Source organism: Staphylococcus sp. 510, assembly GCF_057219715.1.
The window spans coordinates 1-57671 of sequence record NZ_JBXVVK010000009.1; the positions used below are offsets into that span (position 1 = coordinate 1).

Below are 57671 nucleotides of genomic sequence, written 5' to 3' on the forward strand. Positions count from 1 at the left end.
TGTCTCAGGCTTAATAAATAGTTACTATTTGAATTATTTCTCAATATAACCTTTTTCACTAAGTAACTTTTCTAAATTTTGCTTTAGTTCCAGTTTATCCCCAAGATTATCAATCACGTGGTCAGCCATTCTACTTTTCTTATCAATAGATATTTGGCTATATACTCTTGCTTTTGCTTCTTCTTGAGTTAAATCATTTCTTTCCATTAAACGATCAATTTGAATACTTTCAGATGTGTAAACAAGCCATACTTCATCTACGGTATCTTGCAATTCATTTTCAAATAAAAGTGGTATATCCATAATTACGTTATGGCCTTTATTTAAAAATTGTTGCTTCTTTTCTTCCATTATTTCTCTAACTTTAGGATGAACAATTTCATTTAACTTAATACGTTCGCCTGGATTATTAAATACTAATTCACCCATATATTTTCTGTCCATCTCGCCATTTTCATCAATAGCTTCTTCGCCAAAAACTTCTTTTACCTTCGCTATACCTGGTGTTCCTTTAGCAACTGCTTCTCTTGCAGCTGTGTCCGCATCTACTACTTTAAATCCAAACGCTGTTAACAATTCAGATACAGTTGATTTACCTGATGCGATACCACCAGTAAGTCCTATTACTTTTGACATATTTTCACGCTTCCTTTATTTCTGACAAGTCGGGCAATAGTGACTATTTCTAGATGCGATGACTTTCGTTTCAATTGAGTGCCCACATACCTTGCAATATTTTTGTTTATAAACATTCAGATGTAACTGCATTTCCCCTGTTTTACCATCGGCATGACGATAATCGGAAATGCTTGTTCCTCCATATTTTATACCCTCATTTAATACAGATCGAACATGATAAAATACCATTTCTTTTTCTTGTTGCGTTAAATCTTGCGTTAGTCGACTGGGTAAAATGCCCGCTCTAAATAGAGCTTCACACGCATAAATATTTCCGCAACCAGATATAACTTTATGATCTAAAATCACTTGTTTAATCGGTTTTTTAGCATAATTCTTTTTATTGGTAATATCTAAAAAATGTTGCATTGCATCTTCGTCAAATGGTTCAGGAGCTATACTTAAAAATGAAGGATATGCATCGAAGCTACTCACATTTCTAATTTCTCCAAAGCGACGAATATCTGAATAGATTAATTTTTTACCATTGTCTAATTCAAAAATAACTTGCCAATGTTTACGATAATTAGGTACAGTAATTTGTTCTAAATGATCAACAACGAAGAATCCACCAGCCATACCTAAATGACTAATCAAAATACGTTGTTCTGAATCCCGATTAATATAAAATACAATATATTTACTTCTACGCTCAATTTTGGTAATTGTATAACCTTCTGTTAAACGCTGAAAACTATCAAGCGTCATTCCTTTGATAATCGTCTCTCTATTATCTTCTTTACCTTTTTTTACATTTTCTGAGAAAGTAATTTTATTTATCGTAGTATTTATGGCATACGGTTCAATCCCACGTTTAACATGTTCTACTTCTGGTAGTTCTGGCATATTCAAACCTTCCTTTATTTTGCATCATACCATGTCGCACCGTAACTTGATTCAACTTTTAGTGGCACATCTAATTCTAGTGCAGACTCCATAATGTCTTCTACAAACTGGCTGAATGATTCTACTTCATCTTTTGGTACTTCAAAGATTAATTCGTCATGAACTTGCAATAATAGTTTCGCGTGATATTTAGTATGTTGTACTTCTTTATTGAATTGCACCATAGCCAATTTGATAATATCTGCCGCACTACCTTGAATTGGCGTATTCATTGCTGTTCTTTCTGCAAAACTTCTTAAATTAAAATTACGACTTGTAATATCTGGAATATATCTACGACGATGTAATAATGTTTCTACAAAATCTTGAGCTTTAGCATCTTTCACAATATCTGACATATATTGTTTGACTCCTGGAAAACTATCTAAATAATCATCAATAAATGCTTTCGCCTTTTTACGTGTAATTCCTAAACTTTGGCTTAATCCATAATCACTTATGCCATACACAATTCCAAAGTTAACGGCTTTCGCTTGTCTACGCATTAAACTATCAACTTCATCCGCTCCCACATCGAAAACCTTCATTGCAGTCGCTGTATGAATATCATGACCATTTATGAATGCTTCTTTCATACTTTCATCTTGCGTAATATGTGCTAAAACCCTTAATTCAATTTGAGAATAATCGGCACTTAAAATAACACTATCTGTAGATGTCGGTTTAAATGCTTTTCTAATTTTCCTACCTTCTTCTAAACGAATAGGTATATTTTGTAAATTAGGATCCACACTTGATAATCGCCCAGTTTGAGCTAATGTTTGATTAAAACGTGTATGAATGCGATTATCTTCACTGATCACTTTTTGTAATCCTTCTACATACGTAGATTGTAATTTTGATAATTGACGATATTCTAAAATATAATCAATAATTGGGTGTTGACCTTGTAATTGTTCCAATACATCAACAGCAGTAGAGTAGCCTGTTTTAGTTTTTTTAATCACTGGTAATTCTAGTGTTTCAAATAATACCACGCCAAGTTGTTTAGGAGAATTAATGTTAAATTCTTCACCCGCAGCTTCATGAATATTTTTAATTAAAACATCTAGCTTTTCTTGAATCTCTTTCTCCATATGTTGTAAATCATTTACATCTGTATAGATTCCAATTTCTTCCATCTCGCTTAATATTTCGGCTAATGGTAGTTCTAAATCTGCTAATAGAGATTCTTGATTATATTCTTTTAGTTGATTTTGCATTTCTGATTTCGATGCACTTACCGCTTCAATGATTGAGGCCACATGTTTATTTAAAATCTCGTCTTCTGGAATATGATGCTTTTTGCCCTTACCATAAATAGCCACGTTATCCTGCACATAATGTTGTCCATATAAAGAAACAACTGAATTCACATCGTCAATGGTTCTTGATGGATCGATAATATAACTAGACAACATGACATCAAACTGAATGTTTTGAATATCGATATCTAGTCTATGAGCAACAACATAAGTTTTCTTAGCATCATAAACAGTTTTTGCTGTATTTGGATTTTCTAACCAATTGACTAAATCTGAAAATTGTTTAATTTCATCTGCATTGATAACAACATGATGTTCTCCAGTATAAAGTCCAAATTTTAATATATTATCTTTTAAATAATTACTATCTTCTAACTCAAAATGAATGGTCGCCTCATCTAAATCATTAAAATTAATATGGTCAAAATCTGACTCAATCTCAAAGACTTTATCTTTTTGTTCTTGAGTTGCTTCAAATGAATCTATTTCTGCTAAAAGTTGGTTAAATTCTAATTTTTTAAAGAGCTCAATTTTTTCAGTTTCATCAATGTCTGCTTCCATTTTAGTATCTTCTAAATTAACTTCGATTGGGCTTTCAACATTAATGGTAGCTAAATCTTTACTCATTAAAGCATCATCTTTACTATTTTCAAGTTTTTCTTTAAGTTTTTTACCTGAAACACTATTTATATTGTCATAAACGCCTTCTACAGTATTGAATTGATTTAGTAATTTAATTGCTGTTTTTTCGCCTACGCCAGCTACGCCCGGTATATTATCTGAAGTATCGCCCATTAACCCTTTCATATCAATAATTTGATTTGGTGTTAATCCGTTATATTTTTCAGCGATAAAGTCTGGTGTATAATGATCGACATCTGTTACACCTTTTTTAGTATAGTAAATTGTGACATGATCAGTAGCAAGCTGCGTTAAATCTCTATCGCCAGTAATTATGATAGTTTCAAACCCAGCTTTGTCCGCTTCATTACTCAAAGTACCAATAATATCATCTGCTTCATAATTCTCTAATTCATATCTTTTTATGTGATATGCATCTAATAATTGACGAATATATGGGAATTGTTCACTTAACTCAGGTGGAGTTTTTTGTCTACCACCTTTATATTCACTATATTTAGAATGTCTGAAAGTTGTTTTACCTGCATCAAACGCCACTAAAAAGTGATTAGGTTGTTCTTCTTTAAGAATTTTCTCTAGTAACATCGCAAAGCCATATACTGCATTAGTATGTATGCCTGCCTTATTTGAAAGTAATGGCAAAGCATAGAAAGCTCTAAAGCTTAAACTATTACCATCAATTAATACTAATTTATTCACGTTATAAACCTCCAGCACATATTTAAATATATTTTAGCATAAACAGTGTATCGTCATTAAACATTAAGTACCATTGTCTCATAATTCATTGAACTAAAATAAGAACCACACGCCTTTATGAATTCAATCATTTTAGGGTGTGGTTCTTAATATTTAATCTTCATCGAAAAACGTCACTTTAAAGGTCGAACCCTCATTTAAACGACTAATTACACTAATTCTTCCATTATGCGATTCAACAATATGCTTAGTAATCGATAATCCTAACCCAGTACCGCCGGAATCTCTACTTCGTGCTTTATCAACTCGATAAAATCTTTCAAAAATATGTTTTTGTTCCTCAGCACTAATACCTATACCAAAGTCTTGAATTTCTAGGTTAACCCTCTTACCTTCACGATACACACTTACAATAACTTTATTATCATTGGTTGAATAATTGATGGCATTAGATAATAAATTGGTAATAACTTGAGCAATTTTATTTTCATTTGCTTTGAAAATAACATCACGTTCAATTTTAGATTCAATTGTTATATTTTTATTCTGAGCTTGATTTTGTAAATTATCTATCGTTGTATAAGCTAATTCAGATAAATTCATATAACTCGTTGTTATTTCATTTTGTTGCTCAATATGCGATAAATCTAGTAAATCCATCACAAGTGATTCGATTCTATTCGATTCTTTCAGGATGATATTTAAGAACATATTAAGCGATTCTTCATCGTTTTTAGCACCTTCAATCAATGTTTCAGCGAATCCTTTAATTGAAGTAATCGGTGTTTTAAGTTCGTGTGAGACGTTAGCTACAAATTCTCGACGTAGGTTTTCTAACTTTTGCAAATTAGTAATATCATGCAATACGACCACCATACCTTGTAGCTTTTTCTTCGATTTAGATAGTATTGGTACACATGATACATCAAAATATTTTGTGTGAACATTATTGATATCTACTTCAATCTGATCATAAATCACTTTCTCAGTTCTAAAACTTTCTATGATTAACTTTTCAATTTTATCATTGATAAAACCAATATAACTTTTATTTTCCACACTTTGTTCAGGACTAAATACTTCATAATATGCCGAGTTCGCTACGACAATTTCACCATGTTTATCAATCATTAATACTGAACTTGGTATATTTTCTAATGTCGTTTTTAATCTATTAGATTGGATTTTTTGTCTATTATTTAATTTCTGTAACCGTCTTGCAAGCTCATTTGTCGTTACAAACAATGCTTTAGTTTCTTTGACGTTACTTTCGGGTACACGAACATGATAATAACCATCCGCCAATAATGAAGTAGCATATGTTACTTCATTTATGGGTCTAATATATGTACGATTGATACTTCTACTAGCTAGATAAACTGTAATTAATACAATCACACCTACAATTGATAGGTACTTCCACATTTCTTTTTGCAGGTCTAATATTTCATCATTAATTCCACTTATGTAAACAGTTTTATCATCAATTTGACTTTTAAACGTATACTTCAAACCAAGTTTCGTATTTTTATGAATCAATTGTGAGGGGTTTGCCTCGTTATCTATACGTTTATCTATCTTTTCTTTTTCATCAGTCGTGAATATCACTTTATCGTTTTTCTTGATTACGATTATATTCTCTTGATTATTAGCAATATTTTTAATCTCACTTTTTTTATTATCGTTATATAAGCTGACATAGTTACGCGATTCTTTTTCAAGTTCCTTTGTCTGATTTTGTGTTAATGTTTGATAAATCATGTTGTGGACAATTGCACCTAAACCTATAAAACTAATAATCGTAATAGTACTAATTAATATTAAAAGACGATGGTGGAATTTCAACATTAACTTTTAGGACGCTCCAATTTATAGCCTAATCCTCTAACAGTTTTAATTAATTTAGGTTGTTTAGGGTTCTCTTCTAATTTGTCTCTCAAATGACTAATATGGACATCAACGATACGAGAATCACCTGCGAACTCGTAATTCCATACAGAATTCAACATATGTTCTCTAGTAATCACACGACCTTGTCGTTCAATAAGATAAAGTAATAATTCAAATTCTTTTGGCGTAAGTTCTAATAACTCATCATCTTTATATACTTCGAAAAATTCAGGACGAATACGGATTGAATCAATAATAATATCCTCATCATCTGTTTCACTTTGTTCAACTTCATTGACGAATTGTGAACGTCTTAAAATTGCTTTTACTCTTGCCACGACTTCTCTTGGTGAGAAAGGTTTAGTCATATAGTCATCAGCACCTAGTTCCAAACCTAATACCCTATCAAATTCATCATCCTTTGCCGTAAGCATAAGAATAGGTACTAAATTTTTATCAGATCTAATTGTTTTACAAACTTCAATACCATCTTTTTTAGGTAACATAACGTCTAAAACAATTAAATCTGGTTGAGACAATTCAACCTTTTGTAGTGCTTCTTCACCGTCATAGGCTACTTCTACTATGTATCCAGCTGTTTCTAAATTATATTTAAGTAACGTAACGATCGATTGTTCATCGTCAACGACTAATACTTTTTGTGACATGATGTGCCTCCCCCATTTAAATTACATGTTTATTATAACTGATGTTTAAATACAAATAACATACCTACACATCAAATTTACATAAACTTAACAATCCAATTATAATGATACTTATATTAAGCTAACATTGGATTAATATTGTCATTTCATTAATTAAACTATCATTTTTTTATAAAAAATGATATTGAAACACTAGTAATTTACAAAATCTTAATAAAAAAACGGATTGGTTTCCCAATCCGTTTAGTTCAATATCATCTATTATTTTAAGTTTTTGATTAATTCGTCAGCAAACTCTGAAGTTGATACTTCTGTCGCACCATCCATTAGACGAGCAAAGTCATAAGTAACTATTTTAGAAGCGATTGTTGCTTCTATAGAGTCTGTAATTTTATCAGCAGCTTCTTGCCATCCTAAGTGTTCTAACATTAATACTGAACTTAATAGTTCAGAAGATGGGTTTACTTTGTTTAACCCAGCATATTTAGGTGCTGTACCATGAGTAGCTTCAAAGATAGCATGACCAGTTTCATAGTTGATATTTGCACCAGGTGCAATACCAATACCACCTACTTGAGCAGCTAATGCATCTGAAATGTAGTCACCATTTAAGTTCATTGTAGCAACAACTTCATGTTCAGATGGACGAGTTAAAATTTGTTGTAAGAAGATATCAGCGATTGAGTCTTTAACGATAATTTTACCTTCTTGTTCAGCTTTTGATTGTGCTTCATTCGCAGCGTCTTTACCTTCTTTTTCTACAATTTCATCATATTGTTGCCAAGTGAATACTTGATCAGCAAATTCATTATGAGCTAAATCGTAACCCCATTGTTTAAATGAACCTTCAGTAAATTTCATAATGTTACCTTTGTGAACTAAAGTTACAGCTTTACGGTTATTATCAATTGCATATTGGATAGCAGCTCTAACTAATCTTTCAGTACCTTCTTTAGATACTGGTTTAATACCAATACCTGAAGTTTCTGGGAAACGAATATTTGTTGCGCCCATTTCATCTTGTAAGAAGTCAATTACTTTTTTAACTTCTGGCGTACCTTCTTTGAATTCAATACCTGCATAGATATCTTCAGTGTTTTCACGGAAAATAACCATATCTACGTCTTGAGGGCGTTTAACTGGTGATGGTACACCTTGGAACCAACGTACAGGGCGTAAGCAAGTAAACAAGTCTAGTTCTTGTCTTAATGCTACGTTTAATGATCGGATACCGCCACCGATTGGAGTAGTTAAAGGACCTTTTACAGCAATTAAATATTCTTTAATAGTGTCTAAAGTTTCTTGTGGTAACCATTCACCAGTATTGTCATATGCTTTTTGTCCAGCTAAAACTTCTTTCCATTCGATGCGTTTTTCGCCATTATATGCTTTTTCAACTGCAGCATCGATAACACGACTAGCTGCTTTCCAAATATCTGGTCCGATTCCGTCACCGATAATGAAAGGAATAATTGGTTCGTTTGGTACATTTAATCCATCTTTAGTTTGAGTAATTTTTTCTGCTGTCATAAAATTTGACCTCCAAGTAATTTGTTTGAATTCACCTAATACTATAGATGATTTGATTATCTTTCTTCAATAGGAACGTATTTACGATTTGTTTCACCAATGTAATTCGCTCTTGGACGCATGATTCTATTATCTCTATATTGTTCAAGAATATGTGCAATCCAACCTGATGTACGACTTACTGCAAAGATTGGTGTAAATAAATCATGTGGAATGTCCATACTGTGATAAACTGACGCACTAAAGAAATCGACGTTAGGAATTAATCCTTTTTCTTCCTTCATGCGTTTTTCAATAGCTAATGACATTTCATATAATTCGCTTTGTCCAGTTTCTTCAGTGATTTTTCTACTCATTTCTCGTAAATACTTAGCACGTGGGTCACCTTCTTTATACACACGGTGACCGAAGCCCATAATTTTTTCTTTATTAGCTATTTTTTTGTCTAAATAGTTATCTACATTGTCTAATGAGCCTACTTCAGATAACATAGCCATCACGCGTTCATTAGCACCACCATGTAAAGGTCCTTTTAATGAACCAACAGCAGCAACAATACCTGAATACATATCAGATAAAGAAGATACTGCACAACGAGCAGTGAATGCAGATGCATTTAATTCGTGATCAGCATGTAAAATTAAAGCTTTGTTGAAAGCTTCTTCCTCAATATCAGTTGGTAATTCACCTTTTAACATGTATAGGAAGTTTCCAGCGTAGCTTAAATCTGAATTTGGTTTTAATGGTTCTTTACCTTCACGTACACGTGCGAAAGCTGTAACTAATGATGCAATTTTAGCTTGAATACGAATTGCTCTTTCATATTTCTTTTCATCTGATTCGTCTTCAGCATCTGGATCGAAATGAGCAATGTATGATACTGAAGTACGTAATGCAGCCATTGGATGTACTTTATCAGTTACGTACTCTTCAAAATGTTTATACACTCTAGGATTAAGTGTCATATACTCATATAATTTTGATTTAAGTTCTTGTAATTCTTCTTTATTTGGCAATCTATAGTTCCATAATAAAAAGATGATTTCTTCAAACTGGGCATTTTCTGCAAGATCGTCAATATCATATCCTGCGTATGTTAATTGACTATCGATGATTGAGCTGATTTTAGTTTCAGCTGCAATTACCCCTTCCAAACCTCTTTGTAATTCTGCCATGATAAATTTCCCCTTTACTATTTCTTTATGAAATGGCTTTCAACTAGTATTATAGCTAATTATTAAGTTTTTGTGAAACAAAATAAATTACTATATATATGTAAGTTTGGTATTGATTCATATATAACATAAATGTTAAAAATGTTCTAAGTACCATGAAACCAACATTTTGGCCTTTTAAATTGTTTTGAAAATTAAATTGAATACAAAGTTTTTATTTGGTTATCAAGCTTGATTAAAAAATACTAATTATCTAGGAGTGTATTTTAACACTTTTTTAATAAATAAATTGTATAAAAAGCTATTTAAGTGCATAATATAATTATCTAAAAGTAAGGGAGAGGTCTTATGGCTGATAATCTACAAAGAGAATTGAGCAATCGCCATGTGCAATTAATTGCTATTGGAGGCGCTATTGGGACAGGATTATTCCTGGGTGCTGGACAAACGATTGCCATGACGGGTCCCTCAATACTACTCACGTACATCTTTATTGGATTCATGCTATTCATGTTTATGCGTGGATTAGGTGAAATTATTATTCAAAACACAAGTTTCAAATCATTTGCGGACGTAACTAATACATATATAGGTCCATTTGCAGGATTTGTTACTGGTTGGACATATTGGCTATGTTGGATAATTACTGGTATGGCAGAGGTTACCGCAGTAGCTAAATATGTTAGTTTTTGGTTTCCACATATTCCTAACTGGATTAGTGCATTATTCTGTGTACTTATTTTGATGTCATTTAACTTACTAAGCGCTAAGTTATTTGGTGAATTAGAGTTTTGGTTCTCTATTATCAAAATTGTAACAATCATAGGGTTAATTGTTGTTGGGGCTGTTATGATCTTATTTGCATACAAAACGCAATTTGGACATGCAAGCTTAACTAATCTATACAATCATGGTATTTTTCCTAAAGGAGCATCAGGATTCTTCATGTCATTCCAAATGGCAGTGTTCTCATTCGTTGGTATCGAAATGATTGGTGTAACTGCCGGTGAAACGAAAGATCCTGAATCAACTATTCCAAAAGCTATCAACAGTGTACCAATTCGTATATTAATCTTTTATGTTGGTGCCCTAGCTGTGATTATGTCAATCATTCCTTGGGATAAAGTCGATCCAGATAATAGTCCATTTGTTAAACTATTTACACTTATTGGAATTCCATTTGCAGCTGGTTTAATTAACTTCGTTGTATTAACTGCTGCAGCATCATCATGTAATAGTGGTATTTTCTCAAACAGTAGAATGTTGTTCGGATTATCTGATAACAAACAAGCACCACCTGCGTTTAGCAAAACTAACAAGAACGGTGTGCCATATGTAGCAATTATTGGATCTTCAGCATTATTATTAATTGCAGCACTATTGAATTACATTTTCCCAGATGCAACATTAGTGTTCACATATGTAACAACATTATCTACTGTATTGTTCCTAATCGTATGGGCTTTAATTATCATTGCTTATATTAATTACAGTAGTAAGAATCCAGAATTACACAAGGCGTCTACATATAAATTACCTGGTGGTAAATATATGGGCTACGTCATCTTATTATTCTTTATCTTAGTATTCGGTTTATTATTTGTTAATGAAACAACTAGACGTGCAATTTATTTAACGCCGTTATGGTTTGTAATATTAGGATTAATGTATTGGAGATATAAAAAAGCAAGTACTGCATCTAAATAGTCTTTAACAAAATAAAAATGAGCCAGTAAATGATTTATCATCAATTCATTTACTGGCTTTTTTATATTTAATATCAATATTACTTATGGTCTACATATTTAACTAATATAAAATATATTTTTACATACACTAATGATGTATCAGATCATATTAAAAACGAGTTATAAAGCAAAAAACACCACTTCCAATTTTAATAGTTTGGAAGTGGTGTTTCTGATTTCATCATCAATCTATTTAATTAAAATACTGTTAATTAAAGTACGTTAGCATAACCTTCGAATACTTTACCGTTAGCTGCATCAACAGTAACTAACATATCATCTTTAATTTCTTTTGTAGCATTTTCAACACCTACTACCGTTGGAATACCTTTTTCTAAACCAACAATAGCACTTGGTGATGTAATACCATTTTCTTCAGTGATTAAACCAATAGCTTGATCTACGTATGGTACTAATGTTTCATCTACAGAGTTAGTGACGATGATTTTATCACTTAAATCAACACCTTCTAAATCACTAGCAGAATCAGCGACAACAGCAGTACCTACTACTGATCCACGACCTACACCTTGACCTTTAGCAATTTCATCACCAACTAAGTGAATTTTCATCATATTTGTAGTACCTTTTTCACCTGTTGGTACACCTGCAGTGATAATAATTAAATCACCATTTTGAACTCTTTCAGTTTCAACTGCAGTTGCGACTGCATTATTTAATAATGCATCAGTGTTTTTACGTCCTTCTTTAACTACTGGGTAAACACCCCAAACGATAGCACATTGGCGTGCAGTTTTTTCACTCGGTGTTACAGCAATAATGTCTGAATGTGGACGATATTTAGAAATTGTACGAGCTGTTGAACCACTTTCAGTTGCAGCAACAATAGCTTTAACATTTAAGTTTAATGCAGTATGGGCCACTGAGATACCAATAGCATTCACTAATGATGTTTCAACTAATTTAGTTCTGTCAGATAATAATTTTTTATAGTCTTGTGCTGCTTCTGCTGAAACTGCAATGTTTCTCATTGTTTTAACTGCTTCTTCTGGGTATAAACCTGCAGCAGTTTCACCAGATAACATTACTGCATCTGTACCATCATAGATTGCATTCGCAACGTCACTAGCTTCCGCACGAGTAGCACGTGGATTACGTTGCATAGAATCAAGCATTTGTGTAGCTGTGATTACTGGTTTACCTAATTTATTACATTTTCTAATTAAGTCTTTTTGAACCATTGGTACTTTTTCAGGTGGAATTTCAACACCCATATCACCACGAGCTACCATTAAACCATCAGATACTTCAAGAATTTCTTCGATATTATCGATACCTTCTTGGTTTTCAATTTTAGGGAAAATAGTAATATTTGCTTTTTCTTGTTCTAAGATTTCACGAATATCTAAAACGTCACTTGGACGACGAACGAAGCTTGCAGCGATGAAATCTACATCTTCTTTGATACCAAATCTAATGTCGTCTGCATCTTTGTCAGTGATACCTGGTAAGTTTACTTTCACACCTGGTAAGTTAACACCTTTTTTATTTTTTAATTCTCCACTGTTTAAGATGTCACATTTAACTTCACCTTTATCATGGTCAATGTCTTTAACTTGTAATTCAACTAAACCATCATCTAATAAAATATATGAACCTACTTGAACATCGTTGATTAAGTTGTCGTAAGTAACAGAGAATTTCTCTGGCGTACCTTCAACTTCTGTCATGCTTACAATAACTTCTTTACCTTTTTCTAAATCAATGATGCCATCTTTCATATTATGTGTACGAATTTCTGGCCCTTTTGTATCTAAAAGGATAGCTACTGTTTTATTTAAACGTTTAGCAACTTTGCGAATTGTATCAATTCTACCTTTATGTTCTTCATGGCTTCCGTGTGAAAAGTTCAAACGTGCCACGTTCATACCAGCATTCATTAATTTTTCAAGCATTTCTTCTGATTCTGAAGCTGGTCCAATAGTACATACAATTTTAGTCTTTCTCATTTTAAAATCCTCCTGAAATTTATATAGATAACTCTTTAGCTAGTTGATAAATTTGTTGATCAAACTTATGACTTGAATGACCAAATATTTCATCGAATGGTGTCGCTGTTAATTGGTTATGTTTAATACCAACACCTTTGGCAGTTTCACCTTTCTTTAATAATTCAACGGCGTGACCACCTAATCTTGATGCTAAAACACGGTCAGCTCCTGAAGGGCTACCTCCACGTTGAATGTGTCCTAATACTGAAACTCTTGTATCAATATTAATATATTTACTTAATTCATCAGCACATTCTTGACCGCTCATACATCCTTCAGCAACCATAACGATTGAGTGTTTTTTACCACGTTTAATACCTTGCTCTATCTTTTCAGCTACTTCTTTAATATCTGTATCAACTTCTGGTACGACAATCGTTTCAGCACCTACAGATAAGCCTGCCCATAGCGCTAAGTCACCACAGTCACGACCCATTACTTCAACGATAAATGTTCTTGCATGACTTGATGCTGTATCACGAATTTTATCGACTGAATCAATAATCGTATTAAGTGCTGTGTCGAATCCAATCGTAAAGTCGGTACCGTTAATATCATTATCGATTGTACCAGGAATACCAATGGTTTGTATTTCTTTACACTCTTCACTTATACGTTGAGCGCCACGATAACTGCCATCCCCACCAATAACTACTAGGCCTTCAATTTCTCTTTTACGTAGATTGTTAATAGCAACTTTACGTACTTCTTCTTCTTTAAATTCAGGACATCTTGCTGAGAATAAGAATGTCCCACCACGTTGGATAGTATCTCCAACTGATCCTAATTCAAGTTTATGAATATCATCTTCTACTAATCCTTGATAACCGTGATATACACCATAAACTTCAATATTATTGTAAATTGCTGTACGTACAACTGCTCTAACGGCAGCATTCATCCCCGGTGAATCTCCACCGCTAGTCAAAACTGCAATTTTCTTCATGACGACATACCTTTCTATAACTAGATTTATCTTCAACTCTAAATTACCACAAATTTTTTACTTCTTCCATCAAAAGAAAGGAGTTATATTGATGTAAACGTTTTTAATTTTGACTTTTATTTTAACAATATTAAAAATAGAGTAATAGTCTATAAAATGACTACTACTCTATTCCTCTTTATTCTACAAAAGAACCTATATTTCTAAATTTATTAAAGCGATCTTCAACTAATTGTTCCTTATTAAGCTGTTCTAATTCATTTAGATGAGTAACAAACGTCTTTTTAATAGATTGCGCTTGAGTCTCCATTTCTTTATGTGCGCCGCCAAGTGGCTCGTTAATCACATCATCTATTACCTTTAATTCATGTAAGTCATGTGCTGTGATTTTCATTGTTTCTGCAGCAATTTTAGCCAAATTACTGTCTTTCCATAGTAATGCTGCTGCACCTTCTGGAGAAATAACAGAGTACGTACTGTTTTCAAGCATTAATACTCTGTTAGCAATACCGATACCAAGTGCACCACCACTACCACCTTCACCGATAACGACTGCAATGACAGGTACTTTTAAAGAAGCCATTTCTATTAAATTGGTAGCAATAGATTCACTTTGCCCTCTTTCTTCAGCTGCCTTACCAGGGTATGCACCTTTAGTATCAATAAATGTGAATATAGGTCGATTAAACTTTTCAGCCTGTTTCATAAGTCTTAATGCTTTTCTATAACCTTCTGGATGTGCCATACCAAAATTACGATAAATATTATCTTTAGTATCTTTACCACGTTGTTGACCTACAACAGTTACTGCCTTTCCATTTAAGTAACCAATACCGCCGATCATAGCTGGATCATCTCTAAAATTACGGTCTCCATGTAATTCTATAAATGAATCAAAAATCATAGGGATATAATCTAAAGATGTCGGTCTGTCTGGTAATCTAGCTATTTGTACTCTATCCCATGGTTTTAAATTTGTATAAACTTTTTTTGTTTCGCGTTCTAAAGAAGCTTCAAGCATATCGATTTCTTCTTGTAAATCAACATCATTCTTTTCTTGAGATTCTTTTAACGAATCAATTTTCTTTCTAATTTCAAAAAGTGGCTTTTCAAAATCAAGCATTAGCTTTTCACCTCTTGATGTAGATTTAATATATTAGCAAGTGTTGTTCTCATGTCTTTACGATGTATTACTTTATCAAGTTGACCATGTTCCAATAAAAATTCAGCAGTTTGGAAATCTTCTGGTAATTTTTCATTAATCGTTTGTTCAATCACGCGTCGTCCAGCGAAACCGATTAATGCTTTGGGTTCACTTAAATTAATATCACCCACTGATGCAAAACTTGCAGACACACCACCTGTAGTAGGATTCGTAATATATGAAATATATAGTAATCCTGCGTCAGAATGTCTTTTTAATGACACACTAGTTTTACCCATTTGCATTAATGAAATAATACCTTCTTGCATACGGGCACCACCACTTGCAGAGAACAAGATAAATGGTAATCGATGCTCAGTACAATAATCAATGATTCGGCAAATTTTTTCACCAACAACTGAACCCATACTACCCATTCTAAAACGTGCATCCATTACGGCTACACCGTATTCAATACCATCTAATTTAGCAGTACCAGTCACAACGGCTTCATTTAAGTCTGTCTTTTTCTGATCCTTTTCAATCTTCTCAATGTAACCAGGAAAATCTAAAGGATTAGCAGATGTCATGCCTTTATCAAATTCATTAAATGTACCTTCGTCAGAAATTGCTTCGATTCTTTTGTAAGCAGATAATGAAATATGGTGGTCACAATTGAAGCATACATTTAAGTTCTCATCTAATTCTTTGGTATACATGATCTTTTTGCATTTAGGACATTTAGTCATGATTCCTGCTGGTACATCATTTTGTTTAGAATCTTGAACTGTTAGATATTTCTTTTTCTTTGTTCGATTAAAAAAATCTTTAAACATAGGGAAACCTCCAAAAACCTCTGACCTTTATAAGGATTAAATTTATACTCATGAAGCATTTATAATTATGTATAGTGATAAAGTACTATAACGACATTTGTAACTTACACGTTATAAATGTCGTTATAATTAAACTTCATCCAAATATAGTATTCTATATGAATATATTTATCAATATTATTTTAAATCTGTTAATTTCATTGTTTTATCATACACATCTTGTGGATCAACTTCAATTCGAGCTACACCAGATTCCATAGCTGCTTTAGCAACCTCACGAGCAACAGATGGCGCAACACGTTTATCAAATGGTCCAGGAATACAATAATTTGGTTCTAATTCTTTACTATCGATTAAGTCTGCAATCGCTTCAACTGCAGCTTTTTTCATTTCTTCGTTAATATGGGTTGCTTCTGTATCCAATGCACCTCTAAATATACCTGGGAATGCTAATACATTATTAATTTGGTTTGGATAATCTGAACGTCCAGTTCCAACAACTTTCGCACCAGCATCTTTAGCATCGTTAGGATTGATTTCAGGATTAGGATTCGCCATTGCAAAAATAATTGGATCTTTGGCCATGCTCTCTACCATTTCTTTAGAAAGTAGGTCCGCAATAGATACACCTATAAATACGTCAGCATCTTTAATAACTTCACTAAGTTCGCCTTCAGTTTTATCTTTGTTTGTCCATTTAGCGACGTATTCTTTTGTGTCATTCATGCCATAACTTCTTCCTTCAAATATGGCACCTCTTGAATCACACATAACCATATTTCTAACACCATATGAATAAAGTAATTTCACAATAGCTATTCCTGCTGCGCCTGCACCATTAAGAACGACTTTAATATCTGATAAATCTTTATCAACAATTCTAAGTGCATTGATTAATCCTGCCATTGTCACTATCGCTGTACCATGTTGATCATCGTGGAAGACGGGAATGTTGGTCTCTTTTTTCAATCGCTCCTCGATTTCAAAACAGCGTGGTGCTGAGATATCCTCTAAGTTTATACCACCATAATTAGGTTGGATTAATTTAACTGTCTTAATAATTTCCTCAGTATCAGTTGTATCAAGTGCAATAGGTACACCATTCATACCAGCAAAACTTTTGAACAACACAGCTTTACCTTCCATAACAGGAATACTAGCTTCAGGGCCAATGTTACCTAAACCTAATACTGCGGTTCCATCAGTAACGACCGCAACTGTATTACCTTTAATTGTATAGTCATATACTTTTCTTTCATCTTCATGAATTTCTTTACATGGTTCGGCAACACCTGGAGAATAAGCCAGACTTAATTCTTCTTTATTGGTAACTTTAACATTAGACGCTACTTCTAATTTTCCTTGGTTTTCTTTATGCATTTCTAGTGCTTCGTCTCTTAAAGACATCAAATATCAACCCCTATTTATTTAGTTATAAGAATTAGATGTTGCTAGTTATCATTCAGTTTTTATTATAATATGTTTTCACATACTACTAATAATGAATTGCTTACCTATAGGATGTAAAGTGAATTAAAACTAGCAATAATTTAATTATCAGTCACTACTTTTATAATTATTTTTTCTGCTGATCATTCATATTTTATCATTAATCGACCAATAAGATAATGCCATTTACAAACAAATAGAACAAAAAACAATTATAAAAATAAACTGATGATTAAAATTTAAATCATCAGTTTACTATATCACAATTCAATACTGGATAAAAGTTATACAAAACGGATATCACTTGGTTTAAATAACTTTACTAAATCAGATAAAAAAGCTGAATTTTTCTTAATATAACCTAATCTTGTCATCTCGTTTGTTTGATCATTAAATGATAAAACCTCAATGGATTGATTTGTATTTTCTTGATCTAAATATTGATAGAACCCTTTAACTTGGTCAACTCGTCTAACAATAATTTGTTTTGTTTGGTTCAATTTAAATGCTTCAAATGCTTCTTCTGTATAAATATCATTAAGAATCAACTGCTTTTTACCATTTCGTTGATCAAATTTTCCTTGAACAACATAAATTTGCTCTTCAGATATATCAAGTTCATACTTTTTAAATTGATTTGGAAATATCACGCCATCCAGTAAATGAACGCCATCATTCAAGGTTACGAATGCCATATTTTGACCATTTTTAGTTCTAATCCGCTTAATTTGATTAAACTGTACTAAAATAGGTTGATAGTTTTTAGCATTACTTAATTTATATATTGTTAAATATTGTTTCTTGTTAAATTCTTTCTCTACTGGGTGCTTAGAGATGTAAAATCCTAGGTATTCTTTTTCATATTCACTTATTAATTGATCGGATAACTCTTCTTTTTCTTCATATGACTGTTTTGGCGTGAAGAAATCAAATAACATATCATCTTGTTCTATATCAGTTACTTGATCAATGACTTGATCAATTGAATGTAATAACGTAGCTCGATTTTTACCGAATATATCAAAGGCACCAACTAAAATTAAAGACTCTAATAATTTTCGAGTTTTAACTCTTTTAGGTAAGCGTCTTGCAAAATCAAAGAAATCTTTAAAGTCACCATTTTGATATCTCTCGTCTACGATAAGTTTCACACTTTGGTATCCTACCCCTTTAATAGCTCCTAATGATAAATAGATGCCATCGTTGGTTGCTTTATAAAACCAATAACTTTCATTAATATTGGGTGGGAGTATTGTAATGCTCTGATGTTTGGCTTCATCAATCATGGCAGCCGTCTTTTTCTCACTGCCAATAACATTACTTAATATATTAGCGTAAAAATAATTAGGATAATGGACTTTTAAATAACTCATGATATAAGCGATTTTTGAATAACTAACTGCATGTGCTCTAGGGAAACCATAGTCAGCAAATTTTAAAATTAAATCAAAAATTTGTTTACTCATATATTCGTCATAGCCATTTTGTTTAGCACCATCAACAAAGTGTTGTCTTTCACTTTCAAGTACAGCCCTATTCTTTTTACTCATTGCACGTCTTAAAATATCTGCTTCACCATAACTAAAGTTGGCAAATTGACTGGCGATTTGCATAATTTGTTCTTGATAAATAATAACGCCATAAGTATTTTTCAATATAGGAGCTAAGTCTTCATGTAAATATTCTACTTTTGATGGATCGTGTCTTCGTGTAATATAAGTTGGAATTTCTTCCATAGGCCCTGGTCTATATAATGAAGTAACAGCAACGATGTCTTCGAAGTGTTCAGGCTTTAACTTTTTCAATACTCGACGTACGCCATCTGACTCTAATTGGAAAATACCAGTTGTATCTCCTTGAGACAATAATTCGAAAACTTTTGGATCATCAAAAGGTATACTTTCTATTTCAATGCTGATATTCAAGTCCTTTTTAACTTGATTAATAATCTGATGAATAATTGATAGATTTCTTAAACCTAAAAAGTCAATTTTTAATAAACCAATGCGTTCTGCCTCAGTCATTGTCCATTGTGTTAATAATCCTGTATCACCTAAAGTTAAAGGTGCATACTCATATAAAGCATGATCATTAATAATTATTCCTGCAGCATGAGTTGATGTATGTCTAGGTAATCCCTCTAGCTTTTTACATATTTCAAACCAGCGTTCATGACGATAATTACGATGGACAAATTGTTTAAATTCATCATTCTGATAAGCTTCTTCTAATGTGATGCCTAATTTATGAGGGATTAATTTAGAAATTTCATTTAGCGTTATTTCTTCAAATCCCATAATACGTCCCACATCTCGTGCTACAGCTCTTGCAAGTAGATGGCCAAACGTTACAATACCTGAAACATGTAATTGTCCATATTTTTCTTGAACATATTGAATCACTTTTTCACGTCGTGTGTCTTCAAAATCAATATCGATATCAGGCATCGTTACTCGTTCTGGATTTAAAAAACGTTCGAAGAGCAAATTAAATTTAATAGGATCTATTGTTGTAATACCAAGTAGATAACTTACCAGTGATCCTGCTGAAGACCCACGGCCAGGTCCAACCATTACATCATGCGTTTTAGCATAATGAATTAAATCACTTACGATTAAGAAGTAATCTTCAAATCCCATATTTGTGATAATGTCATACTCATGTTTTAATCTTTCCCAATAGTCTGGTCGATTCAAATTTAAATGATTTAACTTTTCTTCTAGTTTTTGCCATAAGTATGTTTTCGAAAGTTCACCATTCGGCGTTTGGAATTGAGGCAGTAATGATTGATGATAATTTAACTCAGCAGTACATAATTGTGCAATTTCGTCAGTTTTAATGATTAATTCATCATTAATTTCCAAATTTCGAAGTTCGTTTTTATTAAATACATGTTCATGGTAATCCTCTTGTTCAGCTACTAAATCTAATTTACTATTTTCCTTAATGGCTTGAAGTGCTGAAATCGTATCTGCATCTTCTTTATTTAAGTAACGCATGGTATTCAACCAAACAAACGATCTATTCTCTATAGCGATACAATCTTGGTTAAGATATACATGCTTTTTATCATGAAAGGCTTCAATGAATAGTTGATGGTGTTCTTCGACCCCTTTAAATATGATGATGAGATGATTTGCATAACGTTTTAACCATTCAATAGGGATATCTTCTTTCTCTTTCATTTTAATAGCTGACGATAATTGATATAAATCTTTTAAGCCATCATTATTTTGTGCCAAAAGAACAGTTTCCAATTGATACAACCCATCAGTTAAATAGACGGTCATACCAAAAACGGGGTGAATCCCCGCTTCTATACATGCATCATAAAATTTAGGATAGCCATACAAAACATTAGTATCTGTGATTGCAAGTGTTTCAATTCCTTCATTCTTAGCTTTATTAACGACATCCGATATTCTTAAGCTTGAATTTAACAAATCGTATGACGTATGAATATTTAAATACGCAACCATGTTTGTATGACTCCTTTCTGTTTATAGTTATTGAAGCTTTTTACGTAATGCTTGTGCTAGTGAATCAAATTCTTCCCAACTATATACTGAGACACCTGATGCATTAGGATGACCGCCACCACCAAAATCATTTGCTATATCATTAATGACATATTGTCCTTTAGAGCGTAGGCGACAACGAATTTGATCTCCTTCGTCTACACCAAACATCCAAATTTTTAGCCCTTGAATATCTGCTACCGTATTTACAAATTGCGACGCCTCATTTGCTTTTATCTTATATTGTTCTAATACGTCTTTAGTGATTTTTACTTGGCAGTAGCCATCACTATGCAATTCAAAGTTTTGTAATACATAACCTTGAAACGGCATTAATCGTGGGTCTTTTTCGGACATTTTATTAAGCTCAGCATTATGATCAAATGGGAAACCAAGTAGTTTTCCTGCAACTTCCATTGTATGTTGTGTTGTATTACCGAATAAGAAGCGGCCAGTATCTCCGACAATACCTAAATAAAGTACACGTGCGACATCTTCATTAATGATACTTTCATCATTGAAATGTGAAATCATATCGTAAATGATCTCACTTGTTGATGATGCTTCTGTATTAACTAAATTAATATCACCGTATTGATCTACTGCCGGGTGATGGTCAATCTTCAATGCTTTCTTACCTAAAGTAAACCTCTGGTCATCTACACGTGGCGCATTCGCAGTATCACATACTATGACAAGCGCTTCTTTATAAACGTTATCCTCAATTTGATCAAATGACCCTATAAAGTTAAGCGACGCTTCTTCATCACCTACTGCATATATATCTTTATCTGGGAATTTAAGTTGTAAATAATATTTCAATCCTAATTGTGACCCATACGCGTCTGGATCAGGTCTTACATGTCTATGAATAATTACTATTTCATTTGATTCAATTTCTTTCATTATATCGTTCATAAGTGTTTCCATTTATATTAACTCCTCTAGTTGATCTTTTATTAATATCCCTCAAACATTTGACATATAACCGATGCAATCGCTACTTTTTCATTTTGACAATACATCGTCACTTCTAATTTCGCAAAGTATCTCCCTACATCGAGCATTTCATATTTAACATCAACACCAGTTTCAATAGGCACTGTTTTTAAGTAAATGATATTTAAACTTTCTATCATCACATTACCCTTTTTATACTTTCTCATTTCATGTCGTAAAGTTTCTTCTATAATTCCAACAAATACTGCTTTACTTAAGGTACCATAATGATTGGTTAATAATGGAGATACATCAGTTTGAATACCATCATGATTAATAGTAATATGTTTAGCAATTTGATCATTAATCGTTTCACCAATTTGTGGTTGTCTCCCTAGTAACTGCATTGATTTCAATACATCTTGTCTATTGATAACACCGACTGCTTTTTTATTATTATCGGTAACTGGAAGAAGTTCAATACCTTCCCAAATTAATAAATGTGCACAACTTGCGACAGTGTTTGACAACTTAACACTGATAGGATGCTTAGTCATAACATCTTCAATCATATCATTGTCGTTCATATTAATAATTTCTCTACTGGTTACGATACCTACTAACTTGTAATCTTTATTTACAACAGGAAAACGTGTATGTCCCGTTTCATTCGCGATTTGTTTATAATCTTCTAAAGTCATTGTGTTTAATAATACAGACAATTCGTTTATTGGTTTTACAATATCTTCTACCACTAAAATTTCTTTTCGAATTTTTTGGTTGAACATCGCACGGTTAATGATATTTGCAACTAAGAACGTATCATAGCTAGATGACAATACTGGTAAATCGTGATCATCTGCATATTGAATGACTTCTTTTGTTGGTTGAAATCCACCTGTAATTAAAATGGCTGTACCACGTTTTAATACTTCGAGTTGTACATTTCTTCTATTTCCTATAATTAATAAAGTTTGCGGTCCAATATATCTTAAGATATCACTTAATTCCATAGCGCCAATGGCAAAGTTAGATACCGTTTTATTGACGCCATTCTTACCAGCAATAATTTGTCCTTCAACAATATTTGCAATTTCATTAAATGTTAAATTATCTATTTCATCACGATTTCGTTTTTCAATTCGAACAGTTCCTACTCTATCAATAGTTGTAACCATTCCTAGCTGTCCAGCATCTTTAATTGCTCTGTAGGCTGTACCTTCAGATACAGCTAAATCTTTGGCGATTTTCCTAACTGAGATTTTTGAACCAATTGCTAATGATTCAATATGCTTTAAAATTTGTTCATGTTTAGTCATTACGTTACCTCTTCTTAGAACAATGTTATGCCTATTATAACTTTTTAATGAAAAAAAATCATTGACGCACACTCCTAAATGATTAAAACCCTTATATTAAATTTACAACTTTTGTAAAATGATAATTTTATTAAAAAACCTTTTAATTTAAATGGAAATATCCATCTTTTTTTATTAGAATGGAAATGAGGAGGGGTGATCTTATGTATAAAAAGATTTTATTAGGCGTAGACACTCAATTAAAAAATGAAAAAGCTTTAGAAGAGGTTTCAAAACTTGCTGCTGATGACGCAGTAGTCACTATTTTAAATGCTATTAATGAACAAGATGCTCAAGCGTCTATTAAAGCTGGAGTTCACTTAGACAAAATTACCGAAGAGCGTAGTAAACGTTTAGAAAAAACACGTAATATTTTAGAAAGCTATGGTATTGATTATGATCAAATTATCGTTCGCGGGAATGCTAAAGAAGAATTACTTAAACATGCAAATAGTGGCAAATATGAAATTGTAGTCTTGAGTAACCGCAAAGCTGAAGAAAAGAAAAAATTCGTTCTTGGTAGCGTAAGTCACAAAGTTGCTAAACGAGCAACTATCCCTGTACTAATCGTAAAATAAAATCTTACTTAGCTTATTTACACTAGTTATCTATTGAGGCTCACACGCCTTTGATGGATAATTAGTGTTTTTTAATTAAAAAGGTTGGGACAAAAGCGTTTATGATTTGAGCAGAACCAAACGATGAGCAAAATTATTTTCCAAATTTTGTCGAATCATAAGATTCTGTCGATAATCCTGCTTTTGGGACGCCGTTAATCGGTTTCCCAGAGCACAAACACTATATATCTCAACCTCATCTCAAAATTAGAATTTAACTTCTTGACCTGGTTCTAATATTTGAACATCCCCTACTTTAACTGCATCTTTAAATTGCTCTGGGTCTTGTTCAATTAGTGGGAAAGTATTGTAATGAACCGGTACTGAAATACTAGGTTTAATGAATTCATTTATTGCATAGGCTGCATCGTCTATGCCCATCGTGAAATTATCACCAATTGGAATAAAACAAACATCTACAGGATGTCGTTTAGCTATTAATTCCATATCGCTAAATAAACCGGTATCTCCTGTATGGTAAATTGTTTTTCCTTCTGCTTCAATTACGACACCCATAGGCATACCTAGATACACCGGAATACCATTTTCATGTGTATAACTTGAACTATGGAACGCTTGTACATATTTAACGCTACCGAAATCTAATTCAGCTTTACCACCAATGTTCATACCTCTTACATTTTCCACACCATGATAAGTACTTAAATAGCCGGCAATTTCTGCACTACCGATAACTGTAGCATGATTTCTATTAGCTAGTTCTACTACATCACCAAAGTGGTCTTCATGACCATGAGTTAAAATAATATAATCTACATCTAATCTTTGTTCATCTAAATCACATTTATCATTTCCTGAAATAAAAGGATCTACAATGACTTTTTTACCATTTCCTTCAAAATAAATTGTTGATTGACCATGAAATGAAAGTTTCATTATCTTAGCCCTCCTAATCGTTTATATGCATATTATACCCTAGCGACTGCGTTTTATAACACGAAAGAATGGAATAATTCAAACTTTGAAATATGTAGTTTTTTAGCATAAAATTAAGTTAATCATTTAAAGGAGGAAAACTTCATGACAAAAATCAATGAAATTATTAATTATCTACAAAAAGAAAATGCTGATGCTGCTTGGATCACTACACCATTAAACATTTATTACTTTACTGGCTATCGTAGCGAACCGCATGAAAGATTATTTGCATTATTAATTCAAGCTAGTGGTGAAACTGTTTTATTCTGCCCTAAAATGGAAGTTGAAGAAGTTAAAGCGTCTCCTTTTGACGGTCAAATTATAGGTTATTTAGATACTGAAAATCCTTTCGATTTATATCAACAATCATTCGAACGTATGCTAATTGAAAGTGAACATTTAACAGTTATACGCCAACGTGAAATAACACAAGCCTTTCATGTAGAACAATTTGGTGATATCGACCAAACGATTAAAAACTTAAGAAACATCAAGTCAATTGATGAAATTGAAAAAATTAAGCATGCTGCTCATTTAGCAGATAAATGTATAGAAATCGGTGTAAACTATTTAAAAGAAGGCATCAGTGAACGTGAAGTTGTGAATCATATCGAAAATGAAATTAAGAAATATGGTGTGAATGAAATGAGCTTTGACACTATGGTATTATTTGGCGATCACGCTGCTTCACCACATGGTGTTCCAGGTAATCGTCAATTACAAAATAATGAGCTAGTTCTCTTTGATTTAGGTGTCATCTATAATCACTATTGTAGTGACATGACTAGAACTGTACAATTTGGCACACCAAGTAAAGAAGCTTTAGATATATATAATATTGTTCTTGATGCTGAAACATCAGCAATTGATGCTATTCGCCCAGGTGTAAAATTAAAAGAAATAGATAAAATCGCGAGAGATATTATTGATCGAGCAGGCTATGGTGACTACTTCCCTCATCGTCTTGGCCATGGTTTAGGTTTAGAAGAACATGAATACCAAGATGTTTCTAGCACTAATGATAATGTTTTAGAAGCGGGAATGGTCATTACTATTGAACCTGGAATTTATGTACCGGGGGTTGCTGGTGTACGTATTGAAGATGATATTTTAGTTACAGATAGTGGTTGTGAAATATTAACGCATTACGAAAAATAATCCTGTCTTCAACATTATTAACACCCTCAAATGTATTAGATGCATTTGAGGGTGTTATTTATATATATTGATAATTTTAAATTATTTTAATGCATCTTCAACAGTTGTGTATTTCATATTGAATGCTTCTGCAACACCTTGATGTGTTACATGACCTTTATACGTATTTAAACCTAAAGATAAAGCATGGTTAGATTTAAATGCCTCTCTATAGCCTTTGTTTGCTAATATCTGAGCAAAAGGTAATGTAGCATTATTTAATGCTAATGTAGATGTACGTGGTACTGCACCAGGCATATTAGCAACTGCATAATGAACAACGCCATGCTTAATGTAAGTTGGATCATCATGAGTTGAAATTTTGTCTGTAGTTTCAAAAATTCCACCCTGGTCAATTGCAATATCTACAATTACAGAACCATTTTTCATTTGTTTAATCATATCTTCTGTTACAAGATTTGGTGCTTTAGCGCCTGGAATTAATACTGCACCTATAACTAAATCACTTTCTTTAACATACATTTCAATATTTAATGGGTTTGACATAATAGTATGTACTCTTCCATCAAACAGATCATCTAATTCTTGTAGACGTTTAGGATTAACGTCTAATACAGTGACATCTGCGCCTAAACCTAATGCAATTTTTGCTGCATTTGTACCTGCTTGGCCACCACCAATAATTGTCACCTTACCTTTAGTCACACCTGGCACGCCTCCAAGTAAGATGCCCATACCGCCATTAAACTTTTGTAAAAATTCAGCACCGATTTGTGTTGCCATTCTACCTGCAACTTCACTCATCGGACTCAACAATGGTAATGAACGATCTGGTAATTGTACAGTTTCATAGGCAATACCAATCACTTTATTATCTACAAGCGCTTGTGTTAATTTTTCTTCATTTGCTAAATGTAGATAAGTGAATAAAATTAAACCTTCTTTGAAATATTGATATTCTACTTCTAATGGTTCTTTAACTTTAACGACCATATCAACATCCCAAACTTGTGATGCTTCTGAAACAATGTCAGCCCCTGCTTCTTTATAATCTATATCTTCAAAGTATGAGCCCATTCCAGCATTAGTTTCTACTAAAACAGTGTGTCCTTGTTCAACCAAGGCATGTACACCACTCGGTGATAGACTTACTCTGTTTTCATTGTTTTTTATCTCTTTAGGAATACCTATTTTCATTCCACACACCTCCTCTATTATAGTAACGCGAAAGCCTACTAAAACACAAATGAAAGCGCCTACAAAAATACACAAAAATGTTAATTTTTAGAGTAATATTTTCTGAAAAATGTGGTAATATATAAGTAAGAAAAGACGAAAGGGGTACTGACGATGATTACTTACAAAAATATTTTAATCGCAGTCGACGGTTCACACGAAGCAGAATGGGCATTTAATAAAGCAGTTGGCGTTGCTAAACGTAACGATGCCAAACTTACAATTGTGAATGTCATTGATTCAAGAACTTATTCTTCTTATGAGGTATATGATGCTCAATTTACTGAAAAATCTAAGCACTTCTCAGAAGAATTATTGAATGGTTATAAAGAAGTTGCGACAAATGCTGGTGTTACAAACGTTGAAACGCGTTTAGAATTCGGTTCACCAAAAGCAATTATCCCTAAAAAAATCGCACCTGAAGTTGGTGCAGACTTAATTATGAGTGGTACTTCAGGTCTTAATGCAGTTGAGCGTTTTATCGTAGGCTCAGTTTCTGAAGCCATTGTTAGACACGCACCATGTGATGTGCTAGTCGTAAGAACTGAAGAAATGCCAAATGATTTCCAACCACAAGTTGCTACACCACAATTACGTGAAAGATATTCAAATTAATTGATAATAAAATTATCATTATTATGCCAGCAAATGATTACATTTGCTGGCTTTTTTATATTCTGTAGAAAATTGTTATTACTTTATTTCATAATTAATTTACCAAAATAAAGTTATCTCTATAAACTAAAAGAGGAACGACATTGTCGCTCCTCTCATTCACTATATTATTTAGATTCAACATTTTCTTCTGAAGATGTTTCTTCAGTTTCTAAACCACCATATTTGATGACATCTCTAGATATCATTACTTCTTCATCTGTTGGTACTACAAGAACTTTAACAGGTGAATGTGGGTAGTTAATATCTCCTTCTTCACCATGGAGGTTTTCATTTTTCTTAGGATCCCAATAAACACCCATAAATTCTAAGCCTTCTAATACTTTACCACGAATAATATGAGAGTTTTCACCTATTCCTGCAGTAAATACAATGACATCAACACCATGCATTCTTGCAGCATATGAACCAATGTATTTATGGATTTTAGAGGCAAATAAATCAAGTGCTACACGTGCTCTGTGACGACCATGTTTAGCTTCTTCAGTTAAGTCACGTAAGTCACTAGATGTACCAGTGATACCTAATAAACCAGATTCTTTATTTAAGATATTAAGAACTTCATCTGCATTTTTACCAGTTTTTTCCATAATATATGGAATTAATGCTGGATCTAGGTTACCTGAACGTGTACCCATAGTTACACCTGCTAATGGTGTGAATCCCATTGATGTATCAATTGATTCTCCTCCATCAATAGCTGCGATTGAAGCTCCGTTACCAATATGACATGAAATAATACGTAAATCTTCAATAGGTTTACCTAATATTTCAGCCGCACGTCGTGATACATATTTATGACTTGTACCATGGAAGCCATATTTACGAATACCATAATCTTCATAATAACGATAAGGTAAACTATATAAATATGCTTGTTCTGGCATGGTTTGGTGGAATGATGTATCAAAAACTGCAACATGTGGGATTTCAGGTAATAGCTTTCTAAATGCTCTAATACCCATTAAGTTAGCAGGGTTATGCAATGGTGCTAATTCACTCAATGCCTCAATTTGTTGTTCAACTTCATCAGTAACAACTACTGATTTAGGGAATGTTTCACCACCGTGTACAACTCGGTGACCAGTACCTTGAATCTCATTGATATCTTCGATAATATGATGTTCTTTAAATTTCTCTAACATCAAGTTAACTGCTTCTTCATGATCTTTAATATCTCTGACTTCAGTTAATTTTTCCCCTTCAACAAGAATTGTAAAAATAGAATCGTCCATACCAATTCTTTCTACTACGCCTTTTGTTACTGTTTTTTCTTCAGGCATTCTAATAAGCTGGAATTTCAAAGATGAACTACCAGCATTAATCGCCAAAATTAATTTTGACATAAGATTTTGTCCTCCATCATTTGTTTAGTTATATTTTTCACATTTTATTTTATCATTAATACAGTTTGAATTCTATACTGTTACAGATTATTTTTTTGTATGATTTGTGTCCATCCATTGATTTAATTCAGTTATAAAACCTTGGAATTGTTGTGGGTTTTTAAAATCAGGAATATTCGCTAGGAATACTTCAACTGGTTTTGTTACATCTGCTTTTTTCTTCTGTAATATCAGTATAGATTTACGCGCTTTTTCATTTTTAAATAACGTAGATGGTAAATTTAAAAATGCTTGCATTTCTGTTTCTGTAGTAATGAATTTTTCTAACTGTTTCACATGTTCTCCTGAGAATAACTCGCTTGGAACAACTAAAAATGCATATCCTGCCCCTTTTAATGCATTAACAGCTTGTTCAATAAGTAAGTAATGGGAGTAACTATGCCCCTCTTTGAAACCTAGTTTCATTTCTTTACTACGGTCATCTACTGGATAATAACCAATAGGCAAATCACCAATTACAATATCAGATTCTTCTAATGGTAGTGGCATAATAGCATCTTGTGGATATACATCGAAAGGTATTTCTAGGTAGTTTGCAAGGTGAACGCTCACTCTAGAAAGCACTGGATCCACTTCAATAAGATGATGCATAATTGTTGTCTCAGTTAACACTTCTTTAAAAGCAGCACTTAAGTGACCTGCACCACTTGCAATATCAACCACATGCAACTCGTCATTATCTTGTGTAAATCGTTGAACTAAGAAACCTAAAATTAAACCAATTGAATCTGGTGTGATTTGATGATTAGCCTGTATATTTTCTTCTTGCATTAAACTTAAATATGCAAATTGGAATGCTTTTCTTCTATCTTGAAGAGTAGCTTGTTCTAACATTTCTCGTTGATTAGTATAGATATCTTCCATTGCTAACCCTAGATTTTCTATAAAACTTTGTCCATTTTCTTGGTTTAAAGTTTTAGCTTTTTCATCTAAGTGATGGAATAATCTTTCCATAATCGTATTTTCTTCTGCCATTTAAATCCCTCTCTATAAAAAGCATCCATCGCTTTCATAGTGAAATCAGTTGATGTCATATTATCACTTGTAAAAAACAATGGATGCTTATTTCTCACACTACTATCTAAAAGTTTCCATCTTTAGACAAATAGTTATAAATTTTTGTATGATTCTAAGGTTTTTTCGAAATCTGGGAAGTTTGTACCTTCACTTACAATTTCTTTATATACCACTTTGTTGTCTTGATCTAGTACGAATACTGAACGAGCTAATAATCGCATGCCTTCCATCACCACACCAAAGTTTTCACCGAATGATAAATCTCTATGGTCACTTAATGTTACCACATTATCTAAACCATTAGATGCACACCATCTTTTTTGTGCAAATGGTAGGTCAACTGAAATTGTTAATACAACACCATCTTCTTGTGATGCTTCTTCATTAAACTTACGTGTTTGTTGATCACATACACCAGTATCAATAGATGGTACTACACTGATCAATTTTTTCTTATTAGCATAGTCATCTAAAGATTTTTGATTTAAATCGTTATCTAATACTGTGAAATTAGGTGCAACATCTCCCTCATTCACTTGTTGTCCTGATAATGTTACTGGGTTATTTTTAAATGTAATTTCAGTCATATATATGACCTCCTATTTATATTTTTCATCCATTAATATCATACGACATCAATATGACCAAATTCAATTTTAAACTTTTATATCTTAAAAATTCGTTATATATAGTGTTAAATATTTTTACTAAGGAACATTCGATTTATTCAAAAAGCAAATCTTATTATGAATTGATAGTACTTACGTTTAAGTCCATCTACTTCAATAAAGATTTGCTTTCATTTTAATTATATTAATTTGTAAAAAAAGGTAATAAGTAGTCATATGCATTTTTAAGTATCAATAGTGCAGTGACTGTTATAAATAACAATTTAACATAACCCACACCTTTACTTATGGCGAATTGTGCACCCACATATGAACCTATGATCATACTGACTGCCATTATTAGTCCATAAAAATAATCAACTTGTCCTAATATCATAAATAAGATTAAAGCCCCTATATTGGATGCGAAATTGAGTACTTTAGCATTGCCTGCTGCACTTAAAAAGTCAAATCCAAACATAAGTAATACAAATAACATGAATGACCCTGTACCACCACCAATAAATCCATCATAGAAACCGATAATAAGATATGCCATGACAAACATAATGGCTTTCATTCGTGTGAAAGTGGTGAACGTCCTAACTGAACCCCAATCTTTTTTTACTAAGGTATAAATAAATACTAATGACAATGCAATAATAATTAATGGTTTTAAAAGTTGTGCAGGTAATAGAGTTGCTAAATAAGCACCACCTGATGATGCTATAAGGACAAATGGAAACAGTTTGGATACTATTTTCAAATCAACATTGCCTGATCTAATAAACTTGATGGTGCTTGTCAGTGTCCCAAATGAACTTGCTAATTTATTTGTTCCTAGTGCTACTGCAGATGGCAAACCTATTGCTAGTAGTGCAGGAGTAGAAATTAATCCTCCACCACCTACGACTGAATCAATAAATGATGCTAAAAATCCAAACAAAACAATAATCAATATGACATATATATCCCATTCCATGTCATGACCCCTTTGCGATTATTTATTAGAATAAATCTTCCATTAAAGCATCAGTTGATTTATCTTTTTCAGATTTATAATTTTTATCTACCATAATTGTTTCAATGTTCTCGACAGCTTCATCCACCATACTATCAAAGTTAAATACACTTTCGTATTCTACAACTTTATCAAAGTCTGGTTCTGTTACTGGGTTTTTAGGGGTGAAAATGGTACAACAATCTTCATAAGGTTGAATGGAAACTTCGAAAGTACCAATTTCTTTAGCCTTTTTCACAATATCTTCCTTATCAAGCGTTAATAAAGGGCGTAACACTGGCGTTGATGTAACGTGATTTATCGCATACATGCTATTGAGTGTTTGACTTGCAACTTGTCCAAGGTTTTCACCATTGACGATACCTAAAGCGCCAATTTTATGCACTAATTGATCAGCCACTCTCATCATTAATCGACGAGTGGAAGTCATCGTATATCTTGGATGTACTGACTTATTGATTTGTTTTTGTAAATCTGTAAAAGGCACGATGTGTAATTTAATTGGACCAACACGTTCAGACATTATACGTGTCAGTTCTATAACTTTTTCTTTAGCTTTTTCACTCGTAAATGGCGGACTATGGAAATGTATCGCTTCAATTGTCACACCACGTTTCATTACTTCCATACCTGCAACAGGTGAATCAATTCCTCCAGATAACATCAAAAGCGTTTTACCGCCTGTACCAACTGGTAAACCTCCGGATCCTTGAATGACTTCCACATAAATATAGATTGCATCTAAACGCACTTCTACACGAATTTCATGTTGTGGTTGTCTCACATCTACTGTTAGTCCTTCCACATTTTTTAATACTGCTCCACCAATTTCTCGCTGTAGCTCATAAGTATCTTTAGGATAAGACTTATCTGATCGCTTAACGTCAATCTTAAATGTTGAACCATGATCAAATGATTGCGCTAATTGCACAGCGACATTAGCCATGGCTTGATCATTCTTTTCTGTTTTCAATACCGGACTGATTGATTTAATACCATACACTTTGGATAATCGATGTATGATTTCATCAATATCCGCTTCTTCGAACAACTCTATGTACATACGATCTCTTTTACCTTTAATATGGAATCCTTCTAAAGGTTTCAAAGCTCGTGTCACATTAGTTTTTAATTGATTCACAAATTTTTTACGGTTTGAACCTTTAAGTGTTAACTCACCATATCTAACTATTAAGTGGTCATATCTCATTACTTCAACAACTCCTTCACTTCTTCATATATAATTTCAAATTTATCTTTAAAGTTATCGATATCTTTTTGTGTAGTCATCTGTCCCATTGATATTCTAATACTTCCTTCAATTTGTCGGTCAGAAATACCCATTGCAAGCAATACTTCATTGAGTTTACCCCTTTTAGAAGAGCAAGCGCTCGTAGTAGATACCATAATATCTTGTTTTGAGAACGCATTGACTAAAACTTCCCCTTTAACACCAGGAAATCCTAAATTGATGATTTGTGGTGCAGCATCTTCAGGAGAATTAATTTTAATACCAGGGTATGTTTGAACCATGGCTCTAATTTGTTGTTGGTAAGAAGACAATCTTTGATGCAATTCATCTGTCTGTTTCATAGCATTATTAATGGCTTTTGCCATTGATACTGCCATTGGTAAATTAACTGTACCACTGCGAACGCCATATTCTTGACCTCCACCATGTATAATGGGCTCGATATTATGTGCTGTTCTAGTGATCAAAAGTCCTTGTCCTTTTAAACCGTTAAATTTATGACCACTTAAACTCAAACTATCAATACCTTCTATATTGAACGGTATTTTTCCTAAAGCTTGTACCGCATCTACATGAAAGTGCGCTTTAGGGTAATCTTTTAGTACATTGACAATTTGTTGTATTGGTTGAATCTGCCCCATAATATTATTGACATACATACATGTTACAAGGCCTACCCGTTCATTCATTATGGACTTCAAATGCTCGATATCTATCTGCCCATTTGATTGAACATTGACATATTTTAATACAAAACCTTCTTTTTCAGCTAAATATCTCACTACTTCTAATACTGAAGGGTGTTCTAATACAGAGGTTATGATTTCATTGGCTGTATCTTTTTTGCGATAAGCTATTCCTTTTAACGCCATATTATTAGATTCTGTAGCACCACTTGTAAAAATAATATCATATGAGTGATTTAATCTTAGTGCTTGATTAATTTGTTCTTTCGCTTGTTGCAACAATTTTTCTGCTTGTAAGCCAGCCTGATGAGGACTATTAGGATTATAATAAAGTGTCTCATTTACCTTTACAAAGGAATTCAAAACACTAGGATCTACTTTGGTTGTTGCTGCATTATCTAAATAAATCACTGATAACACTTCACTTTCTACATTTTTTACTTAGCTAATTTTATATACTACTGTCAAATATCATTGATATAGTATATTTCTATACTTAGACTACTATGAGTAATTATTTATTCAGTTTAATTATATTTATTCGTTATTTAACTATTAAAAAGCATTTCTAAATAAGCATACTCATGCATTATACTATTTTTTTGTAAAAATAAAAGACATGACTTCCAATTAAATGGAAACCATGTCTTATTATTAATTAAAATCGTTATGATTTAATTACTTGCTCTTCAATATGTTTCGTAATACCAGGTTCTACACTTTCAAGTGCTTGTTCTGAAATTTCAATAGAACGCTTATAACGATTGTTTTTAAATAAACGTTCTGCCTCATTTAAGCTTTTATCAACACTTTGGTGATCTTTACGGTATCTGTTACCATATTGAATTAGCTTTTCAGCATAAACTGCGTTAATTAATACATCGTTCGCTTCATCTTCAAATGTATTCATTTGAATGACGATTTTAGCAACTTTATCTTTTAATTGTTTGACGTGAATTGGTCTTTGACTAAATTGTTCATCAACTTCACGTACTTCATAATCGATTTCATTCTTCATAATAATGAATCGTTCTGGCACGCTAGTTAAGTTAGAAGCTAATAAGCGTCGATAAACCTCTTCTTTTTTAGATTGTACGCGCAATAAGTTATCTTCTGCCTCAGCTTCGTCTTCACGTAATTGAATTAAATGATTTTGTAATTTATCTTGCTTTTCATTAATCACACTTACATGATCTTCTAAATATTGTAAATTATCTTGTACTTCACTATATCTAACAGCCGACTTAGACATTTCTTTAAGAATCTCATCATATACTGAGATAAGATTTTGAATTTCATTTTCAAACTGTCTTACGCTTTGAACATCTGATTCATTAATATAGTAATTCTCACGAACATATTCAATTTCTGTTTTCAATGTATAATTCATGTCTTTGGCTTTGAATAAGTCATCAGTGATAACATCTTTAGTTTCTTCAACTTCATTCTTTGCCTTAACTTCATGTTCGATTAAGTCATACATTTCATCTAACTTATCATTGATATATTCAAGTTTGTCATTCGCTTCATTTAATTCTAATCTACTAATCATTGGTTCTACGAAACTCAATTCTGTTTTAAGGCTTTGAACAGTACCATCTACTTTAACATGATCTAAATCATAGCCTTCGACTTTTAAATCTCTACAACCATATTTTAAATCTTGGAATTGACCAGGAAGTTCTTTTTGAGCTTCACGAATTAATTCTGGTATTTCTTCCATATATTCTTTTAATTGTTGCATTTCTTCATGTAAAGCTGAAATATGGTTATGCGCTTGAACATAATTTCCGTCGGCTTTTAAAACTTCGTATTGAGATAACTTTGGTTCAAAGTTTTCAATTTCTGATTCTAATGGACCAGCTGCTTCACCATATTGGTGACGATTAGCTAATATATCTCGTTTCATTTCACGATGATCTACTTTACATTTTTCATATAATGCTTCGTTATCTTTATGTAATGCAACTATTTCATCCACTTGTGAAACTTGATTATTATAACTTGCTTCGTATTGATCCATTAATTCATGCGCATCATCAATTTCTGCTTGAGCACCTGAAAAGTTAAACTTATCTAAAAGTTCTTCAGCGTTGTGAATTTTTTCCTCGACAGGAGCTAAGTATTGATTAGTATTTTCTAAGTTGTCTTTCTTCATTGCATCGTACTTCGTTTTAGTTTCACCTTTTAGGTTTAAACTAGATAATTTTTTAATATTTTGATCAAAAGGTAATTTTTCAATATCTAATTTACGTTCTTCAGCTTTTTCAACGAGCTGTCGTTTATTCGATCGCAAGTAGAACATGATACCCACAGCAATCAATATAATAACTATTATTGCTAAAATGATATATAACACCATATATACTTCTCCTCCTATGTTATCACTCTATATTATAACGTAATTTGTCTTTTCATTAAATCAGAAAATGTATTTATTGATAGAATATTTTAAACACCTTATACTTATATAAAATAACGGTTAAGGGGAGACAATATGTCAGACATCAAAAACACAAATTATGACTTACTACAAAAACAACTCATTAGCTTAATAGAGGATGAATCAAATTTAATAGCGATATTGAGTAACACATCTGCACTTCTCAATGATCACTTAGACCAAGTTAATTGGGTTGGTTTTTACTTAATTGAAAATAACGAACTCATCTTAGGTCCTTTCCAAGGACACCCTGCTTGTGTCCATATACAAATTGGTAAAGGCGTTTGTGGTACAGCAGTCTCTAATAATGAAACACAAGTTGTAAAAGATGTCCACCAATTTCCTGGACACATAGCATGTGATGCCAATAGTAATTCAGAAATTGTCATTCCAATACATAAGGCCAATGAAATTATTGGTGTTTTAGATATTGATGCGCCAATTAAAAATAGATTTAATAATGAAGACCGCAAAGAATTGGAAAAAGTTGTTTCGATAATAGAAAACCAAATTAAATAGTTGAATTAAAAGTATTGACTCTTACGCATAAACTGTTACAATGAAGTTTGTGTGAATTAACGAAAATAGCAGTTGTATATTATTGAGCGCTATGTTGTTCCCAATGCGGACGTGCCGTGTAACTGTCGCTATAAGGTGAAGACACATAAAACAACATATCTTAATAAGCATATAACACTCTTTTTTGTTTATTCATAACAACAAAAAAGAAAAAGGAGGAGTCTTATTATGGCTCGATTCAGAGGTTCAAACTGGAAAAAATCTCGTCGCTTAGGTATTTCTTTAAGCGGTACAGGTAAAGAATTAGAAAAACGTCCTTACGCACCAGGACAACATGGTCCAAACCAACGTAAAAAATTATCAGAATATGGTTTACAATTACGTGAAAAACAAAAATTACGTTACTTATATGGAATGACAGAACGTCAATTCCGTAACACATTTGACATCGCTGCTAAACAATACGGTGTACACGGTGAAAACTTCATGATTTTACTTGCTAGTCGTTTAGACGCAGTAGTTTACTCATTAGGTTTAGCTCGTACACGTCGTCAAGCACGTCAATTAGTTAACCATGGTCACATCGAAGTTGATGGCCGTCGCGTAGACATCCCATCATATTCATTAAAACCTGGTCAAGAAGTCGCTGTTCGTGAAAAATCTCAAAAATTAAATATCATTACTGAGTCTGTTGAAATCAACAACTTTGTTCCTGAATATTTAAACTTTGATGCAGACAGCTTAAAAGGAACTTTCGTTCGTTTCCCTGAACGTAGCGAGTTACCAGCTGAAATCAATGAACAATTAATCGTTGAGTACTACTCAAGATAATATGTTTATATTCTTCACCCTTTCTCTTTGGAGATTGGGTGTTTTTTTATTTCCATAAATAATTACAGGCTGGGACATAGATATATACGTCAAGTTACATTTATATTTAGGCTTTAGTTGACTGAAATGAAAAAGCACTTATAATAAGTATTTTCATTTCTAGTCAACTATGCCGGGGCACGGGCCCCAAACATATAGAATTTCGAAAAGAAAATCTACAGACAATGCAAGTTGGAGATGGATAACGATAAAGAAATACTTTTTCTTTAGAAATTAGTATTTCTTATGCATGAGTTTCACTCATGCATTCCTATTTTAAAGTACACATTAGCTGTGGCTAATGCGTAAGAACCACTACATCATAAATGATTAGTGGTTCTTTATTATTTCTATTCTACTCCCCCCCTTTTCTATAGTGATTTATCTTTATAATCGGTCAGGTATATCCGTAATAATGCCATCAATATTTAGGTCTATGAGTTTTCTTGCTTCTTTAGAATCATTAACTGTATATGGCATCACTTTTAAATGCTCAGCATGTGCTTTTTCCATAAAATGTTTGTTAACAATGCTATAATTAGGATTAATATAGTTAGCAATTTTTGCAATCGCTTTAAAATCTGGTGATTTATACCAATATTTTTTCTTACTTATTAACACACCTAGTTCATAAGGCACATTCATATGCGCTAATTTACTGACACTGTCAAAATCAAAAGATTGCAAGATTACCTTATGTGTTGGAACTTGTTCCTCTTTAAGTTGATCTACAATCATCTTTTCAATGCCCGGATATTGGCTTGGCTTTTTAATTTCAATCAGTAATTTTTTTGAACTTCGAGAATGTAAATCTAATACTTCATCAAATGTTGGAATTTGTTCGCCTTCAAAATGACCCTGATGATAAGAAACAAAATCCAATTTTTTTAATTCTTCTAATGTATAATCTTTAACTTTACCTTTACCATTAGATGTACGATCTATCGTATCGTCGTGAATGACAACAAGTTGCTTATCCTTAGTATAATGTATGTCAATTTCTAACATATCTATAGGTAATGCGAAAGCATGTTGGTAGCCTATTAATGTATTTTCAGGATAGTCTTGTGGTAAACCACGATGAGCAATTAATTGATATGATTGATTTGAATGTTCATTCGACATGAAAGTCACCTTTCTTTTAATCTGATTAATAATATTCTAAACTTAAATTACCATAATGACACAGGAGGTCAATCTAAATGGTCCAACATGACTTTAAAGTTCAAACCACTTGGCAAGGTGGTAGAAATGAAGTTGGTCAAGTAACTGGCGACGTGATTAATGAACAAATATCTATTCCAGCCTCTTTAGAAGGTACTGGTGTGGGTACCAATCCTGACGAACTATTAGTTAGCGCAGCATCATCTTGCTATATTATTTCCTTGGCAGCAACACTTGAAAGAGCTGGTTATAAAGACATTTCAATTACACAGCAATCCATCGGCAATGCTGTATTTGAAAATGCAAAATTCAAAATGACATCCATTACACATTATCCAGAAATCAAAGTAGCAGACAAAGATAAAGACAATTTAGAAAAGCGATTACCAAAATTATTAAAAATTGCTGATAATAATTGTATGATTTCTAACTCGATTAAAAACAACGTCATAGTTCACATTGAACCAATTATAAAATAACTATAAAGCTGTCAGATTGATGAAAATCATTGCTTAAATCTGACAGCGATTTATTTAACCTTTTAAATTTTCAGAATTTTTGTTAAAATGGTTCAATATTACACTTGGAGGAATGACTTATGCATTATTATCAACCCCTTTTACTTACACCAGGACCAACCCCAGTACCCGATGAAATTATGTCCCAAATTCAATTACCTATGGTAGGCCATCGTTCTTCGGATTTTGAAGTGATTGCTGAAGATGCTTATAGTGGCTTAAAACCAATATTCGGTGCCCAAAATGATGTCTTAATATTAACATCTAGTGGTACGAGTGTATTAGAAGCAAGTATGTTAAATATCGCTAATCCTGAGGATCATATCGTCATTATTGTTTCAGGCGCCTTTGGCAATCGATTCAAACAAATAGCTGAGACTTATTATAAAAATATCCACGTCTATGACGTTTCTTGGGGCGAAGCAGTCAATGTTAATTCATTTTTAGATTTTCTTAAAAGTTTAAATGTCAAAGTCACTGCTATTTTTACCCAATTTTGTGAAACATCTACTGGTGTATTACACCCTATCCATGTACTTGGACAAGAAATTAAATCTTATGATTCAGATATCTATTTTATAGTTGATGGCGTAAGTTGTATTGGTGCCGTCGATGTTGACTTGGTCAAAGACCATATTGATGTTTTAGTGTCAGGTAGTCAAAAAGCAATTATGTTACCACCAGGTTTAGCTTTTGTCGCTTATAGCACTAGAGCGAAATCAAGATTCAAAGAAGTTACAACACCAAGATTTTATCTTGATTTAAACAAATATATAGATTCATCTACTAAACACTCTACTCCTTTTACACCAAATGTTTCATTATTTAGAGGTGTGAATGCATATGTTGACTTAGTTAAGCATGAAGGTTTGAACCATGTTATTCAACGTCATTATATTATTCGAGATGCGTTACGACATGCTCTTAAAGCACTAGACCTCGACGTATTAGTTAAAAAAGATGAAGTTGCTTCCCCTACCGTTACAGCATTTATTCCAAATTCCAAAGATGAATTGACAATAATTAAAAATCAACTTAAATCTAGATTTAATATTACTATTGCAGGTGGTCAAGGGCATCTTAAAGGAGAAATACTTAGAATTGGTCATATGGGTAAAGTCTCCCCATTTGATATTCTATCCGTTGTTTCCGCATTAGAACTTATTCTTACTGAATATAGAAACTCAAATTATATTGGTACAGGTGTATCAAAATTTATGGAGGTAATACAGCATGAGTCATAAAATTTTAGTTTCGGATCCTATTTCAGATGACGGTATTAAAAGTTTATTAGAACATCCTGACTTTGACGTCGATATTCAAACTGATTTAACAGAAGAGACATTGGTAAATATAATTCCTGACTATGAAGGGTTAATCGTGAGAAGTCAAACACAAATTACTGACCAAATTATTGAAGCTGCATCAAATTTAAAAGTAATTGCTAGAGCAGGTGTTGGCGTAGATAATATAAATATTGAAGCTGCGATATTAAAAGGTATACTAGTCATCAATGCACCGGATGGCAATACCATCTCAGCAACTGAACATTCCATCGCAATGATTTTGGCTATGGCTAGAAATATTCCACAAGCGCATCAATCTCTAAAAGCTGGAGAGTGGAATAGAAAAGCGTTTCGTGGCACAGAATTGTATAAGAAAACATTAGGTATTATTGGTGCTGGACGTATTGGTTTAGGTGTAGCAAAACGTGCACAAAGTTTTGGAATGCAAATATTGGCCTTTGACCCATATTTAACAGAAGACAAAGCCAAATCATTAGATATTCAATTGGCTACTGTAGATGAGATTGCTTCAAAGTCAGATTTTGTAACCGTCCATACGCCTTTAACACCTAAAACAAAAGGTATTGTCGGAGATAACTTCTTTAAAAAAACGAAACCTAATTTACAAATAATCAATGTAGCCCGAGGTGGGATAATTGATGAAGATGCACTTATCAATGCTTTAGACCATGCTCAAATTTCAAGAGCTGCCATAAATGTATTTGAGCATGAACCCCCTTTAGATTCGCCATTAATTAAACATGATAAAATTATAGTGACACCACATTTAGGTGCATCAACTGTTGAAGCACAAGAAAAAGTAGCTGTCTCTGTTTCAAATGAAATCATTGATATATTAACTAAAGGGACTGTCGAACATGCAGTCAACGCACCTAAAATGGATATGAATGAGGTTGACCAAAATGTAAAAGATTACTTATCATTAGCCACTACAATTGGGGAATTTGGTATCCAACTCTTAGAAGGTGCACCGAGTGAAGTAACGATTACTTATGGCGGAGATGTAGCAAAAATTGATACAAGCCTAATATCAAGAACCATAGTATCTAATATTTTAAAAGAAGACTTTGGAGATGAAGTCAATATTATCAATGCTTTAGCTTTATTAAATCAGCAAGATGTAACCTATCAAATTGAAAAAAATAAAAACGAATCAGGTTTTAGTAACTATATTGAATTGTCATTATCAAATGATAAAGACACAATTAAAATTGGTGGTACGGTATTGTCCGGTTTTGGCCCAAGAATTGTTAGAATCAATAATTTCTCTTTAGATTTCAAACCTAATCAGTATCAAATCGTTACATGTCACAATGACCAACCAGGTATAGTTGGTAAAACAGGTAATTTATTAGGAGATAACGGTATTAATATTGGTTCAATGACTTTAGGTAGAACAATTGAAGGTGGTCAAGCATTAATGATACTATCTATTGACCAACCAGCATCACAAACCCTTGTTACTGAACTTAACAATGCGATACCATTCAATAAAATTATAAGTACTAAACTAACACTTTAAATCAATAAAATCTACAAAATATGTGATTGATGACATCATAACATCTCTCATATATTCTGTAGCTTTTTTTATAATAATATGTCGCGGATATTTCCCACATGATTAACAATATAATCGGCATCGTTATTTTCTAATTCTGTCTTAGCCTGTTCACCTTTTAATCCAGTTAAAGTTCCTATAAATGTAGCACCTATTTTCTTTGCACTTAATAAATCCGCTAATGAATCACCTACAATAAATACTTCCTCTTTTTTAACTATATTATTTTGATGTGTTATATATTTGAAGTATTCATCTTTCTTATTACCACTTAATGTTGCTATATAACTAAACGGATTTGGCTTTCCTAAAGGTTTATATTCAGCAAACATAGTTTCAGCTTTTAACACTTCGCTTGCTGTCACAATGTGCTTTTCATCAAAATATGAAAGTAGATTCAGTGTTTGAAATGGCACGAGTGTTTCCGTTCTTGGTCTACCTGTAGCAATCGCAATTTGATAGCCACTAGCTTTCAAATCATTGAGTAGATCTTGAATCTCTTTAATAGGACGTAATAAAATTTCTTGATGAATAAAACCACTTTTATTTTGCTTGTACGGTGCATGACCTTCAACTTCTTTAAACAATGTTGACCCTAAATACCATTCTTGATATATAGATTGTGTTAAATGCCAAAGCGGACTTTTAAAATCAAAGTATGATACATTGTTCGTATTTAATTCATTTCTCGCATACTCTTGTAATCGAGAGAAAATATTAGACTTTCCGCTTTGAACATGTTCTAAAAATTTAAGTGGCAATTGGTAATCAATTTGATAATTAGATTTTATCAATTGACCTATATGTTGTAACTGTTCTCCATTAATTTGTTGAGACTGAAGTATCTTTTCTACTTCATCAGATGGTAATGCTTTTAATATCTGAATATAATGTAAACTAAAGACAATATATAACATGTCCCAATTTGAGTTTAAACCAAGTGACTTCAACTTTTTTAAAACATCATCGTTGACGAATATATCTGCTCTAATTCGATCAATATCTTCATTTTCAAGAAGACTTAAATCTATATCAGGTTTCAATCCTAAATAACTTTGATCCATTAGTAATTCATAGACAGTCAAAGCTGAAACATCAAAGCAACGTTCTTCACTTAAAAAAACACCATCTACATCAAACAATACTGACTTCATCTATAAACTCCCTTTCAGAAAATTCTGATACTATATAATATACATGTTGTAAATAAATAGAGCAAATTCAAATTATGAATTTGCCCTACCCTATTAAAAATATTATGATTCGATTTGTTTTTCTATTTCGTCTGCGACTTGTTGTACATGAGTACCAATGATGACTTGAGTTGAATGTTTACCACTCTTAGTGACACCAACAGCACCTGCACTTTTAATTTTCTGTTCATCGATGATTGAGTTATCTTCAAGCTCTAATCTTAGTCTTGTTGCACAATTTGTTAAAGAAGTAATGTTTTGAGCGCCACCCAAACCATCAAGAATTTGTGAAGCTGATTTACTATATTTACTTCCATTACTTTGCTTAGTATCAGCACTTTCCTTTTCAATCGCATCCTCATCAGTTGGATCAACTAATTCATTGTCACCTCGTCCAATGGTATTTAAATTAAAGAACTGTATGACAAATCTAAAGATAACATAATATAAAATGAAGAATACAATACCTTGTACTAATAACATTAATGGTTGATTAGCTACTGGATTTATTAGAGATAATATGTAATCTATGAGTCCTGCACTAAATGAAAATCCAGCTGTCCAATGAAAAGTAGCAGCAATAAATAATGATAATCCAGTTAACAATGCGTGAATAACATATAATATAGGTGCAACAAACATAAATGCAAATTCAATTGGCTCTGTAACACCTACGAAAAAGGCAGCTATCGCACTTCCTAAGAACCAACCATATACTTGTTTTTGTTGAGATGTTTTAGCTGTATGATACATTGCTAGTGCTGCAGCAGGCATACCGAACATCATAATTGGGAAGAACCCTGCTTGGTATCGACCTGTAATACCATGTACAGCATCTTTACCTGTTTGGAACTTACCAATATCATTGATTCCAATTGTATCAAACCAAAATACTGTGTTTAATGCATGATGTAAGCCTGTTGGAATCAATAAACGATTGGCTACACCATATATAAATGCACCAAATGGTCCCATACCTACAATCCAAGTACCAAATGTTACGATAGCATTATAAACCACTGGCCATACAAATAATAAAATAACTGCTATAAATGTACAGAAAAATGCGGTTAGTATAGGTACCAGACGTTTACCACTGAAAAATGATAATGCGAGTGGTAACTCTGTTTCACTAAATCGATTATAAGTATACGCCGCAATAAGACCAATAATGATACCTACAAATACGTTGCCGTTATCCATCTTGTCAAATGCTTCACCTAATGAAGAAGGTTTAACATGCAAGATAGGCGCTAATTTATCTGGTGATAACACTTTGGTTACTACAAAGAAGCCTAATGCTGATGCTAATGCGACTGCACCATCATTCTTCTTAGCCATACCAATGGCTACACCTATAGCAAATAATATGCCTAATTGCTCAAGAATAGTAGTACCTACGGCAACAAAGAATTGAGCCACTTGAGGTAAGGCATGTAAAGCGTTTAGCGCGTTACCTATACCAACTATAATCGCTGCTGCTGGTAATACTGCCACTGGTAACATCAGTGAACGACCTAAATTCTGAAAAAATTTAAACATGTAACACTCCCCCTTTATTTTTGTTGGATGATAAATGACAATTTTCAATTTCTCAAATTTATCATTTAATTTGTAATTTTGTATATGTATGAAAAATGATGTAAATCACTGTCATATCAACTTATATCCTTACATATTGTATCAGAATCAATAGATAAATAAAATTGCATTTTCATGCTAATTATGAACTTTTCAAGTTTTTTGTTTTTTTAAATTTGATAGAAGAACACTTCTGTTAAAATTCACATTGAAATAAAAGTAATTATGATATTTTATACTAATCTATTTATAACAAATTATACAAAATATATTATACACAATATTTTGATTTTTTGATAAAATGATAACAATCAATAAGGAGGTTGAGCTTTATGAAAAAGATTTTAGTAATCGTTTCAATTTTTAGTGTTTTATTAGTAGCTTGTTCAAGTAGCCCTACTAAAAAGGCGGAAGGTAAATGGCAAAATGAGAATGGTGATATTATCACTATAAAAGGTGAATCTCTCAAAGTCACAACTGAAGGTGAAACTGCAGAAGGGTCAATAAAAGATGATAAGGACCATAAAGACCTTGCAAAAATTAATTTGGGCGGTTCAACTGGTTATTTAAAAGTTGGTAAAAAGGCGATTTATGCATTAGAAAAACCGGATGAAAAACCCGATGATAGTGAGAGAAAATTCGAGAAAATCAAACAATAAAATTAATGCCCGTTAAAATCGAATCATGATTTTAACGGGCATTATATATACTCATTATTTTACTTTTTTTGCTTTGACAACTTCTTCGTCAGAACCAGCCTTTAACTTTAATTTTAATGTATCATCTTCTAGCTTATAATCAATTTTCATAGGATGATTTTCATAATATAATGTTATGATTTTATCATCTTTATTTATTTTACCGTGTAAGACTTCTTTTTCATTTTCATTAGAAATCTCAACCTTATTGTTTTTCTTAATTTCTATCGTCCCGCCATTGTCTTCCGCTTTGTATTTACCATAGATTTGATTACTACACGCTGTTAATATAAAAAGCATCGTAAGCGTAATCGCCATTATTTTCTTCATACTGTTTACACCTTTCAATTAGAAATTCAGTATAAAATATGCAATCTCAAAAATTAAATTACTCTTTTTTCAATTCAATTTTTTCATCATCTTTATCTGGATTAATTAATATGAGTTTATCCCCTTTAACTTTATATTCAAATTTCATTGTTTCATCCTGCACTTCAAACGTCATTGTTTTTTTATCTTTGTCAATTCGCCCTTCAACATTACCATCATTCTTTTCTACACCAAAAATACCACCATCATTTTCTAGTGATTTTAGATGTAAAGTTGCACGATCACTATCTTTACTTGCTTTAATGCTCATTTCATCATTTTTATATGTACCATCTACTTTATTACCGCATGCTGCTAACAAAATAAGCATGCCTAAACATAATACAATTATTCTTTTCATTTAAAATGTCCCCTTAAAATTTAAAATGTTTTGTACATCATAACAATGATGGAGGACACATATTGTCTATTTACTTATACATTAAAAAACATATTAAAAAGGTTGGATATGATTCAAAATATTTCATTGAATCCCTATCCAACCTTAATGTTTAATTATAAATTTTTAGCTAATTCATTTAATTCTTTTTGCAATGCTGTTGTTTGGCGTTCGATTTCTTTTGTTAAGTAATCTACTTTTTCATTTCTTTTTAAGTCTTTAGGTAAATTACTTGTATCAATAGGTTCACCAAATTTGATTAATGCTTGACCTGTAACCAGTCCATGTAATTTTTTAGGTCCTACATATGCTGCAGGAAGTATAGGTGCTTTACCTAACATAGCTATTGTTGCTGCACCACGTTTCAATGGCGCACCTTCTGCAGATGTTCTGTGACCCGTTGGGAAAATGCCAACTGTTTTATTCTCTTTTAATAATTTAATTGGTCGTTTTAATGTGCTTGGACCGGGATTTTCTCTATCTACTGGAAATGCATTTAATGCAGTTAAAAATTTACCGCCCCATTTATTACTAAATAATTCTTTCTTTGCCATGTAATGGATTTGGTTTGGATAAATAGCCATACCTAACATTATCACTTCGTTATAACTTTCATGTGTACAAGTCACAACATATTGATTATCTTTCGGTACATTTTCTTTTCCGATAACAAATAATGATTTACCTAACTTAACTAAAATAAAATACAAGATACTACTAATCACTCTATACATAGTTACACCTACTCTTATAGTTTTCTGTTTAACATTTAGATTTTATCATTTAGATACTTGTTGAACAAGATAAGCTTTAAATAAGTCTAAAGTCTGATTGCAGAAAACTAGCGTTTTTGTGAAAAAAATTACATAATTATATTGTGAGAATATTTATATTGGAGGTCAAATATGTCAGATTATACACAAATGAATCAATCCTTTGATTCTAACAATCAGCCATCTCGATATAATAAACCTAAGTTTCCATGGTTTAAAACTATACTCGTTGCATTAATTGCAGGTATCATTGGTGCATTACTAGTATTGGGTATTGGCAAACTACTCGATCATACCATTTTCAATCAAAATGGAGCCACTGTTAATGAAGCTTCAAATAGTAAAGGTGGTAATCAGTTAGACGGTAAAAGTGATAAGTATAGTTCAGTTCATGAGATGATTAAAGAAGTATCGCCAGCAATTGTAGGTGTTATCAATATGCAAAAGTCAACGAACTTGGACGATTTACTGAATGGTAAGACAGCTAAGCCTGAAGAAGCAGGTATTGGATCCGGAGTCATCTATCAAATCAGTGATGGTTCAGCATACATCGTTACTAATAATCACGTTATCGATGGTGCTTCTGAGATTAAGGTTCAGTTACACAATTCTAAACAAGTTAAAGCAAAATTAGTTGGTAAAGACGCAGTCACTGATATTGCCGTATTAAAAATTAATAATACGAAAGGTATCAAAGCTATAGACTTTGCTAATTCATCTAAAGTACAAACAGGTGATAGCGTATTTGCTATGGGTAACCCTCTAGGCCTTGAATTTGCAAATTCAGTCACTTCAGGTATCATTTCAGCAAATGAACGTACGATTGATGCAAATACTACTGGTGGAAATACAAAAGTGAATGTACTTCAAACCGATGCAGCAATTAATCCTGGTAACTCTGGTGGTGCCTTGGTAGATATCAATGGTAATTTAGTTGGTATAAACTCAATGAAAATCGCTTCAGAACAAGTTGAAGGCATTGGATTCGCTATACCAAGTAACGAGGTCAAAGTTACCATTGAACAATTAGTTAAACACGGTAAAATTGAACGTCCTTCTATTGGTATCGGCTTAATTAATTTAAGTGATATTCCAGATTCATATAAAAAAGAATTAAATACAGATAGTCAATCTGGTGTTTATGTAGCCAAAGTGGATCACGATAGTGTCTTGAAAAAAGGAGATATTATTACTAAGGTAGACGGAAAATCAGTAAAAGAAGACACAGATTTACGAACATACCTATATGAAAATAAGAAACCAGGTGAAGACGTTAAGTTGACGATTATTCGAGATGGTAAAACTGAAACGATTAATGTGAAACTAAAGAAACAAGTTCAGTCAGCTAGCCAATCTTCTTCTGAAAAACAAAGTCAATTTGCAGAATAAATAACAGGTATGGATGAAATTAGATTTCATCCATACCTGTTTTATTTTCACCTAAGTAATAAGTTGGAATTAAAATAAGTATAATCGCAATCATTGAAACTAGAAAACCTTCATGAAAGCCCACAATTGAATGACTCATTTCATGATGACTATGTCTCATGGATAAATTAGAAGCTACAACGGTTGCTATGATTGCTGTACCAAAACTTGCACCAATATTTTCAATCATGTTAATTCCTACGCCAGCTTCTGATAACTGATTCTGAGAAACACCTTTGTAGGCATCGGCCATTAAACCTAAATTGATGCCACCAACACTACATCCACGAATAAATAAAATGAACGACAACCATGCAATAGATGATTCATTATCAACAAATATCAATGGAATTGTACCAAGAATAGCAATCACGATACTAATATATATAACCTTTTTGGATCCTATCCGGTCAATAGATGTTCCAATATATGGTCGTGTGATTAACATACCTATGCCTTGAGGAATTAGTGCTAGTGCTGCACCAATAGCAGAATAACCTTTAAATTCTTGAAAATATAAAGGTAGAATAACCATTGGCCCCATAATACCCACATTTGCTAATAATAATCCTGTCATTGATGCTGAATACGTTTTACTTTTAAACAAATTTAAAGGTAGTACCGTATTAAAATGGCATAGTTTGTTATAAAAAATATAAACAACAATAGCTGCCACTCCAATGCATATAAATGTCATAACTTTACTATCCATAAATGAACCTATAGTACCAGCTAGACTGATACCATAAATCAATGTTGCACTCGTAATGCCTAATAAGAGAATTCCACATATATCTAATTTTTTATGCTTATCTAATGGTTTGAATGATGGTACATATTTCATCATGAGTAGTACAGAAATGAGTGAAACTACTATGTTAATAAAAAACATCCACCGCCATGAGGCAAAATGAATAATAAATCCACCTAATGTAGGGCCGAGAATTGGTCCAAAGATCATAGGTGTACTGACGATTGCCATAACCTTCCCTATATGATCTTGTCCAGCAGTCTTTACCAGTAAGGTAAACATAAGTGATGTAATAACTCCCGCACTAAATCCTTGAAAGATTCTAAAAAGAATAAATATACTCACTGACGGACTGATTCCTACAAATAATGAAGTAATACCAAAAACTAGCATAGCTATAATAAAAGTATATTTACTATTAAAATGATTCATTAACCATCCAGAAAAAGGAATAGCTATAGCAAGGGCTAAAATATATCCAGTAATCCCCCATTGGACGATATCTATATTAGTATGAAATGTTTGATTAAGTTGTTGAATACCAATATTTATCATAGTTGAATCTAACATAGGTGCAATGGCTCCAATCGCTATTGCCCATGCCGCATTCATTGTATCTTTTGGAATCTGATGTTGTGTCGCTTTCTTTGACATAAAACGTCTCCTTTTTGTTTCTTCGTCAACAAATTTACACCCTTTTAGTTTCCTTGTCAACAAAATTCCGATAAAAAAAGTACTCTAAAATTAATTAGAGCACTTTTTTCGAAATATCATACTTAATGTTGTAGTCTTTTATTTTTAATTTCTTTATCCAAATGTTGATTATACTTTTCTATAAAATGTTGAATGCTTTCGAACTCTTGTTGTGTTAAACTTTCAAAAACATCTTGATCTCGTGCATCAAATTTTGCATGAAGTTGTTGATGTGTGTGATAAACTTGTTGTCCTTTAGGCGTAAGTCGAAAATAAATTTCTTTTTTATTATGCTCATTTTGATAACTTTCAATTAACTTTTTAGATTGTAATCGTTTCGTTAATTTACTAATTGCACCTCTTGTCATAAATAGCTGCTCCGTTAAACTTCTGACATTTGGATTGTCTAATTCATGTATCGCTTCAATGCAATGCACTTCACTAGACTTATAATCCTTTAATGACTCTTGCATTTCACTTTTATTTAGCCATGCTATTTTATTAAACACGTTACGTAATCCTGTCATGATGACTTCTTCTTTATTCACGCTTTACCTCCTAGACACAACATATTGCAACTACTATTTATAGTTAACCATGAAGTATTTCTTTTTACCTCTACGAATAATCGTAAACGCACCTTCGATTTTATCTTCATCAGTTAATTCGTAGTTAACATCTTGTTGGCGTTCACCATTAATATAAATCGCACCATTATTCACATCTTCACGAGCTTGACGTTTAGATGATCCAATGCCTGTTTCAATCAATGCATCAATAATATTAGTTGTATCCTTAGATAATTCAACTTGAGGTACGTCTTTAAAACCTTCTTTTAATTCTTTTGCTGATAAAGATTTTAAATCACCGCTAAATAATGCTTGTGAAATTCTAATCGCATCATTCAAGGCGTCTTCACCATGGATAAAGCGTGTCACATTTTCAGCTAAAGCTTTTTGAGCTTCACGTTTGTGAGGTGCTTCTTCTTTAGACTGCTCTAACTGATCGATTTCTTCTTTACTCAAGAATGTAAAGTATTTTAAGAACTTGATAACATCTTCATCTGATTGATTAATCCAGAATTGATAAAATTCATATGGGCTTGTTTTATCAGCATCTAGCCAAACAGCACCTGATTCTGATTTACCGAATTTCTTACCATCAGATTTTGTTACTAAAGGAATTGTTAATCCATAAGCTTCAGTTTGACCATACATACGTCTCATCAATTCGATACCACTTGTAATGTTACCCCACTGGTCTGAACCACCGACTTGAATTTTACAATTTAATTCACGATTCAAGTGTCCGAAATCGATAGCCTGTAAAATAGTATACGTAAATTCAGTATATGAAATACCATGTTCTAAACGCGTTTGGATAGAATCTTTACCTAACATGTAATTGACACCGACATGCTTACCATAATCGCGTAAGAAACTAATTAATGAAATTTGGCCTAACCAGTCTTTATTATTTACTAATACTGCTCCTTTATCGGTACCAAATTCAAATAATTTATGCATTTGATTACTAATACCTTGCACATTAGCTTCTACTTGTTCTTCTGTTTGTAACACACGTTCTTCTGATTTACCTGATGGGTCCCCAATCATACCTGTTCCGCCACCAATTAAAACAATAGGACGATGCCCATGTTCTTGGAAACGTCTTAATGTTAAGAACGGAAGCAAATGACCAATATGTAAACTATCTGCAGTTGGATCTGCACCACAATATAGCGTTACTTGCTCTTTATTTAATAATTCCTCTATACCCGCTTCATCTGTTTGTTGATAAATCAGTCCACGCCACTTTAAATCTTCAATTAATGCATTTGTCATATTTCTCTTCCTCCTATATATTATGTATTTTCATAAGTTAAGATGAACGTAAAACTTAGAATTAAAGACCAATTCTAAAAATTTGTATAAGTATGATTTATAGATTTATTTAATCAACAAAAAAGCACCCTTACATCATATTTAAATGTAAGGGCGCAATTGCACGGTACCACCATACTTGAATTTAAGGTATATACAGTTTTTATAATTAAACCCATTTATACCTCTTTTCTCTTTACTAATGATACGTTCATTAATCAAACGTCAGACTGTTATATAAGGTGTATTCACTAGTTAGATCATGTTAGTTCTCAGCAACCACTAACTCTCTAAAAATCTCTAAAAAGCTACTTGTCCTTCATCTGAAACTTATGTATTTGCCATTAATTATAGTTAACATTATTTTAAAAGTCAACTTTACGACTATGGTATAATAAGTCTACATAAAGGAGGTTTGCTATGGATAAAATCATGAAACAACAACAACAAGATAAAATGTTTCAATTTGAAAAGAAATATAAGCAGCTCAAACATATCATCGTTACCATCTTTCTAATTGGTTTGATGTTTATGATTATTATCCTGCTAGCAGCCATCATATACTTTCATCAATTGACTAAAGATGCTTCATCTATAAGTGATCATGCACTTAAACATAAGGTCATTCACTTTGCAGGAGATGACTTAATTAATTATAAAAACAATGACATTTTAGATGAATATGATCATTCTTTAAATTCATTAATTGTTGGTCCAAAACATGTAAGTCCAGACGTCATTAAAGCATTAACTTCTTCAGAAGACACCTTATTCTTTCAACATAATGGCATTTTACCTAAGGCCATTATACGAGCAATGTTTCAAGATATAATGCAAAATGATCAAAGTTCTGGTGGCAGCACGATAACACAACAATTGATTAAAAACCAAGTACTTTCTAATGAAAAAACTTATAGTCGTAAAGCTAATGAAATTATATTAGCACAAAGACTTGAACGTATACTCTCTAAAGAAGAAATTATTTATACGTATTTAAATATTGTACCTTTTGGTAGAGATTATAACGGTGCCAATATAACAGGTATCTCTTCGGCGTCTTATAGTTTATTTGGAATTCCACCTAAAGATTTAAATGTTGCACAATCAGCTTATTTAATTGGCTTATTACAAAGCCCTTACGGTTATACACCATATAAGGAAAATGGTGACTTAAAACCAGACAATCAAATAGATTATAGTATTCAGAGACAACATTATGTACTAAAACGTATGTTGGTCGAAGAAAAAATATCTAAAAAAGAGTATAAAGAAGCGTTAAAATACCATATTAAATCACATTTACTTACAAAACCTAATAAAAATGCTGGTTAAATCATAAATACCCGGTAATGATCAATACATTACCGGGTTTGTTAATTAAATTTAGAATAAGCCTACTGCATGTCCATCATCTGTAACATCCATATTTAATGCTGCTGGTTTTTTAGGTAAGCCAGGCATTGTCATAATTGCACCTGTTAATGCAACTATAAATCCTGCACCTGTTTTCGCTTCTAATTCACGAATCGTAATTTCAAAATCACTAGGTGCACCTAAGGCTGTTTGATCATCGCTAAATGAGTATTGCGTTTTAGCCATACAAATTGGATAATGGTCCCAACCATTGTCTTTAAATTGTTTTAATTGTTTTTGAGCCTTACTTGAGAATGTTACTTTTGAACCACCGTAGATTTCTTTAACGATTGTTTCAATTTTATCTTCTAAAGGTTGATTTAATTCATAAAGTGGTTTGAAGTTTTGAGGTTGATCAATGACTTCTAATACTTCATTAGCTAGATCAACGCCACCTTTACCACCTTTTTCCCAAACTTCAGTCAATGCAATTCTCACGCCATTTTCTTTGGCCCATGATTTAACAAACTCAATTTCTGCATCTGTATCGTGAATAAATGCATTGATAGCTACAACTGGTTCAACACCAAACTTCTTAATATTATTTACATGACGTTCTAAGTTAACGATACCTGCTTTAACAGCATCCACATTCTCTTCTTTTAAATTATCTTTCGCAACGCCACCATGCATTTTTAAGGCACGCACAGTTGCTACCACTACAACTGCTGATGGTTCGAAACCTGCTTCACGTGCTTTGATATCCATGAATTTTTCAGCTCCTAAATCAGAACCGAATCCTGCTTCAGTAACCACAATATCAGCTAATTCACGTGCAGTTTCTGTCGCTAAAATTGAATTACATCCATGAGCGATATTAGCGAATGGTCCACCGTGTACAAGTGCTGGTGTTCCTTCAATTGATTGTACTAAGTTTGGCTTAATAGCATCTTTTAAAATCATTGCTAAAGCACCTTCAACTTTTAAATCAGCAACAGTCACAGGCTTACGATCACGTGTATAACCGATTGTGATTTTACTAATTTTTTCTCTTAAGTCTTTAATGCTTCGGCTAAGACATAAGATAGCCATAATTTCAGATGCAACTGTAATATTAAAGCCATCTTCACGTGGTACACCGTTAGTTGGACCACCTAGTCCAACGTTAACATGACGTAAAGCACGATCGTTCATATCTAATACACGTTTCCATTCAATACGACGTTGATCAATGCCTAATTCATTACCTTGATGTAAGTGGTTATCGATAAATGCTGATAATGCATTATTCGCTGTAGTAATCGCATGGAAGTCACCGTTAAAGTGTAAATTGATATCTTCCATTGGTAATACTTGTGCATATCCACCACCAGTAGCGCCACCTTTTATACCAAATGTTGGTCCTAACGCTGGTTCACGTAATGCTACCATGACATTCTTTTTTAATTCATGAAATGCATCTGATAAACCAACTGTAACTGTCGATTTACCTTCCCCTGCTGGTGTTGGACTCATTGCTGTTACTAATACAACTTTACCCTTATTATCTTTAGGTTTTATTTGGTTAATATCAATTTTAGCTTTGTAATGTCCATATTGCTCTAAGGCTTCTGCTGGAATCCCTGCTTCTTTAGCTATTTCACTAATAGGTCTAATTTTTGATTGATTCGCAATTTCTAAATCTGATAAATGTGCCAACTTATTTCAACCCCTTGTAAATAATATAAATAGAAAAATAAGTGTAAGAATGTTTGATATGTAATGACTCTCATTCTCTTACAACTTTAATAATAACCGACTCAATCAATGATGTCGAATATTTGATAACGTTTACATTACTATTATCAGAAATATTCAAAAAATATGATTGAGTCTAGAAAAACTAAACTCAATCATATTTATCTTAATCGTTAATGTATGGAAATAGTTATTTTGCTAATACTACTTAATCAATCATCTAATCTTCCATTGTACTTAAATCACCTGCATCTAAATCTAACTCCCAAGCTTTTAATACACGGCGCATAATTTTACCAGAACGTGTTTTAGGTAATTTGTCTTTAAATTCAATTTCTCGAGGTGCTGAATGTGCTGATAATCCTTCTTTAACAAATTGTTTAATACTTTGTTTTAATTCATCTGATGGTTCATAACCTTCTCTTAAAGCTACAAACGCTTTAATGATTTCACCTCGTACTGGATCAGGCTTACCAATAACACCTGCTTCAGCAACAGCTTCATGTTCAACTAATTTAGATTCTACTTCGAATGGACCGACACGTTCACCAGCTGTCATAATGACATCATCAACTCTACCTTGGAACCAGTAGTAACCATCTTCATCTTTATAAGCAGAGTCTCCTGAAACATACCAATCATCAATAAAGTATGAATCATATTTTTCTGGATTTTTCCAGATTGCATGCATCATTGAAGGCCATCCTTTTTTAATGGCTAGGTTACCCATACGATTTGGAGGTAACTCATTACCTTCATCATCAACAATTGCTGCTTCAATACCTGGTAGTGGTTTACCCATTGAACCTAATTTAATAGCCATAGCTGGATAGTTAACAATCATGTGTCCACCTGTTTCTGTCATCCACCAAGTATCTAACACACGTTTATGGAATACATCTTTAGACCATTTAATCACTTCAGGATTTAACGGTTCACCAACAGATAAAATTGAACGCAGTGATGATAAATCATATTTATCTACAACATCATCACCAGCACTCATTAACATTCTTAATGCAGTTGGCGCTGTATACCACACTGTCACTTTAAAGTCTTGAATCATTTTATACCATTGTTCTGGAGAGAAACGTCCGCCAACAATACAATTTGTCACACCATTTAACCAAGGTGCAAAAACACCATATGACGTACCAGTTACCCAACCGGGATCTGCTGTACACCAATACACATCATCATCTTGTAAGTCTAAAACATATTTACCTGAAATATAATGTACTAACATGGCTTTTTGGACATGTAATACACCTTTAGGTTGTCCTGTAGACCCAGATGTATAATGTAAAATAAGGCCATCATCTTCATTTAACCATTCAATATCAAAATCTTCACTTGCTTCTTTAAATGAACGATTAAAATCTACATAACCTTCTTCAACATCATTATCAACAACAACAATTTTCTCTAAATGCGGTAATTTATCTTTCGGGATTCTAGGCAACAGTGCTTTATTAGTAATGATTACTTTTGCTTCACTATTTTCTAAGCGATCCGCAACAGCTTTTTCCATAAATGCTTCAAATAAAGGTCCAACGATTGCACCAATTTTTAAAATTCCTAAGAAAGCGAAATACAATTCTGGCGTTCTTGACATAAAGATAAATACTCTATCCCCTTTTTTAACATCAGCTTCATTTTTTAATACATTAGCTGCCTTATTTGAGTATTTTTTCATATCTTCGAACGTATATGATTCATGACGTTGATCGTCTTTATAATTGAGCGCAATTTTGTCTCCTTTACCTTCATCAACATGTCTATCGATACATTCATATGCCATATTGATTTTACCTGTTTTACTCCAAGAAAAGGCTTGCTCAACGCTCTTCCAATCAAAATCTTTGTACGTTTGCTCATAATCTTGCATGTTATAATTTCCAGGTTCGCTTTGATAAACTTCAACTTTCATAAGAAAATCCCCCTTCAACTTTATGTAATCGCTTTCTTTAAAATGAATTATACATATAATTGTCACATTATTCAAAACATTTATTTATTAATCACAATATTTTTGTTATATTACAAGAAAATAAGTATAATAACAGAAAGGTTTTGAGGCTATTTGATGAGGATGTGAAAAAATGAAACATATTAAAACTTATGTTACAGACAATATCGAAATTGACGATGTTAAATACAAAATCGAAGGCCCTGTTTCACACTCTTTTTTGAAAACGCTTACTTTCGACGAAGGTCTTAATGCTTTTCGATCTTCTAAAGAACAATACGATGCATTGTTAGAAATTACTACATTACCAGAAGGTAGAGTATATGTAATACGACTAGAGCAACATATTATTGGTTACGTTACCTATCATTATCCAGATGAGCTCGAAAGATGGTCTACTGGGCATCTCCCCTATTTATTAGAACTCGGTGCAATCGAATTAAGTAAAAGTTATCGACACCTAC

The 57671-nt window shown here is 32.6% G+C and carries 48 protein-coding genes (1 of these 48 running past the window's edge); 13 read left to right on the forward strand and 35 right to left on the reverse strand.

What is annotated here, in order from left to right; translation table 11 throughout:
* Window positions 1-33: 33 nt before the first annotated feature.
* The 7 genes from coaE to AC2D8K_RS08130 form a co-directional block, all read right to left on the reverse strand.
* On the reverse strand, window positions 34-636 hold the full coding sequence (gene coaE, locus AC2D8K_RS08100) for a dephospho-CoA kinase (protein ID WP_002452224.1): 603 nt from the start codon (window positions 634-636) through the stop codon (window positions 34-36).
* Between the two features lie 15 nt (window positions 637-651).
* On the reverse strand, window positions 652-1524 hold the full coding sequence (mutM, locus tag AC2D8K_RS08105; protein WP_002452223.1) for a bifunctional DNA-formamidopyrimidine glycosylase/DNA-(apurinic or apyrimidinic site) lyase: 873 nt from the start codon (window positions 1522-1524) through the stop codon (window positions 652-654).
* A gap of 14 nt (window positions 1525-1538) precedes the next feature.
* Window positions 1539-4169 carry a DNA polymerase I gene (polA, locus tag AC2D8K_RS08110; RefSeq protein ID WP_002452222.1) on the reverse strand — a complete coding sequence of 877 codons (2631 nt, stop codon included), beginning with the start codon at window positions 4167-4169 and terminating at the stop codon, window positions 1539-1541.
* Between the two features lie 153 nt (window positions 4170-4322).
* Window positions 4323-6017 (reverse strand): two-component system histidine kinase PnpS, encoded by a 1695-nt coding sequence (gene pnpS, locus AC2D8K_RS08115; RefSeq protein WP_484698428.1) that lies wholly within the window; start codon window positions 6015-6017, stop codon window positions 4323-4325.
* Window positions 6017-6727, reverse strand: coding sequence for a response regulator transcription factor (locus tag AC2D8K_RS08120; protein WP_002452220.1), 711 nt, complete (start codon window positions 6725-6727; stop codon window positions 6017-6019). The genes pnpS and AC2D8K_RS08120 overlap by 1 nt, the downstream gene beginning before the upstream one ends.
* 261 nt (window positions 6728-6988) lie before the next feature.
* Complete coding sequence (gene icd, locus AC2D8K_RS08125) at window positions 6989-8257, reverse strand: NADP-dependent isocitrate dehydrogenase (RefSeq protein WP_002452219.1); 1269 nt, start codon at window positions 8255-8257, stop codon at window positions 6989-6991.
* Window positions 8258-8313: 56 nt separating this feature from the next.
* On the reverse strand, window positions 8314-9432 hold the full coding sequence (locus AC2D8K_RS08130) for a citrate synthase (protein WP_002452218.1): 1119 nt from the start codon (window positions 9430-9432) through the stop codon (window positions 8314-8316).
* Between the two features lie 348 nt (window positions 9433-9780).
* On the opposite strand from AC2D8K_RS08130, the gene AC2D8K_RS08135 reads away from it, so the two are divergent.
* Entirely contained in the window at window positions 9781-11139 is a 1359-nt protein-coding gene (locus AC2D8K_RS08135; RefSeq protein WP_002452217.1) for an amino acid permease, read from the forward strand.
* A gap of 253 nt (window positions 11140-11392) precedes the next feature.
* On the opposite strand, the gene pyk is transcribed toward AC2D8K_RS08135, so the two are convergent.
* The 8 genes from pyk to AC2D8K_RS08175 all read right to left on the reverse strand — a co-directional run bounded on the left by pyk (window position 11393) and on the right by AC2D8K_RS08175 (window position 23343).
* Window positions 11393-13150 (reverse strand): pyruvate kinase, encoded by a 1758-nt coding sequence (gene pyk / locus AC2D8K_RS08140; RefSeq protein ID WP_002452216.1) that lies wholly within the window; start codon window positions 13148-13150, stop codon window positions 11393-11395.
* A 19-nt stretch (window positions 13151-13169) separates the two neighbouring features.
* Entirely contained in the window at window positions 13170-14138 is a 969-nt protein-coding gene (gene pfkA / locus AC2D8K_RS08145; protein ID WP_002452215.1) for a 6-phosphofructokinase, read from the reverse strand.
* 178 nt (window positions 14139-14316) lie between these two features.
* Entirely contained in the window at window positions 14317-15261 is a 945-nt protein-coding gene (locus tag AC2D8K_RS08150; RefSeq protein WP_484698432.1) for an acetyl-CoA carboxylase carboxyltransferase subunit alpha, read from the reverse strand.
* The gene (gene accD, locus AC2D8K_RS08155; protein WP_002452213.1) at window positions 15261-16118 is read right to left on the reverse strand and encodes an acetyl-CoA carboxylase, carboxyltransferase subunit beta; all 858 of its coding nucleotides are present in this window, start codon (window positions 16116-16118) and stop codon (window positions 15261-15263) included. The genes AC2D8K_RS08150 and accD overlap by 1 nt, the downstream gene beginning before the upstream one ends.
* A gap of 177 nt (window positions 16119-16295) precedes the next feature.
* Complete coding sequence (ystJ, locus tag AC2D8K_RS08160) at window positions 16296-17525, reverse strand: NADP-dependent malic enzyme (protein ID WP_484698434.1); 1230 nt, start codon at window positions 17523-17525, stop codon at window positions 16296-16298.
* Window positions 17526-17851: 326 nt separating this feature from the next.
* Window positions 17852-21046 carry a DNA polymerase III subunit alpha gene (locus AC2D8K_RS08165; RefSeq protein WP_145506603.1) on the reverse strand — a complete coding sequence of 1065 codons (3195 nt, stop codon included), beginning with the start codon at window positions 21044-21046 and terminating at the stop codon, window positions 17852-17854.
* A 27-nt stretch (window positions 21047-21073) separates the two neighbouring features.
* A complete protein-coding gene (locus AC2D8K_RS08170) occupies window positions 21074-22015 on the reverse strand; it encodes a DHH family phosphoesterase (protein ID WP_207023956.1) in 942 nt (313 codons plus the stop codon).
* Between the two features lie 29 nt (window positions 22016-22044).
* Complete coding sequence (locus AC2D8K_RS08175) at window positions 22045-23343, reverse strand: DRTGG domain-containing protein (RefSeq protein WP_002452209.1); 1299 nt, start codon at window positions 23341-23343, stop codon at window positions 22045-22047.
* Window positions 23344-23546: 203 nt separating this feature from the next.
* On the opposite strand from AC2D8K_RS08175, the gene AC2D8K_RS08180 reads away from it, so the two are divergent.
* A complete protein-coding gene (locus tag AC2D8K_RS08180; RefSeq protein WP_002452208.1) occupies window positions 23547-23960 on the forward strand; it encodes a universal stress protein in 414 nt (137 codons plus the stop codon).
* Between the two features lie 246 nt (window positions 23961-24206).
* Here AC2D8K_RS08180 and AC2D8K_RS08185 read toward each other — a convergent pair whose 3' ends face one another.
* On the reverse strand, window positions 24207-24896 hold the full coding sequence (locus tag AC2D8K_RS08185; RefSeq protein WP_002452207.1) for a metal-dependent hydrolase: 690 nt from the start codon (window positions 24894-24896) through the stop codon (window positions 24207-24209).
* A gap of 144 nt (window positions 24897-25040) precedes the next feature.
* On the opposite strand from AC2D8K_RS08185, the gene AC2D8K_RS08190 reads away from it, so the two are divergent.
* A complete protein-coding gene (locus AC2D8K_RS08190) occupies window positions 25041-26096 on the forward strand; it encodes a M24 family metallopeptidase (RefSeq protein ID WP_002452206.1) in 1056 nt (351 codons plus the stop codon).
* 81 nt (window positions 26097-26177) lie between these two features.
* Here AC2D8K_RS08190 and ald read toward each other — a convergent pair whose 3' ends face one another.
* Window positions 26178-27293 carry an alanine dehydrogenase gene (gene ald / locus AC2D8K_RS08195; protein WP_484698439.1) on the reverse strand — a complete coding sequence of 372 codons (1116 nt, stop codon included), beginning with the start codon at window positions 27291-27293 and terminating at the stop codon, window positions 26178-26180.
* Window positions 27294-27446: 153 nt separating this feature from the next.
* Here ald and AC2D8K_RS08200 point away from each other — a divergent pair, with 153 nt between their 5' ends.
* Window positions 27447-27947 (forward strand): universal stress protein, encoded by a 501-nt coding sequence (locus tag AC2D8K_RS08200; RefSeq protein ID WP_002452204.1) that lies wholly within the window; start codon window positions 27447-27449, stop codon window positions 27945-27947.
* Between the two features lie 167 nt (window positions 27948-28114).
* On the opposite strand, the gene AC2D8K_RS08205 is transcribed toward AC2D8K_RS08200, so the two are convergent.
* From AC2D8K_RS08205 to ezrA, 7 genes are all read right to left on the reverse strand, one after another.
* A complete protein-coding gene (locus AC2D8K_RS08205; protein WP_002452203.1) occupies window positions 28115-29353 on the reverse strand; it encodes an acetate kinase in 1239 nt (412 codons plus the stop codon).
* 87 nt (window positions 29354-29440) lie between these two features.
* Window positions 29441-30388 (reverse strand): class I SAM-dependent methyltransferase, encoded by a 948-nt coding sequence (locus AC2D8K_RS08210; RefSeq protein WP_484698441.1) that lies wholly within the window; start codon window positions 30386-30388, stop codon window positions 29441-29443.
* 134 nt (window positions 30389-30522) lie between these two features.
* Window positions 30523-31017: a thiol peroxidase gene (tpx, locus tag AC2D8K_RS08215; protein WP_484698443.1), complete on the reverse strand. Its 495-nt coding sequence runs from the start codon at window positions 31015-31017 to the stop codon at window positions 30523-30525.
* A 226-nt stretch (window positions 31018-31243) separates the two neighbouring features.
* Window positions 31244-32020 (reverse strand): sulfite exporter TauE/SafE family protein, encoded by a 777-nt coding sequence (locus tag AC2D8K_RS08220; protein WP_484698445.1) that lies wholly within the window; start codon window positions 32018-32020, stop codon window positions 31244-31246.
* Window positions 32021-32045: 25 nt separating this feature from the next.
* Window positions 32046-33269 carry a tRNA uracil 4-sulfurtransferase ThiI gene (thiI, locus tag AC2D8K_RS08225; protein WP_002452199.1) on the reverse strand — a complete coding sequence of 408 codons (1224 nt, stop codon included), beginning with the start codon at window positions 33267-33269 and terminating at the stop codon, window positions 32046-32048.
* Window positions 33269-34408, reverse strand: coding sequence for a cysteine desulfurase family protein (locus AC2D8K_RS08230; protein WP_002452198.1), 1140 nt, complete (start codon window positions 34406-34408; stop codon window positions 33269-33271). Before AC2D8K_RS08230 ends, thiI begins: the two co-directional genes overlap by 1 nt.
* Before the next feature lie 256 nt (window positions 34409-34664).
* Entirely contained in the window at window positions 34665-36359 is a 1695-nt protein-coding gene (gene ezrA, locus AC2D8K_RS08235; RefSeq protein ID WP_002452197.1) for a septation ring formation regulator EzrA, read from the reverse strand.
* 135 nt (window positions 36360-36494) lie between these two features.
* On the opposite strand from ezrA, the gene AC2D8K_RS08240 reads away from it, so the two are divergent.
* Both AC2D8K_RS08240 and rpsD read left to right on the forward strand, forming a co-directional pair.
* Complete coding sequence (locus AC2D8K_RS08240; protein WP_002452196.1) at window positions 36495-36959, forward strand: GAF domain-containing protein; 465 nt, start codon at window positions 36495-36497, stop codon at window positions 36957-36959.
* A gap of 228 nt (window positions 36960-37187) precedes the next feature.
* Complete coding sequence (gene rpsD / locus AC2D8K_RS08245) at window positions 37188-37790, forward strand: 30S ribosomal protein S4 (RefSeq protein ID WP_002452195.1); 603 nt, start codon at window positions 37188-37190, stop codon at window positions 37788-37790.
* Window positions 37791-38216: 426 nt separating this feature from the next.
* On the opposite strand, the gene AC2D8K_RS08250 is transcribed toward rpsD, so the two are convergent.
* Entirely contained in the window at window positions 38217-38954 is a 738-nt protein-coding gene (locus AC2D8K_RS08250; protein WP_484698449.1) for a glycerophosphodiester phosphodiesterase, read from the reverse strand.
* Window positions 38955-39031: 77 nt separating this feature from the next.
* Between AC2D8K_RS08250 and AC2D8K_RS08255 the strand changes: the two genes are divergently transcribed.
* From AC2D8K_RS08255 to serA, 3 genes are all read left to right on the forward strand, one after another.
* A complete protein-coding gene (locus AC2D8K_RS08255; RefSeq protein WP_002452193.1) occupies window positions 39032-39472 on the forward strand; it encodes an OsmC family protein in 441 nt (146 codons plus the stop codon).
* Window positions 39473-39591: 119 nt separating this feature from the next.
* Window positions 39592-40755 (forward strand): pyridoxal-phosphate-dependent aminotransferase family protein, encoded by a 1164-nt coding sequence (locus AC2D8K_RS08260; protein WP_002452192.1) that lies wholly within the window; start codon window positions 39592-39594, stop codon window positions 40753-40755.
* On the forward strand, window positions 40745-42340 hold the full coding sequence (gene serA / locus AC2D8K_RS08265; protein ID WP_484698451.1) for a phosphoglycerate dehydrogenase: 1596 nt from the start codon (window positions 40745-40747) through the stop codon (window positions 42338-42340). The genes AC2D8K_RS08260 and serA overlap by 11 nt, the downstream gene beginning before the upstream one ends.
* A 68-nt stretch (window positions 42341-42408) precedes the next feature.
* On the opposite strand, the gene AC2D8K_RS08270 is transcribed toward serA, so the two are convergent.
* Window positions 42409-43533 (reverse strand): HAD family hydrolase, encoded by a 1125-nt coding sequence (locus tag AC2D8K_RS08270; RefSeq protein ID WP_002452190.1) that lies wholly within the window; start codon window positions 43531-43533, stop codon window positions 42409-42411.
* 102 nt (window positions 43534-43635) lie between these two features.
* Window positions 43636-45114 carry an N-acetylglucosamine-specific PTS transporter subunit IIBC gene (gene nagE / locus AC2D8K_RS08275; RefSeq protein WP_107533095.1) on the reverse strand — a complete coding sequence of 493 codons (1479 nt, stop codon included), beginning with the start codon at window positions 45112-45114 and terminating at the stop codon, window positions 43636-43638.
* A gap of 371 nt (window positions 45115-45485) precedes the next feature.
* Here nagE and AC2D8K_RS08280 point away from each other — a divergent pair, with 371 nt between their 5' ends.
* Window positions 45486-45812, forward strand: a complete 327-nt coding sequence (locus AC2D8K_RS08280) for a hypothetical protein (RefSeq protein ID WP_002452188.1) — start codon at window positions 45486-45488, stop codon at window positions 45810-45812.
* Between the two features lie 54 nt (window positions 45813-45866).
* Here AC2D8K_RS08280 and AC2D8K_RS08285 read toward each other — a convergent pair whose 3' ends face one another.
* The 3 genes from AC2D8K_RS08285 to AC2D8K_RS08295 all read right to left on the reverse strand — a co-directional run bounded on the left by AC2D8K_RS08285 (window position 45867) and on the right by AC2D8K_RS08295 (window position 47354).
* Window positions 45867-46181, reverse strand: coding sequence for a hypothetical protein (locus AC2D8K_RS08285; protein ID WP_484698454.1), 315 nt, complete (start codon window positions 46179-46181; stop codon window positions 45867-45869).
* Window positions 46182-46239: 58 nt separating this feature from the next.
* On the reverse strand, window positions 46240-46581 hold the full coding sequence (locus AC2D8K_RS08290) for a hypothetical protein (protein ID WP_002452186.1): 342 nt from the start codon (window positions 46579-46581) through the stop codon (window positions 46240-46242).
* 155 nt (window positions 46582-46736) lie between these two features.
* Window positions 46737-47354 carry a lysophospholipid acyltransferase family protein gene (locus AC2D8K_RS08295; protein WP_002452185.1) on the reverse strand — a complete coding sequence of 206 codons (618 nt, stop codon included), beginning with the start codon at window positions 47352-47354 and terminating at the stop codon, window positions 46737-46739.
* A gap of 189 nt (window positions 47355-47543) precedes the next feature.
* Here AC2D8K_RS08295 and AC2D8K_RS08300 point away from each other — a divergent pair, with 189 nt between their 5' ends.
* Window positions 47544-48782: a S1C family serine protease gene (locus AC2D8K_RS08300; RefSeq protein ID WP_484698491.1), complete on the forward strand. Its 1239-nt coding sequence runs from the start codon at window positions 47544-47546 to the stop codon at window positions 48780-48782.
* A gap of 19 nt (window positions 48783-48801) precedes the next feature.
* Here the strand turns inward: AC2D8K_RS08300 and AC2D8K_RS08305 are convergent, their stop codons facing one another.
* From AC2D8K_RS08305 to tyrS, 3 genes are all read right to left on the reverse strand, one after another.
* On the reverse strand, window positions 48802-50226 hold the full coding sequence (locus AC2D8K_RS08305; protein ID WP_484698457.1) for a DHA2 family efflux MFS transporter permease subunit: 1425 nt from the start codon (window positions 50224-50226) through the stop codon (window positions 48802-48804).
* A gap of 122 nt (window positions 50227-50348) precedes the next feature.
* Window positions 50349-50813, reverse strand: coding sequence for a MarR family winged helix-turn-helix transcriptional regulator (locus AC2D8K_RS08310; protein ID WP_002452182.1), 465 nt, complete (start codon window positions 50811-50813; stop codon window positions 50349-50351).
* Between the two features lie 33 nt (window positions 50814-50846).
* Complete coding sequence (tyrS, locus tag AC2D8K_RS08315) at window positions 50847-52109, reverse strand: tyrosine--tRNA ligase (RefSeq protein ID WP_002452181.1); 1263 nt, start codon at window positions 52107-52109, stop codon at window positions 50847-50849.
* 459 nt (window positions 52110-52568) lie between these two features.
* Here tyrS and AC2D8K_RS08320 point away from each other — a divergent pair, with 459 nt between their 5' ends.
* Window positions 52569-53480: a biosynthetic peptidoglycan transglycosylase gene (locus tag AC2D8K_RS08320; protein ID WP_002452180.1), complete on the forward strand. Its 912-nt coding sequence runs from the start codon at window positions 52569-52571 to the stop codon at window positions 53478-53480.
* 51 nt (window positions 53481-53531) lie between these two features.
* On the opposite strand, the gene AC2D8K_RS08325 is transcribed toward AC2D8K_RS08320, so the two are convergent.
* Both AC2D8K_RS08325 and acsA read right to left on the reverse strand, forming a co-directional pair.
* Window positions 53532-55199 carry a formate--tetrahydrofolate ligase gene (locus tag AC2D8K_RS08325; RefSeq protein ID WP_002452179.1) on the reverse strand — a complete coding sequence of 556 codons (1668 nt, stop codon included), beginning with the start codon at window positions 55197-55199 and terminating at the stop codon, window positions 53532-53534.
* Between the two features lie 259 nt (window positions 55200-55458).
* A complete protein-coding gene (gene acsA, locus AC2D8K_RS08330; protein ID WP_002452178.1) occupies window positions 55459-57168 on the reverse strand; it encodes an acetate--CoA ligase in 1710 nt (569 codons plus the stop codon).
* 172 nt (window positions 57169-57340) lie between these two features.
* On the opposite strand from acsA, the gene AC2D8K_RS08335 reads away from it, so the two are divergent.
* Window positions 57341-57671 carry the 5' portion of a GNAT family N-acetyltransferase gene (locus AC2D8K_RS08335; protein WP_002452177.1) on the forward strand. It continues 302 nt past the right edge of the window, so only the first 331 of its 633 coding nucleotides appear in the window; its start codon is at window positions 57341-57343; its stop codon lies off the right edge, out of view.

Coding starts and splice junctions, on each gene's coding strand:
- rpsD (WP_002452195.1), top strand. CDS start 37,188: ATGGCTCGATTCAGAGGTTCAAACTGGAAAAAATCTCGTCGCTTAGGT.
- AC2D8K_RS08255 (WP_002452193.1), top strand. CDS start 39,032: ATGGTCCAACATGACTTTAAAGTTCAAACCACTTGGCAAGGTGGTAGA.
- pyk (WP_002452216.1), bottom strand. CDS start 13,150: ATGAGAAAGACTAAAATTGTATGTACTATTGGACCAGCTTCAGAATCA.
- mutM (WP_002452223.1), bottom strand. CDS start 1,524: ATGCCAGAACTACCAGAAGTAGAACATGTTAAACGTGGGATTGAACCG.
- serA (WP_484698451.1), top strand. CDS start 40,745: ATGAGTCATAAAATTTTAGTTTCGGATCCTATTTCAGATGACGGTATT.
- AC2D8K_RS08175 (WP_002452209.1), bottom strand. CDS start 23,343: ATGACTAAACATGAACAAATTTTAAAGCATATTGAATCATTAGCAATT.
- AC2D8K_RS08280 (WP_002452188.1), top strand. CDS start 45,486: ATGAAAAAGATTTTAGTAATCGTTTCAATTTTTAGTGTTTTATTAGTA.
- tpx (WP_484698443.1), bottom strand. CDS start 31,017: ATGACTGAAATTACATTTAAAAATAACCCAGTAACATTATCAGGACAA.
- AC2D8K_RS08180 (WP_002452208.1), top strand. CDS start 23,547: ATGTATAAAAAGATTTTATTAGGCGTAGACACTCAATTAAAAAATGAA.
- AC2D8K_RS08220 (WP_484698445.1), bottom strand. CDS start 32,020: ATGGAATGGGATATATATGTCATATTGATTATTGTTTTGTTTGGATTT.
- thiI (WP_002452199.1), bottom strand. CDS start 33,269: ATGAGATATGACCACTTAATAGTTAGATATGGTGAGTTAACACTTAAA.
- AC2D8K_RS08260 (WP_002452192.1), top strand. CDS start 39,592: ATGCATTATTATCAACCCCTTTTACTTACACCAGGACCAACCCCAGTA.
- AC2D8K_RS08150 (WP_484698432.1), bottom strand. CDS start 15,261: ATGCTTGATTTTGAAAAGCCACTTTTTGAAATTAGAAAGAAAATTGAT.
- AC2D8K_RS08300 (WP_484698491.1), top strand. CDS start 47,544: ATGAATCAATCCTTTGATTCTAACAATCAGCCATCTCGATATAATAAA.
- AC2D8K_RS08270 (WP_002452190.1), bottom strand. CDS start 43,533: ATGAAGTCAGTATTGTTTGATGTAGATGGTGTTTTTTTAAGTGAAGAA.
- AC2D8K_RS08135 (WP_002452217.1), top strand. CDS start 9,781: ATGGCTGATAATCTACAAAGAGAATTGAGCAATCGCCATGTGCAATTA.
- AC2D8K_RS08130 (WP_002452218.1), bottom strand. CDS start 9,432: ATGGCAGAATTACAAAGAGGTTTGGAAGGGGTAATTGCAGCTGAAACT.
- AC2D8K_RS08285 (WP_484698454.1), bottom strand. CDS start 46,181: ATGAAGAAAATAATGGCGATTACGCTTACGATGCTTTTTATATTAACA.
- AC2D8K_RS08305 (WP_484698457.1), bottom strand. CDS start 50,226: ATGTCAAAGAAAGCGACACAACATCAGATTCCAAAAGATACAATGAAT.
- AC2D8K_RS08295 (WP_002452185.1), bottom strand. CDS start 47,354: ATGTATAGAGTGATTAGTAGTATCTTGTATTTTATTTTAGTTAAGTTA.
- AC2D8K_RS08165 (WP_145506603.1), bottom strand. CDS start 21,046: ATGGTTGCGTATTTAAATATTCATACGTCATACGATTTGTTAAATTCA.
- AC2D8K_RS08190 (WP_002452206.1), top strand. CDS start 25,041: ATGACAAAAATCAATGAAATTATTAATTATCTACAAAAAGAAAATGCT.
- ezrA (WP_002452197.1), bottom strand. CDS start 36,359: ATGGTGTTATATATCATTTTAGCAATAATAGTTATTATATTGATTGCT.
- accD (WP_002452213.1), bottom strand. CDS start 16,118: ATGTTTAAAGATTTTTTTAATCGAACAAAGAAAAAGAAATATCTAACA.
- nagE (WP_107533095.1), bottom strand. CDS start 45,114: ATGTTTAAATTTTTTCAGAATTTAGGTCGTTCACTGATGTTACCAGTG.
- AC2D8K_RS08120 (WP_002452220.1), bottom strand. CDS start 6,727: ATGTCACAAAAAGTATTAGTCGTTGACGATGAACAATCGATCGTTACG.
- AC2D8K_RS08320 (WP_002452180.1), top strand. CDS start 52,569: ATGGATAAAATCATGAAACAACAACAACAAGATAAAATGTTTCAATTT.
- coaE (WP_002452224.1), bottom strand. CDS start 636: ATGTCAAAAGTAATAGGACTTACTGGTGGTATCGCATCAGGTAAATCA.
- ystJ (WP_484698434.1), bottom strand. CDS start 17,525: ATGTCTTTAAGAGACGAAGCACTAGAAATGCATAAAGAAAACCAAGGA.
- AC2D8K_RS08170 (WP_207023956.1), bottom strand. CDS start 22,015: ATGGAAACACTTATGAACGATATAATGAAAGAAATTGAATCAAATGAA.
- icd (WP_002452219.1), bottom strand. CDS start 8,257: ATGACAGCAGAAAAAATTACTCAAACTAAAGATGGATTAAATGTACCA.
- acsA (WP_002452178.1), bottom strand. CDS start 57,168: ATGAAAGTTGAAGTTTATCAAAGCGAACCTGGAAATTATAACATGCAA.
- AC2D8K_RS08290 (WP_002452186.1), bottom strand. CDS start 46,581: ATGAAAAGAATAATTGTATTATGTTTAGGCATGCTTATTTTGTTAGCA.
- ald (WP_484698439.1), bottom strand. CDS start 27,293: ATGAAAATAGGTATTCCTAAAGAGATAAAAAACAATGAAAACAGAGTA.
- AC2D8K_RS08185 (WP_002452207.1), bottom strand. CDS start 24,896: ATGAAACTTTCATTTCATGGTCAATCAACAATTTATTTTGAAGGAAAT.
- AC2D8K_RS08210 (WP_484698441.1), bottom strand. CDS start 30,388: ATGGCAGAAGAAAATACGATTATGGAAAGATTATTCCATCACTTAGAT.
- pfkA (WP_002452215.1), bottom strand. CDS start 14,138: ATGAAGAAAATTGCAGTTTTGACTAGCGGTGGAGATTCACCGGGGATG.
- AC2D8K_RS08250 (WP_484698449.1), bottom strand. CDS start 38,954: ATGTCGAATGAACATTCAAATCAATCATATCAATTAATTGCTCATCGT.
- AC2D8K_RS08240 (WP_002452196.1), top strand. CDS start 36,495: ATGTCAGACATCAAAAACACAAATTATGACTTACTACAAAAACAACTC.
- pnpS (WP_484698428.1), bottom strand. CDS start 6,017: ATGTTGAAATTCCACCATCGTCTTTTAATATTAATTAGTACTATTACG.
- AC2D8K_RS08205 (WP_002452203.1), bottom strand. CDS start 29,353: ATGTCAAAATTAATTTTGGCGATTAATGCTGGTAGTTCATCTTTGAAA.
- tyrS (WP_002452181.1), bottom strand. CDS start 52,109: ATGACAAATGCATTAATTGAAGATTTAAAGTGGCGTGGACTGATTTAT.
- AC2D8K_RS08200 (WP_002452204.1), top strand. CDS start 27,447: ATGATTACTTACAAAAATATTTTAATCGCAGTCGACGGTTCACACGAA.